Source organism: Burkholderia sp. Bp9090 (assembly GCF_003857985.1).
In the GTDB taxonomy this organism is placed as follows: domain Bacteria; phylum Pseudomonadota; class Gammaproteobacteria; order Burkholderiales; family Burkholderiaceae; genus Burkholderia.
Window position 1 is genome coordinate 1 of record NZ_QTPV01000023.1, and the last position, 55,993, is coordinate 55,993.

Here is a 55,993-nt window from a genome sequence, read left to right on the forward strand (position 1 = left end):
AGATCTCGATGTCGTCGTCGTTGACCGTGTTCGCCGGCAGCAGCGAGATCACGCCGTTCGCGGTCAGCCAGCGGCCCTGGATCAGGCGCGCAAGCATCGACTTCGCGTCGGAGAACACGCGCCGCGCCGATTCGCCGACGATCTCGTCGTTCAGGATCGCCGGGTACGGGCCCGCGAGATCCCAGGTCTGGAAGAACGGGCCCCAGTCGATGTAGTTCGCGAGTTCGTTCAGGTCGTAATTCTTGAACACGCGGCGGCCGATGAACTTCGGCTTCACGGGCTGGTAGCCCGCCCAGTCGATCTTCGTCTTGTTCGCGCGCGCCTGCTCGAGCGTGACCATCGGCTGCGCCTTGCGGTTCGCGTGCTGGTCGCGGATCCGGTCGTAATCGGACTTCAGCTCGTCGAGGTACTTCGCCGCGCCTTCGTCCGACAGCAGGTTCGACGCGACCGACACGGAGCGCGACGCGTCCGGCACGTAGACGACCGGGCCTTCGTAGTGCGGCGCGATCTTCACGGCCGTGTGCACGCGCGAGGTCGTCGCGCCGCCGATCAGCAGCGGGATCTTCCTCACGCGGAAGTAGTCGTCGCGCTGCATTTCGGACGCGACGTACGCCATTTCCTCGAGGCTCGGCGTGATGAGGCCCGACAGCCCGATGATGTCCGCGCCCTCGACCTTCGCCTTCGCGAGGATCTCGTTGCACGGCACCATCACGCCCATGTTGACCACTTCGAAGTTGTTGCACTGGAGCACGACCGACACGATGTTCTTGCCGATGTCGTGCACGTCGCCCTTCACGGTCGCGATGACGATCTTGCCCTTCGCGCGCACGTCGCCGCCCGCTTCCGCGAGCAGCCGCTTTTCTTCCTCGATGAACGGGATCAGGTGCGCGACGGCCTGCTTCATCACACGCGCCGACTTCACGACCTGCGGCAGGAACATCTTGCCCTGGCCGAACAGGTCGCCGACGATGTTCATCCCGTCCATCAGCGGGCCTTCGATCACGTTGATCGGACGGCCGCCGGCCGCGGCGATCTTCGCGCGGACTTCCTCGGTATCCTCGACGATGAAGTTCGTGATGCCGTGCACGAGCGCATGCGAAAGCCGCTTCTCGACCGGCTGGTTGCGCCACTCGAGGTTCTCTTCCTTCTTCGCGCCGCCCGCCTTGAACTTGTCGGCGATCTCGAGCAGTCGGTCGGTCGAATCGTCGCGGCGGTTCAGGATCACGTCCTCGACGCGCTCGCGCAGCTCCGGGTCGAGATCGGCGTACACGCCGAGCTGGCCCGCGTTCACGATACCCATGTCCATGCCCGCCTGGATCGCGTGGTACAGGAACACGGTGTGGATCGCCTCGCGCACCGGGTCGTTGCCGCGGAACGAGAACGACACGTTCGACACGCCGCCGCTCACCTTCGCGTACGGCAGGTTTTGCTTGATCCAGCGGGTCGCCTCGATGAAGTCGACCGCGTAGTTGTTGTGCTCCTCGATGCCGGTCGCGACCGCGAAGATGTTCGGATCGAAGATGATGTCTTCCGGCGGGAAGCCGACTTCGTTCACGAGGAAGTCGTACGAGCGCTTGCAGATCTCGGTCTTGCGTGCGTAGGTATCGGCCTGGCCCGTCTCGTCGAATGCCATCACGACCGCGGCCGCGCCGTAGCGGCGGATCAGGTTCGCGTGGCGGCGGAACGCGTCCTCGCCTTCCTTCAGCGAGATCGAGTTCACGATCGCCTTGCCCTGCACGCACTTGAGGCCGGCTTCGATGACTTCCCACTTCGACGAGTCGATCATGATCGGCACGCGCGCGATGTCCGGCTCGGACGCGATCAGGTTCAGGAAGCGCACCATCGCCGCCTTCGAATCGAGCATCGCCTCGTCCATGTTGATGTCGATTACCTGCGCGCCGTTCTCGACCTGCTGGCGCGCGACCGCGAGCGCCTCGTCGAACTGGCCGTTGAGGATCATCCGCGCGAATGCCTTCGAGCCGGTGACGTTGGTGCGTTCACCGACGTTGATGAAGAGCGTTCCGGACGTGACGTTGAACGGCTCGAGGCCGGCAAGGCGCATCATGTGATCGGTCATGGCGGTGCGAATTCGTATGAGGTAGGGCGGGCGTTGATGCGGTCGGTCAGGCGGCGTCGCTGTACTGGCTCGGCCAGCGGCGCGGTTTCACGTCGGCGAGCGCCTTCGCGATCTCGGCGATGTGCTCGGGCGTCGTGCCGCAGCAGCCGCCGGCGAGGTTCACGAGCCCGGCCTGCGCGAATTCCTTCAGGAGGCCCGACGTGACGTCCGGCGTCTCGTCGAAGCCGGTGTCGCTCATCGGGTTCGGCAGGCCCGCGTTCGGGTAGCACGACACGTAGGTGTCGCACAGCTTCGCGAGCTCGGCGATGTACGGGCGCATCAGCGCCGCGCCGAGCGCGCAGTTCAGGCCGAACGTGAGCGGCTTCGCGTGGCGCAGCGAATTCCAGAACGCCTCGACCGTCTGGCCCGACAGGATGCGGCCAGATGCGTCGGTGACGGTGCCCGAGATCATGATCGGCAGGCGCTCGCCGGTGTCTTCGAACAGTTCGTCGAGCGCGAAGAGGGCGGCCTTCGCGTTCAGCGTGTCGAAGATCGTCTCGACGAGGAACAGGTCGACGCCGCCGTCGAGCAGCGCCTTCGCCTGCTGGTAATACGCGTCGCGCAGCTCGTCGAACGTGACGTTGCGCGCGCCCGGGTCGTTGACGTCCGGCGAGATGCTCGCCGTCTTCGGCGTCGGCCCGATCGCGCCCGCGACGAAGCGCGGTTTGTCGGGCGTCGCGTAGCGGGCCGCCGATTCGCGCGCGAGCCGCGCCGATTCGACGTTCATCTCGACGACGAGGTCTTCCATCCCGTAGTCGGCCTGAGCGACCGTCGTCGCGCCGAAGGTGTTGGTTTCGACGATGTCCGCGCCGGCCGCGAAGTACTGGTCGTGGATCTCGCTGATGATCTGCGGCTGCGTGAGCGACAGCAGTTCGTTGTTGCCCTTGATGTCGCGCGGGAAATCCTTGAAGCGCTCGCCGCGATACGCGGCCTCGTCGAGCTTGTAGCGCTGGATCATCGTGCCCATCGCGCCGTCGAGGATCAGGATGCGCGATTTCAGCAGCGCGGGCAGTGCGGCGCCACGCGTGTAGGGCGCGTCGAGCGGGGCGGAAGCGGCGAGAGGAGTCGCAGACATGGGCGAGAGACCGGCGAAGACGGGAAAACCGTCATTGTAGCCGGTGCGCCGGTGCGCCGCCCGGCCTTGCGCGGCGCGGAGCCGGCCGGCGCGGCATGCGGGTGGCGCGCACGGTCGTGGTGCAGGCAACGGTGCGGGCCCGATGCCTGCGTGCGTGCGGTCTGCGCGCAATGAACGTGCGTACCCGTATGCGGGTCGCGCACCGGCCGCATCAAACGAAAACCCCCGCCCGGCGAACCGGACGGGGGCTTGGATCGGAGTGCTCGCGGCGCCGCTTCAGTGCGGCGAATGGCCCGGCGATGCGCCGGGCCGCGGGTCGTCAGTGCAGGACGACGGGCATCATCATCAGGCTGTCGAACTGTCCGAGGAATTCGTCCACTTCGTCGAGCGACGGTTCATCCTCGATCAGCTGCTTCACGTGTGCGCGGAATCGTTCGGCGAGCTCGCCGTCGATGAAGATCTCGCGCTGGGCGTTCTTGTCGACGATTTCGTATCCGCCGGCATTCATCAGATGGTGGCCGGCCTGCGGCGCAAATTCGACGACGCAGTAGTTGGGGCTGTTGTAGATCATTTGCATGGCGGCACTCCTCTTCGCAGTGGCATCTGGCCTTGTTGTCCCGTAGGTGGGGCGGGCTGTGCCGGTTTCAAGGGGCTTGCGCTGCACACCCCGTTCTCCCGTTTGCGTGGGGTGTATCGGTTAGAAACCAATGTCTATCAAACGTTTCTTATTGTGATCCGGTGGACTGAAATAGTTGTTAAAGAGTGTCATCGGCCATTTCGGCGAGTCCTTTAATCGGTCGAAATTGCCGATTGGTCGATCTCACGGCGCGGACGGCGCCGAGACGGGCGATGCAGCCGCGGATGCGGGCGGTTGCACGACCGGCTGCGGGGCGGGTGGTGCCGGCTCCGCGGCCGGTGTGCCGGCAGGCGCGTTGGTTGCGCCTTCCTTCGTTGCGCCTTGCGTCGCGCCGGCGGTCGGTGCATCCGGCGGGGCGAGCCGGCCGTGCCACAGCAGCTCGATCTGCGAACCATTCGGTTCCGATTGTACGAGCCTCGCGGGCAGCCAGTCGAGCGACGGCGCGAGCCACATGTCGATGCGGCGCGTGTCGCCGTCGCGGCGTGGCAGCCGCATGAAATGGCGTGCCCGGATGATGCCGGCCTGCGTCTGCACGTCCTCGTCGCCGATCACCGTGATCGGCCAGGTCTCGCCGCTGTTGTTGTCGATCACGAAGAACTGTTGCGTGACGCCCGGCTTGTACATGGCCGGATTGCCGCGCACGAGCCCCGACAGCTGCATCAGCATGCTGAAGCGATCCTGCACGCCGTCGGGCAGCGGCGCGTTGTTCGGCGTGCGCGTGAAGACCACCTGGCGGATCTCGCGGTTGAAGATCGCGATGTCCTCGGGCCGCTTGCCGCGCTTCTCGACATAGCGGTCGGGCGCGACGCCGAATGCGTCGATGCGGCCTTCGCTGCGGTAGGAGAACGGGCCGACGAACGGCACCGGCATCGACACCGACAGATCGTAGGTGCGCCCGTCGGTGCGCCAGTGGATCGTGCCGATCATGTTCTGCATCCCGTTGTAGAACGTGTCGTACTGCAGGTCGCCGGGCGGCGGCGCCGCGAACTTCACGCCGCTCGTCGCGGGGCCCGGCGTCGCGGCACTGGCGCCACCGGCGGCATCGCCGGACGATGCCGCGTGCGCGCCCGATGCGCCTGTCGTGCCGCTCGCGGCGGAGGCGGCGGCCGGCGGCGGCTCGCCGTGCTCGGCCGTCTGCGTCGACGTGAGGACCGGCTCGGGCGACGGCGCGGGCTTCGGTGCAGGCTTCGGCGTGGCGGGAGCCGGTTTCGCCGGCGCCTGCTCGGCCGGATGTTCTATCGGATGTTCGGCCGGCTTGGGCGCAGGCTGGCGCTCGATCGGTTGCGGCTTCAGCAATTCGATCTGCACCGGTATCGCGGCGGGCGCGGGCGGCGTGAACGCGTCGCGGCTGCGCGTCAGCCACAAGGCCGCAAGCGCGTGCAGCACCAGCACGACCACGAGCGCGATGCCCACGCGCAGCCAGCGGCGGGGCGGGGCGTGACGAGGACGGGTGTCGGCAGGCGGCATCGGCGAAACGGTACAGGGTTGGGGCGGTCGCGGCGCGCAGCGCGCGTCACAGCCGTCGGACCGCCGGATGCGCCGCGCGTTCGCGGTACATCGCGCGGGTGTCGCACGTGTGTAGCGCGCCCGGCGTGTCCGGCGTGTCAGGCGTGTCAGGCGTCGCGCGCGTCCGGACTATAGCCGAGTTCGTAGGACAGTTTCTGCGCGCAGGCACGCAGCGCGGTGTCGATTTCGCCGCCCCACGCGATGTCGAACATGCCTTCCTGGCCGAGCGCGACGATCGCGAGCGCGAGTTCGCCGACCGCGTCGAACACCGGCATGCAGAACGCATGGATCGTCGGCAGCAGCATCCCTTCGACGCGCGCGGCCTGATGCGCACGCACGTCGGCGAGCACCGCCTCGACCTCGTCGAGCGTGCGCGGGCCGCCGTGATGCGGCGAGCGGCGCGTGTCGGCGAGCTCGCGTTCGAGCATCGCCGCGGTCTTGCTGCGCGGCAGGTACGCGGCGAACAGCAGGCCCGTCGCGGAGCCGAGCAGCGGCATCACGTCGCCGAGCTTCAGCGACGCCTTCGCGGGATGGCTCGATTCCATCCAGTGCACGATCGTCGGCCCCTGGTTGCCCCACACCGCGATGCCGACCGTCTGGTCGACGCGGTCGCGCAGCTCCGTCAGCGCGATCCGCGCGAGCTTCACGCCGTCGACGCGCGCGAGCCGCGCGAGCCCCATTTGCAGCGCGAAGCCGCCGAGCTCGTAGCGGCCCGACACGGGATCCTGCGACACGACGCCGAGCCGCGAGAAGCTGACCAGGTAGCGGTGCGCCTTCGCCGGGCTCATGCCCGCGCGCTGCGCGAGGTCGCGCAGCATCATCGCGCGCGGCTCGCTCGTGAGCACATCGAGCAGGCGGAAGCCGACCTCGATCGACTGGATGCCGGAACGGAGCTTCTCGCCGCCTTCACCGTGTTCGCCGGCGCCGGTGTCGTCGGTGTCGGAATCGGCGGGATCGTCGTCGGGAAGCGGGCTGGCAGGCATGGGCAACGGGGGCGCGACAAGGCGGCAAGGGTCGGGACGAAAACGGCGCGCACGATCGTGGCGCGCCGCACGGATTCACCATCGTAAAATAGATTCCCTCCATCGTCACTAAAACGGCAGATACCCCATGAAACTTGCATCGCTGAAGGACGGCACGCGCGACGGCCAGCTGATCGTCGTGTCGCGCGACCTGCACACCGCGGCGATCGCCGATGCGATCGCACCGACGCTGCAGCGCGTCCTCGACGACTGGGCGTTCTACGCGCCGCAACTGCGCGACCTTTACGACGCGCTGAACCACGGCCGCGCACGCAACGCGTTCGCGTTCGATCCGGCGAACTGCATGGCGCCGCTGCCGCGCGCGTTCCAGTGGGCCGACGGCTCCGCGTACGTGAACCACGTCGAGCTCGTGCGTCGCGCGCGCGGCGCCGAGATGCCGCCGGAGTTCTGGACCGATCCGCTGATGTACCAGGGCGGCAGCGACGATTTCCTCGGCGCGCGCGACGACATCGTGTGTCCGTCCGAGGAATGGGGCATCGACTTCGAGGCCGAAGTCGCGGTGATCACCGGCGACGTGCCGATGAGCGCGTCGCCGGACGACGCGCTGAAGGCCGTGCGGCTCGTCACGCTCGTGAACGACGTGTCGCTGCGCAACCTGATTCCGGCCGAGCTCGCGAAGGGCTTCGGCTTCTTCCAGAGCAAGCCGGCCACCGCGTTCGCACCGGTCGCGGTGACGCTCGACGAGCTCGGCGACGAATGGCGCGAAGGCCGCGTGCACCGGCCGATGATCGTCCACTGGAACGGCAGGAAGGTTGGCCAGCCCGACGCGGGCACCGACATGGTGTTCCACTTCGGCCAGTTGATCGCGCACGCGGCGAAGACGCGTAACCTGCGTGCCGGCTCGATCGTCGGCTCGGGCACGGTGTCGAACAAGGACGCGAAGCGCGGCTACTGCTGCATCGCCGAGAAGCGCTGCCTCGAGACGATCGAGCACGGCGCGCCGCAGACCGAATTCATGCGCTACGGCGACACCGTGCGCATCGAGATGTTCGACGCGGCCGGCAAGTCGATCTTCGGCGCGATCGAGCAGGCGGTCGCGCCGCCCGACGGCGCGGCCTGACGCAAACGCGCCAGTCGACGCGAAACCCGGCCCCGGCCCGCGCGCCGGGTTTCGCCTGATGTTTGCCCGCGCGGGCTTGGCTACACTCGATTCAGGCGCTTCAGGCGTCTCGAGAACCCGGGAGCTGCGCATGGCCGATCTCGCCGCATACGGCGGTTACGAAGCACTGAAGGTGACACGCCGCGATCACGGCGTGCTCGACATCGTGATGAGCGGCGAGGGCGCGAACCGCAGCGGCCTCGCGACTGCGAACGAGCGCATGCATCGCGAGCTCGCCGACATCTGGCGCGACGTCGACCGCGATCCCGACACGCGCGTCGCGGTGATCCGCGGCGAGGGCAAGGGCTTTTCGGCGGGCGGCGATCTCGCGCTCGTCGAGGCGATGGCGAACGACTTCGACGTGCGCGCGCGCGTGTGGCGCGAGGCGCGCGACCTCGTCTACAACGTGATCAACTGCAGCAAGCCGATCGTGTCCGCGATGCACGGCCCGGCCGTCGGCGCGGGGCTCGTCGCCGGACTGCTCGCCGACATCTCGATCGCCGCGAGGGACGCGCGCATCATCGACGGCCATACGCGGCTCGGCGTCGCGGCCGGCGATCACGCGGCGATCGTGTGGCCGCTGTTGTGCGGGATGGCGAAGGCGAAGTACTACCTGCTGCTGTGCGAACCGGTGACCGGCGAGGAGGCCGAGCGGATCGGCCTCGTGTCGCTCGCGGTCGAGCCAGCCGACCTGCTGCCGAAGGCGTACGAGGTTGCCGAGCGGCTCGCGCACGGATCGCAGTCGGCGATCCGCTGGACCAAGTACGCGCTGAACAACTGGCTGCGCAGCGCCGGGCCGACGTTCGATACGTCGCTCGCGCTCGAATTCATGGGCTTCTCCGGGCCCGACGTGCAGGAAGGCATCCGCTCGCTGCGCGAGCGGCGCCCGCCCGACTTCCCCGGCGACGCACCGTTCTGACGCGCGTTATGATCGAACCAAAGGCGGCCGCTCGATCCGTGCCGGCCGCTTCGCTCCCCCAGTCAACCAGGACGCCCGTATGACGACCGATGCCCCCGGCTCCAATCCTTTCGCCGGCTTTGCCGGTTTCAAGCCTGCCGACATGCTCGACCGGATGTGGGACATGATGCGGATGACGCCGTTCGGCGGGATGGCGTCGTTTCCCGGCACCGCGTCGGGGCTGCCGCCTTCGCTGTCGAGCATGTCCGACATGATGGCGCCGCTCACGAGCGTCGAGGAACTCGACAAGCGGATCACCGATCTGCGTGCGGTCGAGCAATGGCTCAAGCTCAATCTCGGGATGCTGCAGTCCGCGATCCAGGCACTCGAGGTGCAGCGCGCGACGCTCGCGACGCTGCGCGCGTTCGGCGCGTTCGCGCAAAGCTCGATGTCGGCGGCCGAGGAGGCCGCGGTTGCGGCAGCGCAAGCGGCGTCCGCGCCGCGCGCCGACGCGCAGCAAGCGCCGGACGCCGCCGCCGCGGACGCGCCGCCGGCTGGCGACGCCGCGCAACAGGCGTTCGATCCGGCCGGCTGGTGGAATCTGCTGCAGGCGCAGTTCAACCAGCTCGCGAGCCTCGCGATGACGCAGCCGGGGGCGCAGCCCACGGCACCGGACGACGCAGCACCGCCCGAGCAGGCCGCACCGGCCGCGCGGGCGGCACAGCCCGCGCCGGCCGCGGCCGCCGCGCCGCGCAAGCCGGCCGCGAAGCGCGCGAAGCCGGCCGATTCGGCCGCGGCGCGCGCGGCAGCCGCTTCGTCGCCCGAAACGCGTCCGCCGAAGCGCTCGACGTGATGCGAACCGGATAGCAGGTCGATCATGCGGCTCGCGCTCGTGCTGATGGGAGGCGGCGCACGTGCCGCCTATCAGGTCGGCGTGCTGAAGGCGCTGGCCGAAATCGCGCGCGAGGCCGATCCGAACCGGCATACGGTGCCGTTCACGGTGGTCTGCGGGTCATCGGCCGGCGCGATCAATGCGACGTCGATCGCAAGCCACGCGGACGACTTTTCGCACGGCGTGCGGCGCCTGCTCGAATTCTGGGAGCCGCTGCGCGCGGACTACGTGTATCGCACCGACTGGCTCGGCATCGCCGCGGCGGGCGCACGCTGGCTCGCGACGATGACCTTCGGCTGGGCGGCGCGCCGCTCGCCGCGCGGGCTGCTCGACAACGCGCCGCTCGCGCACCTGCTGCAGCGCGAGCTGAGCTTCCACCGGATCGAGCAGATGCTCGAGGCCCGCCTGCTGCATGCGCTGTCGGTGACGGCGCTCAGCTATTCGAGCGGCCGGCACCTGACCTTCTACCAGGCCGCCGAGCCGATCCAGGCATGGCGGCGCGCGCAGCGCACCGCACGGCTCGTCGATCTGTCGGCGTCGCACCTGCTCGCGTCGTCGGCCATTCCGTTCGTGTTCCCGGCCGTGCCGCTCGTGCTCGACGGCCAGATCGAATACTTCGGCGACGGGTCGATCCGCCAGGTCGCGCCGCTGTCGCCGGCGATCCACTTCGGCGCGGACCGGATCGTCGTCGTCGGCGCGGCCGATCCGCGGCCCGAAATTCCCGCCGCGAACGGCTCGGGGCTGGTGCGCGGTTACCCGACGCCCGCGCAGATCGGCCAGCAGGTGCTCGCGAGCGTGTTTCTCGACTCGATCGGCTCGGACATCGAGCGGATCGAGCACATCAACCGAATGATCGAGCATTTGCCGCACCAGGTCGAAGTCGACAGCGGCTGGCGGCACGTCGACGTGCTCGCGATCGCGCCGTCCGAGCGCATCGAGCTGATCGCCGCGAAACACCTGAAGCAGATGCCGGCGACGATGCGCGGGCTGCTCGGCGCGATCGGCGGCAGCCAGCCCGCCGGCGCGTCGTTCGCGAGCTACCTGTTGTTCGAGGAGGCGTTCACGCGCGAACTGATCGAACTCGGCTACCGCGACGGACGCGCGCAGCGCGACACGCTGGCGGACTGGATCGCCCGGGCCGACGGCGGCAGCGCGCCGGCGGCCGGCACGCCGCCCGAAGGCGGTCTCGCGACAGGCGAAATACGGGTCTGACCGACAGGCCCGGGCAGGCCCGAAAGCGACTCAGCTTACATTTCGGTTGCGTTTTCGCGACGGGGCCTGCGACCGATCGCCGCACCGCCGTTGGCGGCCCGCGACCGGTTCCGCGTCTCGGAACCGTCATGTGTGCGTGCTATCATGGCCGCCGCCGTATACACCATATCGAGCAGCCCGCCGGTCCGGCGGTCGCACGGGAACCCGTCCGGGGACCGCGTGGCGCCGGGCGGGCTCGCCACCGAGCCGGCCTGCGCCGGCCCCCACATCAGGCACGCGCGGTCGGTTCCGTTCGAGCGGAGCGGGGTCGCGGCGTGCTTCAAGGCGGCTACGCGGCCGCCCGGCTGCCGAACGCGGAATCTGCGTCCGGGGGCTGGATTCACGCGTAAAATTAGAGTCTTGGCTGCAAAAAGCGCGTTCGCGCGCCCGCGCGGCAACAGTCACGTTTAGAGAAGTCGCATTGCGCAGAACAGGGGTGGGACCATCATGAACACCATGCTTTATCCGGAACTTTACAGGTCGCTCGAAGCTGTCCGCTGGGACATGGAGAAGGACATTCCGTGGGACAAGTTCGACGCTTCGCTGCTCACCGACGAGCAGGCGAAGACGATCAAGATGAACGCGATCACCGAATGGTCGGCGCTGCCCGCGACGGAAATGTTCCTGCGCGACAACCAGCACGACAGCGACTTCTCAGCGTTCATGAGCGTGTGGTTCTTCGAGGAGCAGAAGCATTCGCTCGTGCTGATGGAATACCTGCGCCGCTTCCGGCCGGAAATGGTGCCGACCGAAGAGGAACTGCACGCGGTGCGCTTCGAGTTCGACCCGGCGCCGCCGCTCGAGACGCTGATGCTGCACTTCTGCGGCGAGATCCGCCTGAACCACTGGTATCGCTGCGCGGCCGACTGGCACACCGAGCCGGTCATCAAGCACATCTACGAAACGATCTCGCGCGATGAAGCGCGCCACGGCGGCGCTTACCTGCGCTACATGAAGAAGGCGCTGAACAACTGCGGCGACGTCGCGCGCGCGGCGTTCGCGAAGATCGGCGTGCTGATGGCGTCGGCGCGCCGCACCGAGAAGCCGCTGCACCCGACCAACCTGCACGTGAACCAGGCGCTGTTCCCGCGCGACACCGTGCAGTCGCGCCTGCCCGATCCGGAATGGCTCGAGCGCTGGCTCGACGAGCAGATCCGTTTCGACGGCGAGTGGGAAAAGAAGGTCGTCGAGCGGATCCTGCACAACCTGTCGATCCTGTTCGAGCGCACCTTCGCGACCGCGCAGGAACTGAACCGCTATCGCAAGGAAGTCACCGGCCGCCTGCAGTCCGAAAGCGGCCCGTCATCGGCCGCGCAACCGGCCTGAGGCCGCGCGGCGTCGCAGCCGGCGTGAAGCGCCGCCGGCCGCGCTCGCCGCCCCGTATTCCCGCATGAAGCCCGCCCGGCGATCCGGCGGGCTTTTTATCTGGCGCCGCCGTGTTCCGTCGCGACGTGCACCGCGCGCCGCTCACGCCATCCGAAATCCATCATGTCCGCTACCTTCGAACGCAAGCTGATCACCCGTGACGCCCTGGTTGCGCTGCGCGCTTCGCTGCCTTCGCCCGTCGTGTTCACGAACGGCGTGTTCGACATCCTGCACCGTGGCCACGTCACCTATCTCGCCGATGCGAAGGCGCTCGGCGCATGCCTGATCGTCGGCGTGAACAGCGATGCGTCGGTGCGCATGCTCGGCAAGGGCGACGACCGGCCGATCAACCGCGAGGACGACCGCATGGCGCTGCTCGCGGCGCTGGAAAGCGTCGACTGGGTCGTGAAGTTCGAGGAGAAGACGCCGGTGTCGCTGATCGAGGCCGTCCGTCCGGACATTCTCGTGAAGGGCGGCGACTACGACATGGACGCGCTGCCGGAATCGGCGATCGTGCGCGGCTGGGGCGGGCGGGCGCTCGCGATTCCGTTCGAGCACGACCGCTCGACCACCGCGCTGCTGAAGAAGGTGCGCGCGCAGCAGTCCTGATGCGGGTGCCGCGCCGTCAGGGCGCGGATGCCGCGAACGGCTCGGCCGGGACGGCCGGCGCGCCGATCGGGCCGCCGATCACCGGCTGATCGGCCGCCTGCGCGAGCGGCATCGCATGCAGCGCCTCGGGCCGCACCTGCCGGGACAGCACGCCCGGTTCGCGCGGACCGGCCGCCGGCAGCGGCCCGAACACGCCGCGCACGGCGACGAACGCGAGCAGGTTCGCGAGAAAGAGAACAGCGATCAGCCAGCGCAGCATCGTCGACACTCCTCGTCGTTGTTCAGTCGTTCAGTCGGGACGGTCGCACGGCGGGCGTCGTCGTCGCCGGCGATCGTTCGCGTCGACCGGGGCCGCATGCGGCCGGGCTCTCCGCAGGGGCGCCAGGCACCGGCGCCCGTTTTTCCATCGTCACCGCGACGAAGCCCGCAGCCGGGCATCCGTCGATGCGGCCGGCGCGATGCCGGCCGGTTTTACGTCAATCCTGCGCCGCCGCTTCCACGGCGATCAGCGCAAGCCCGGACAGGATCAGCGCATCGTGCCGCGTATGCGGCAGCGTCAGCGCACGCGCGACGTCGTCGGCCGCACCGCCTGCCAGCACGAGCCGCACGGGGGCCTGCCACGCATCGGCGAGATCGCGCCACGCGCGTTCGATCAGCCCCGCCTGCGCGTACAGGCAGCCGGCCGACAGCGAGCGCGGCGTATCGACCTGGAACGGCTCGGCCTGCGCGCCCGCGAGCAGCCCGCTCGCGATGTCGGTGGTCAGCGTCGGCAATTGCGCGGTGTGCGTGCCGAGCGCGCGCATCATCAGCGCCCAGCCCGGCGCGATCAGCCCGCCGGTGAAACGACCGTCCGCACGCAGCGCTTCGAGCGTCGTCGCCGTGCCGAACGTCGCGATCAGCAGATGCTCGCCCGGAAACGCCGCATGCGCGCCGATCAAACCGGCCCAGCGATCGCTGCCGAGCTGTTCGGGCGTCGTATAGCCGTTCGTCACGCCGCATTGCGCGGGCCGCGAGCGGATCGTCGTGCGCGGCAGGCCGGGCCAACGGGCGTCGAGCAGCGCGTCGAGCCGGGCGGCCACGTCGGCACCCGCGACGTTCGAAATCCATGCGCCGCGCGGACGCGGCACGGCCGACCAGTCGGGGTCGGCGCCGCCGTCGCGCGTATGGCCGAACGCGCCGGTGTCGACGAGCGTGCGCTGCGCGTCGGCGAGCGCCCACTTGATCCGGCTGTTGCCGGCGTCGATCAGCAGATGCGGTTCGTTCATTGCGCTTCGCGCAGCGATACGTCGCCGGCCGCGATCGCCCGCACGCCATCGGGCGTGTCGAGCAGCAGCTGGCCGGTCGCGTCGATGCCGGTTGCGATGCCGCGCACGCGTTCGACACCCTGTTCGAGCAGCACGACTTCGCGCCCCGCGTATGCGTGCAGCGCGTGCCAGCGCGGCAGGAACGGCGCGAGCCCGTCGGTGCCGAACTGCGCGAGGGCGGGGGTGAGCGCGTTCAGCGCGGCGGCGAGCGTATCGGTGAGGTTGGCCGATGCGCACGCGGCCGACAGCGCGGCCGGCGGCAGCCCGCTCGCGAGCGTCGCTTCGCGCGCGCGCAGCGCGTCGACCTGCGCGGCGACGGCTTCCGCGCCGCGCACGTTGATGCCGAAGCCGATCACGACGGCGGTCGCGTCGGCGGTGGTCCAGACGGTTTCGATCAGGATCCCGGCGAGCTTGCCGACGATGCGCGGCGTGCCGTCGTCGGTGACCGTCAGCAGCAGGTCGTTCGGCCATTTCAGCGCGACGCGCGTGCGGGCGTCGAGCGGCAGCGCGGCGAGCCCTTCCGCGAGCGCGACGCCGATCGCGATGCTGAGGCCGCCCAGCGCGTCCACGGGGCGCGGCACGATGCAGCCGACCGAGCACAGCAGCGCGTTGCCGGGCTGCGCGAACCACGGGCGGCCTTGCCGGCCGCGGCCGGCCGTCTGCTCGAACGCGACGCGCACGAGCGGCGCGGGCAGCGCGTTCGCGGCGCGCGGCAGCGCCTTGAGGCGCGTCGCGACGTCGGCGTTGGTCGAGCCGGTGGCGGCAACGATGTCGAGCGGCCACGCGCGCGGCGCGGCATCCAGGTGCGCCTCGAGCCGGTTGCGCGCGATGTGCGCGTCGCCGGAATCGGGCGTGTCGGAGGAGGTGGGGGCGTTCATGGTGGCTATTGTAGCGACAGGGGCGGAAGCGGCGCTTGGATGCACCGGCAGCGAGATCGACGGTGACGGCCGCGCATCCGGCTCGGCTATCTGTTTTTCAGGCTCGGCTTGCACGGGCGCGCGCGAATGCTCGCAGTCTGTGTCCTGCTTGACCGCGGGCCTGTTGCCGCTTGCGCCTGCCGAACCCGGCACAGTCGCGTACCGCCGCCGGCCGGCATCTTGAATTTGGAGACCGGCACGACTACGTTCGAAGTATCCGCTCTGGCGGCGCGTTCGACGGTGTTGCCGGCAGTAACGCAGACGAATCGGCGCGCGCCGGCGCGTCCTCGTCGTTGCCGCATCGACGGAAATGGCGATGAACCCGCTTCATTCGGGTTCGAGCCCGTCCGGCCTGTTCGCGCGCCTTCACCGCAAGACGCGCCGGATCGCCGATGCCGCCGGGCTCCCGACGACGTGTGCCTGTCGCCGGCTGATGAACTCGCTCGAGTCGGCATGGTCGGCGGTGCGAGCGGGTACGTAGCATAGGCACCGGCGCTGATGCGGCGGCCGACCGTTTTCAAGGAGGTGGCCATGCAACTCCACATGCATTCGCACCATTACGTGCGCCGCATTCCGGTGTGGCGAGCCGCCGTGATCGGCGGGTGCGTGGCCGGTGCGGTTTTCCTCGTCGTCCAGGTCGTCGCGGCGGCAATCATCGGACACGACGCGTGGGCGCCGCTGCGCATGATCGCGGCCATCTACTTCGGCGATGACGCGCTCGCGCCGTCGGCCACGGTCGAAGTGGGGACGCTGCTGGCCGCGCTGGGCGTGCACTTCGCGTTGTCGATCGTATTTGCGCTGGTCCTGGCCGTGATCATTGCGTGTTTCAGCCTGGATTCGAGCATCGGGATGGCCAGCGTGGCGGGGGCCGTGTTCGGCGTGCTGCTGTACGTCGTCAACTACTACGGGATGACGCAGTTGTTTCCGTGGTTCGCCGACGCGCGAGGCTGGGTGAGCGCGCTCGATCACATCGTCTTCGGACTGATCGTGTCCGACTCGTACATGCGCCTGGAACGACCCGCGCGGAGCGGCGCCGCCTGACGCCGGATGCCGCGACGGCACCCGGCCAGGCGGCTCGCGCGCATCACGGCGCGATGACCGGGTGCTTCAGCGCATGCGCGGTTTCGATCCACTGCGCGTGGAATTCGTCCGCGTCGGGCTTGAGCCCCAGCTCGCCGTTGCGATACGCCATCGCGAGCGTCTGCACGGCTTCCGGCAGCTCGTGTTCCGCCGCCCGGCGATACAGCGCGAGCGCGCGCGCTTCGTCGCGCGGCACGCCGCTGCCTTCGCGGTACGCGTTCGCGAGCATGAAGTCCGCGGCCGGGAGGTCCGCGCGCGACGCGAGCTCGAACCAGTGCGCGGCCTGCACGGCGTCCGCGGCGGTGCCGTAGCCGCTGCGATAGATCAGCCCGAGGTAATACGCGGCGGCCGGATCGCCCTGTCCGGCCGCTTCGCCGAGCAGCGCGCGGGCGCGCACATAGTCCTTCGGGATGTCGCCGCTGCCCAGCAGCAATGCCTTGCCGAGTGCGAGCCGCGCGCGCCGTGCGGCGTGCGTGCCGGCTTTCGTGTCCGCCTGCGCGGCGGTTTCCAGCCAGCCGCGTCCCTCGTCGCGCAGCCCCGGCTCGCGCGCATCGACGAGCGCGATGCCGAGCGCCGCCTGCGCGTCGCCCGAACCGCGGCGCGCGAGGGCGCGCAACTGCGCGAGCGCATGCGGCTCGACGGCCTGCGCGACCATCGCCTGCCATTCGTCGAGCTGCGCGGCGCTCGGCGAGGGGCCGGCGGCGCGCCAGCCGGTCGCGGCGACCACGGCCGCGACGGTCACGGCCGCCGCCGCGAGCAACGCGGCCGGCGGGAGTTTCGCGCGCAGCACGCGCCGCGCGGCGGCGGCGAAGCCGGCCTCGGCCGGCCGCATCGTCCGGATCGGTTGCATCGCGGGTCTCATGGTCATTGCGTGAGGTCGATCTCGTAGACGGCGAGGTTCTTGCCCGAGCCGTCGTCGGCCGCAACCTGCGTGAGGCCGCTCAGGCCGGCAGCCGCCGCGTCGCCGAGCCGGTTCGGCGCGGACGTGAACCGCACGTGCGCGACCGAGCTCGCGAGCTTCGTGAAGCGCCAGCTGCGCTGCGCGCCGTCGGCCGCGCGCGTGATCGCGCCGCGTTTCTTGATGAATGCGATCAGCACGTCGCGGTTCGCGTCGGGCGACGCGAAGATCGTCTTGCTGCCGTCGAGGCCCGGGAAGTTGCCGCCGCCGCTCGCGCGGTAGTTGTTGGTCGCGACGATGAACTGCGCGTTCGGGTCGATCGGCGCGCCCTTGTACGTCAGGTTCCTGATGCGGCTGCCGACCGGCTGCGTGACGTCGATCTCGTACGCGAGATCGGCGGACGTGAACATGTCGAAGTTGTAGCCGGGGAAGCTGCTGACGAGCGGCTGCACGGTCGCCTGGGTCGGGTCGATCGTGTTGAAGCGTTTCGCGGCCGTCTCGAGCCAGTTCTTCACGTCGCTGCCGCTCACCTTCACCGCGTACACGGTGTTCGGATACAGGTACAGGTCGGCCGCGTTGTTGATCGCGAGCGCGCCGGGCGCGACGTCGGTGTAGTCGCTGCCGCCGCCGAAGCCGCTCTTGAACGGCGCGCTGACCGACAGCACCGGCAGCGACGCGTATTGCGGCAGGTTCGCCTGCACGTAGGTCTTCACGTAGTCGGCCTGCGCCTCGTTGACGATCTGGATCGCGCCCGGATCGCCGACGTCGGCGAAGTACGAGTTCATCCGGTAGTCGGTCGAGCCGATCGGCGTCTTCACGTAGTCGATCGTCGCCTGGTGCTCGGCGGCGATCGCGGCGGACACCGACGGATCGGCGGCGACGTAGCTCTTGTCCGCGTTCTGGATCGGCCGCGCCTCGACGGTCGTCTGCGACTTGTCGACGGTCCACGTCTTGCCGTCGAACTCAAGACCGAGCTTGATCACGCCGAGATGCTTGCCCCAGTAGTTGGCCATCACGGTCGGCACGCCGTTGACGGTGCCCTTCGCCTTGTCGACGCCCGGCAGGTTGAACTGCGCGACGGTGCTGTTCGCGTCCGGGAACACCTGGTGCGAGTGGCCGATCAGCATCGCGTCGATGCCGGGCACCTTCGACAGCCACCAGCTGCCGTTCTCCATCGTCGGCGAGTACGCGGTGTTGTCGAGGCCGCCGTGCGAGATCGCGACGACGAGGTCGGCGCCCTTCGCGCGCATCTCCGGAACGTACTTCTCGGCCGCTTCCTTCAGGCCGGTCGTGTAGACCTTGCCGTCGAGCCAGCGCTTGTCCCAGCTCATGATCGCGGGCGGCGTGAAGCCGATGATGCCGATCTTCACCGGCGCGCTGACGGTCTTGCCGTCGGGCGTGACGGCCGTCACCGTGCGGGTGAGGATCGTGTACGGCGTGAACAGCGGCGCGTTGGTCCTCGCGCTGATCACGTTCGCGAGCACCTGCGGGAAGTTCGGGCCCGCGCACTTCTTCTGCTGTGCGGGGGCCGGCAGCCCGTCGACGTCGAACGTGTTGCCGGTCACCTGCGACAGGTACGGCAGCCCGTAGTTGAACTCATGGTTGCCGATCCCGCCGCCGTCGAACTTCGCGGCGTTCATCACCTTGTAGATCGCGAGCGTCTGGTCGCAGCCGATCGGGTTCACGAGCGCCTGGTAGTCCGACAGCGCGGTGCCTTGGATCGTGTCGCCGTTGTCGAGCAGCAGCGTGTTCGGGTACTGCGCGCGCGCCTGCGCGATCAGCGTCGACACGCGCTCGAAACCGAGCGACTTGTCGGCGGCGAGCTTGAAATAGTCGTACGACAGCACGTTGGTGTGCAGGTCGGTCGTTTCGAGCAGCGCGAGCGTGGCGGTCGTGCCGGCGGGCGCCTGGGCCTGCGTCTGCGATGACGGCGGAGCGGTGACGTCGTCGCCGCCGCAACCGGCGAGGGCGAAGGCGAGGCTGGCGAGCGCGGCGGCGGCGGTCGCGCGGCGGCGGGAAAGCGGGGGGAGACGCATCGATTGTCCTGTTCGGTGTTCTGTTCTATGAATCGCGAGGCGCGCCGCGAGATGGCGGCGCGGGCGCCGACGGCCTGATGTGCGGCGCGTGAGAGTATCGAAAGGAAACGTGACGGAAGAATGAAAGGTCGCGCCCGGCATGCCGGTCCGGCGGCGAACGGTGCGCCGTGGCGGGCCGGGCACCCGCAACTGGATGCCCGCGGCCCGACGCGCCGGCCACGCGTGCCCCGCCACGCGCTCTCGGCCGCGCGCCCCGGCGGCAATCCTCACGTCGCGGCGCCGGGCGGTTCGCTACAATGGCCGCTGTCATCCTTTTGCAAACAATCCGCCCTTGGACTTCGAGACTCCTCCCGGCCTGTCGGTCGACGCCGGCGGCCAGGGTCAGACGGTGCGCCTGTACGGCCAATGGACCGCACTCGCGCTTGCGCGCAACCGCGGCGCGGTCGCGCGCCGCATCGCGGGCATCGCGTCCGGGCGCGTGAACGAATGGGATCTGTCCGGCATCGAGCGACTCGACCACGTCGGCGGCCAGGCGCTGTGGCGCGTGTGGGGCCGCAAGCTGCCGGCCGGCGTCGAGCTGTCCGCCACGCAGCGCACGATCTTCGAGCGGATCGAACGCCTCGACAGCCAGCGCGAGGCGCCCGAGCGCGTCGTGCGGTTCGATCCCGTCACGCGCCTCGGCCAGGCGATCTTCGCGTTCGCCGAACACCTGCAGGGCGGCATCGCGATGTTCGGCCTCGTGATCCTCGATGCGCTGTCGGTGCTGCGCCGCCCACAGACGATGCCGTGGAAGGAAACCTCGGCGAACATCTACAGCGCCGGTGCCCAGGCGCTGCCGATCACCGCGCTGGTCGCGTTCCTGATCGGCATCGTGCTGAGCTACCTGTCCGCGCAGCAGCTGCAGATGTTCGGCGCGAACCGCTACATCGTGAACATCCTCGGGCTGTCGGTGATCCGCGAGCTGGGGCCCGTGCTGTCGGCGATCCTCGTCGCGGGCCGCTCGGGCTCGGCGATCACCGCGCAGATCGGCGTGATGCGCGTGACCGAGGAGCTCGACGCGATGCGCGTGATGGGCATCCCGCACGGGTTGCGGCTGATCCTGCCGCGCGTGCTCGCGCTCGGCGTCGCGATGCCGCTGCTCGTGATGTGGACCAACATCATCGCGCTCACCGGCGGCGCGCTCGCCGCGAAGCTGGTGCTCGGCATCGACGTCAACTATTTCGTGCGCTCGCTGCCGGGCGTCGTGCCGATCGCGAACCTGTACATCGGCATCGGCAAGGGTGTCGTGTTCGGCATGCTGATCGCGCTGGTCGCCTGTCATTTCGGTTTCCGGATCAAGGCGAACTCGCAGAGCCTCGGCGAAGGGACGACGACCTCGGTCGTCTCGTCGATCACGGTCGTGATCCTCGCCGACGCGGTGTTCGCGATCCTGTTCCAGAACGTGGGGCTCGGATGAACGCGTCGAACGAACCGGCGGCCGGTGCCGCCAGCGCACATGCCGCGGCAATCGGCGCAGGCTCGGTCGGCACGCCGCCGGGCGCCGCCGTGCCCGGCGACGACCTCGTGATCGAGGTGCGCAACCTGACGAAGCGCTACGGGCGCAACATCATTCACCAGAAGCTCGATTTCGACGTGCGGCGCGGCGAGATCGTGGCGATCGTCGGCGGCTCGGGCTCGGGCAAGACGACGCTGGTGCGGCAGATCCTCGGCCTCGAGCGGCCGACGTCGGGCACGATCAAGGTGTTCGGCGAGGACACGTCGAAGATCGACGACGCGACCGCGCGGATGATGCGCACGCGCTCGGGGATGCTGTTCCAGCAGGGCGCGCTGTTTTCGTCGATGACGGTGTTCGACAACGTCGCGCAGCCGTTGCGCGAGCTCGGCCGCGTGCCGCCCGACCTGCTGCACGACATCGTGATGCTGAAGCTCGAGATGGTCGGGCTGCCGTGCAAGCACGCGTCGAAGATGCCGGCCGCGCTGTCGGGCGGGATGGTGAAGCGGGTCGGCATCGCGCGCGCGATCGCGCTCGAGCCGGAACTGCTGTTCCTCGACGAGCCGACCGCCGGCCTCGACCCGCAGGCGTCCGACGAATTCGTCGAGCTGATCGCGACGCTGCACCGCACGCTCGGGCTGACGGTCGTGATGGTGACGCACGATCTCGACACGATGGTCGCGCTGTCGACGCGCGTCGCGGTGCTGGCCGACCGCAAGGTGCTGGTCGCGGCCCCCGTCGAGGAGGCCGCGAACGTCGACCATCCGTTCATCCACGAATATTTCCTGGGGCTGCGCGGGCGCCGCGCACTGCAGGCGCTGCCGCCCGAGCGGCGCGCGAAGCTGCCGAAGGCGGCCCTCGAACCGGCGCCGTCGAGCGTCGATCTGTAAGCAAGGCAAGAAGCAAGGAACCCGCGAATGGAAAACAAATCACATGCGTTCTGGGCCGGCCTGTTCACGATCGCGCTGACGCTCGCGATCGCGGGCACCGTGTTCTGGTTCAACGTCGACCGTACCGTGCGCGTGCCGTACGACCTGCTCGCGCGCACCAACGTGACGGGCCTGTTCCCCGATGCGGCCGTGCGTTTTCGCGGCCTCGACGTCGGCAAGGTGCAGTCGATCGGCTTCGATCGCGCGCATCCGGGCCAGATCCGGATCCGGATCCTCGTCGATCGCGACGCGCCGATCACGCAGTCGACCTACGGCAGCCTCGGCTTCCAGGGCGTGACGGGCATCGCGTTCGTGCAGCTCGAGGATACGGGGCGCGACCTGGCGCCGCTGCCGTCGTCGCCGAAGGCGATCGCGCAGATCCCGATGCGGCCGAGCCTGTTCGACCAGATCCAGGAGCGCGGCGACGTGCTGCTGCGGCAGCTCGAGCTGGCGGCGAAAAGCGCGAACGCGCTGATGTCGCCGGAGATGCGCGAGCAGCTGCGCGCGACGGCCGAAAGCCTGCAGCACGCGGCGGACGGCGCGGCGACGCTGTCGAAGCAGCTCGCGCCGGCGGTGGCCGCGCTGCCGGAGACGATGCACCAGGTCGATCGCGCGATGGCATCGGCGAACACGCTGCTGCAGCCGAACGGGCCGCTCGTGTCGAACCTGAACAAGGCCGGCTCGGCTGCCGAGCAGGTCGGCGTCGCGCTGAACGACCTGAACGCGCGGGTCCAGTACGACACGCTGCCGCGTTTCAACGCGCTGGCCGGCAGCGTCGGCGATGCGTCGCGGCAATTGAAGGACGTCGCCGGTGAACTCGGCCGCAACCCGCGCAGTCTGTTGTTCGGCTCGCCCGGCTCCGCGCCCGGGCCCGGCGAGGCGGGCTTCGTCTGGCCGGGGGCGGGTGCCGCGGCCGGGAAATGAAGCGCATCGCCAGCCCGCCGCTCGACCGGCCCGGCGCGAGACCGGGCCATGACGCCATCGAAACCGGAAACATCATGCAGGAACATGCCATGCCACGAATCCTTGACCGCGCGCTGCGTCCGGCAGCGACCGCGCTCGCGGTGCTGACGCTCGCGTTCGCCGCCGGCTGCGCCGGCAACGCCGCGGCGCTGTCGAACGTCCGCTACGACCTCGGGCCGGCCGCATCGGTCGTCACGGCCGGCACCGGGCCCGCGCTGAAGGTGCTCGACGTCGCCGCGCCCGACGCGCTCGACACGGACAAGTTCGTCTACCGCCTCGCGTATGCGGATGCGCAGCGCATGGCCGTCTATCGCGACAGCCGCTGGACCGCGCCACCGGCGCAACTGCTCACGCAACGGCTGCGCGGCGCGCTGTCGTCGCGCGGCGCGGTGCTCGAAGGCACCGACGGCGTGCGCGCGCCGACGCTGAAGGTCGACCTGAACGAATTCGAGCAGGTGTTCGACGGGCAGTCGCAGAGCCACGGCGCGGTCACCGCGCGCGCGACGCTGATGCAGGACGGCAAGGTGCTCGGCCAGCGCACCTTCGTCGCGCGCGCGCCGTCGAGCACGCCCGATGCGGAAGGCGGCGCGCGTGCGCTCGCGGCCGCGAGCGACGAGCTCGTGTCGCAGATCGCCGCGTGGGTCGGCGTGCAGGCGTACGCGGGCAACCCGTGACGCACCACGCGCAGCCGCGATGAGCGCGCCGGGCACGTCGCGCGCGTCGTCGCTGGCGCGGCAGGCGTTCGCCGCGTATGCGGCGCTCGTCGTCTATGCATCGCTGTATCCGTTCGACGGCTGGGTGTCGCTCGGCATCGGGCCGTTCGACTACCTGTTCGCGCCGATGCAGCGCTATGTGACCGCGTTCGACGTGGTCACCAACGTGCTCGGCTACCTGCCGTTCGGCGCGCTCGGCGTGCTCGCGCTGCATCCGCGCTGGCGCGGCGTGGTCGCGACGCTGATCGTGGGCGGCCTCGGCGTGCTGCTGTCGGGGTCGATGGAGGCGCTGCAGACCTACCTGCCGACGCGTGTCGCGTCGAATCTCGACCTCGCGGCCAACGCGCTCGGCGCGCTGCTCGGCGCGGCGCTCGCCGCACCGGCCACCGGCGCGCTGCTCGAGCGCGGCGCGCTGCGCCGGCTGCGCTTCGCGTGGTTCGAGCCCGACGGCGCGACGCCGCTGCTGCTCGCCGGACTGTGGCCGTTCGCGATCCTGTTTCCGTCGCCGTTCCTGTTCGGCATCGGTGACTGGCCGGCCGCGCTGTGGGAACGCGCCGACGGCTCGATGCAGGACGCGCTGCTCGCGTGGCTGCCGGCCGCGTGGCGCGTGAGCGAATGGCCCGAGCGTGTCGACGGCTGGCTGTCCGACTCCGCGTGGGAAGCCGCGCTCGGTGGCCTGATGCTGTTCGCCGCGCTGGCGATCGCGTCGCTCGCGATGCGCGAGCGCGCGCCGCGCGTGCGGCTCCTGATCGGGTTCGTCGTCGCGACGCTCGCGCTGAAGGCGGCCGCGACCTTCATGCAGTCGAGCACCGGCCTCGTCGTCGTGTGGGCGACGCCCGGTGCGCGGCTCGGCATCGAGCTCGGCTTCGCGGCGGCCCTGCTCGCATTGCGCGTGCCGGCCGCGTGGCGCGCGCTGCTCGCGGCGCTCGCGCTGCTGGCCGGCGTGGCGCTCGTCAACCTGCTGCCCGTCAACCCGTTCTTCGACTTCACGCTGTCGGGCTGGCGGCAGGGCCGCTACGTGCACTTCAACAGCATCGCGCGCTGGCTCGCGTGGATCTGGCCCTACGCGGCGCTGATCTGGCTCGGCCAGCGCGTCGAGCACGCGTGGCTGCCGGCCGCGCCGCGGCGCTGACGCGGCACGCCGGGCAGGGCGGCCACGGTTCGGTCGCGGGCAGCGGCGCGCGCCGCTCGTTATAATCGTCCGCACATCCGTTGCCGCGCGCAACGGCGATCGCCCCTCTTTCCGCCCGGCACCGCGCCGGGCCGCTCGTCACCATCATGGATTCCTACTACCAGCACCACGTCTTCTTCTGCCTGAACCAGCGCGACCCGGGCGCCGAGCGTCCGAGCTGCGCGCAATGCGATGCGCAGACCATGCAGGAATACGCGAAAAAGCGCGTGAAGGAACTCGGCCTCGCGGGGCCCGGCAAGGTCCGCATCAACAAGGCCGGCTGCCTCGACCGCTGCGAGGAAGGGCCCGTGATGGTCGTGTATCCGGAAGGCACGTGGTACACGTACGTCGACCAGGCCGACATCGACGAGATCGTCGAATCGCACCTGCGCGACGGCAAGGTCGTCGAGCGCCTGAAGATCTGAGCGGGCCGGCAGAATGAACGTTCATACGCAGAAGTCGCTGATCGCCGGCCCGGTCGGGCAGATCGAAATCGCGGTCGACCTGCCGGACGCCATGCGCGACGGCAGCGCCGCGCCGCGCGGCATCGCGCTCGTCGCGCACCCGCATCCGCTGTTCGGCGGCACGATGGACAACAAGGTCGCGCAAACCCTTGCGCGCACGCTGGTCCAGCTCGGCTACGTGGTGTACCGGTCCAACTTCCGCGGCGTCGGCGCGACCGAGGGCGTGCACGACAACGGCATCGGTGAGGCCGACGACCTGCTTGCCGTGCTCGCGCACATGCGCGCGCAGCCCGCGTGTGCGGACCTGCCGCTCGTGCTCGCGGGCTTCTCGTTCGGCACCTTCGTGCTGTCGCATGTCGCGAAGCGGCTGCGCGACGCGGGCGAGACGATCGAGCGGATGGTGTTCGTCGGCACGGCCGCGAGCCGCTGGCAGGTCGCCGAGGTGCCGGAGAACACGCTGGTGATCCACGGCGAAACCGACGACACGGTGCCGATCGCGTCGGTGTACGACTGGGCGCGGCCGCAGGAACTGCCGGTCGTCGTGATCCCCGGCGCCGAGCATTTCTTCCATCGCAAGCTGCACGTGCTGAAGCGCATCATCGTCGACGCGTGGCGTTGATGCGCTGAACCCGGCGTGCGGCGCCGCTGCCGCACGCGTGCGATGTCGCCGCTCGCGCGACATCGCGCCGCATCGTGTCACGGCACGGTCGCACATGCCCGCTGCGGCGCGGCGCAATCCGACTTGCACGGCGCCTGCGCACGCCTTTCGCGCGGCTTCGATCACCCTCTCTCGCAGCGAAGCCTCGCCATCCTCTCGAAGTCGGCGTGCGGCCGCCCGGGCCACGGTTCCCGAAAACGCCGTTCGCAGCCACGTATAATGGCCGCAATTCGCGTCGCCCGCGGCCCGGCTGGGCCCATGCGGCGCTCGTTTCGCCGCCTGTCCGCCCGCTCGCGACGGCCGCGAACCGAACGCGTCCGCACGAGTCCAACCGGCGCGTTTCGCGCCGTCCGACGCAGTCGGACGAACGCCGGAACGCCCGCCGCCTTGCCGTTCAACCCTTGCGCGTTTCGCGCCGCACTTTCTGCCATCAGCCTGAATCGATCATGCGTCTGTCTCCCCAAGGCCTCAAGTCCCTCGCTTCTTCCATCGCCTTCGGCACCGCCGCGCGCAACGTCGCGCTCGGCGTGATGCTGCCCGTCGCGCTCGCGTCGACGATCGTCGTCGCCGAGGCGAAGCCGGCCGCCAAGGCCAAGGCCGCGCATGCCGCGCCGGCCGCCGCCGCCGAGCAGTTCACCGGCGCGCCCGCGACCTTCATGCCGGGCGCGGTGCCGCCGCCGGGCGTGAACGCGCGCTCGTGGGTGCTCGTCGATGCGACGAGCAACACGGTGCTCGCCTCGGGCAACGCCGACGAACGCGTCGAGCCCGCATCGCTGACGAAGCTGATGACGGCCTACCTGGTGTTCGAGGCGCTCGACAAGAAGAAGATCTCGATGGAGCAGATCGTCACGCCGAGCGTCGCGGTACGCCGCGTCGGCACCGACGAGTCGCGCATGTTCATCGAGGCGAACAAGCCGGTGTCGGTGCACGACCTCGTGTACGGGATGATCATCCAGTCGGGCAACGACGCCGCGATCGCGCTGGCCGAACTCGTCGGCGGCAGCGAAGGGCAGTTCGTCACGCTGATGAACGACGAGGCGGCGCGCCTCGGCATGAAGGGCACCCACTTCGCCGACGTGAACGGCATGCCCGACCCGAACCACTACACGACGGCCGGCGACCTCGCGAAGCTGTCCGCGCACCTGATCCGCGATTTTCCGCAGTACTACAGCATCTTCTCGGAGAAGGAATTCAAGTACAACAACATCCGCCAGGGCAACCGCAACCGCCTGCTGTGGCTGGATCCGACGGTCGACGGCCTGAAGACGGGCCATACGCAGGCGGCCGGCTACTGCCTGATCGCGTCGGCGAAGCGCGCGATCCCGGGTGTCGACAGCCAGCGGCGTCTCGTGTCGGTGATGATGGGCGAGCAGAAGGAAGGCGAGCGCACGCAGGACAGCATGAAGATGCTGAACTACGGCTATAGCGCGTTCGACGCGGTGCGCCTGTTCAAGGGCGGCCAGGCGATGTCGACGCCGCGCATCTACAAGGGCAAGGAAAACACCGTGCAGGTCGGCGTGAAGGGCGACCAGTGGGTGACCGTGCCGCGCGGCCTGGGCGACAAGGTCAAGCCGGAAGTCGAGGTCAACGCGCCGCTGATCGCGCCGCTCGCGGAAGGCCAGCAGGTCGGTACCGTGAAGATCGTCGCCGATGGCAAGACGCTGTCGGAGTTCCCGGTCGTCGCGCTGCAGGCCGTGCCGGAAGCGGGTATCTTCGGCCGTATCTGGGACTCGATCCTGCTGATGTTCAGCAAGAAGAAGTAAGCGCGACGGGCCTTTGTTTTCACGACTTCATCCCCATCTGTCATTGCCATGAGCCAAGCCGAATTCGAACCGATCGTCTACCTCAGCGTGTCGTCGCACGAGGAACTGGTGCCGCTGTCGGAAGCCCGCGTGCCGGTGCTCGACCGCGGGTTCATCTTCGGCGATGGCGTGTATGAAGTCGTCCCCGTTTATGCGCATGACGGCGCGCACGTGCCGTTCCGGATCGAACAGCATCTGGACCGGCTCGCGCGCAGCCTGAAGAAGATCGGCATCGACAATCCGCATGACGCGGCCGGCTGGCGCGCGCTGATCGAGCGCGTGGTCGCCGCGAATGCGGAAGGCCTCGGCGACGGCCATGCGCTCGTCTACCTGCAGGTGACGCGCGGTGTCGCGAAGCGCGGCCACGCGTTCCCGGCGAATACGGTGCCGACGGTGTTCGCGATGACGAGCCCGCTGCGCCTGCCGTCGGACCAGGAGCGCGCGCAGGGCGTGCGCTGCGTGACGGCCGAGGATCGCCGCTGGCTGCATTGCGACATCAAGTCGATCTCGCTGCTCGGCAACGTGTTGATGGCGCAGCATGCGGCCGAACGCGACGCGTTCGAGACGATCCAGCTGCGCGACGACAACGTGACCGAAGGTTCGTCGTCGAACGTGTGGGTCGTGAAGAACGGCGAGCTGTACGCGCCGCCGCGCAGCAACAGGATCCTCGAAGGGATCCGCTACGCGCTGGTCGAGCAGCTGGCCGACGAATGCGGCATTCCGTTCGTCGCGCGCGAGATCAGCGAAGCTGAGCTGCGCTCGGCGGACGAGATCATGATCACGTCGGCCACGAAGGAGATTTTGCCCGTCACGTCGCTCGACGACCTGCCCGTGCAGGGCGGCAAGCCGGGCCCCGTGTTCGCGGCGTTGTACGACGCGTACCAGCGTGCGAAGGCACGCGAGTTTGAACAGTTTGACCTAACCCGGAGAAAGTGATGAGCGAACCGACCAAAACCATCGAGGTCACCGGCGCGATCGATGCCCGGAAGGAGTCGCTGCTGGAGTTTCCGTGCGACTTCCCGATCAAGATCATGGGCAAGGCGCACCCGGAGTTCAAGGATACGATCTTCAAGGTCGTGGCCGTCCACGACAACGAGATCGACGTCGAGAAGATCGAGGAGCGTGCCTCGAGCGGCGGCAACTACACCGGCCTCACGATCACCGTGCGCGCCACGAGCCAGCAACAGCTCGACGACATCTACCGCGCACTGACCGGCCATCCGATGGTCAAGGTCGTGCTCTGAGGGCCGCTTTCCATCCTCCTTCCTGCGCGCACTCGGCGGGGGTTTTCCCCGCCGCGCGCCGCGCGTCCAGCTCGTCGCACAGCTGCTGGTACTCCGCGACTTCCTGAAGCAGCCAGGTCCTGAAGGCCTGCACGCGCGGCGTGTTCACGAGCGGCGGCGGACACACGAAAAAATAGTGCCACGGGCTCTGCCCGTCGATGTCGAACAGGCGCACGAGGCGCCCGTCCAGCAGGTCGTGCACCGCGAGCGAGCGGCGCACCAGCGCGATGCCCTGGCCGTCGATCGCGGCCAGCAGCAGGTTCGACGAATCCTGGTACAGAATCCCCCGTTTCGGCTCGGTCAATGTATCGAGCCCCGCCGCGTCGAACCACGGCCGCCACAGCTCGTCGTCCGAGCGCAACAGGTTGTAGTGCACGAGATCGGCGGGCGTCTGCGGCAGCTTGCCGCCGTTCAGCGTCGGCGAGCACGCCGGAAAGAACACTTCCTCGAACAGCGGCTCGACGTGCAGCCCCGGATAGCTGCCGGAGCCGAAGCGGATCGCGAGATCGACGTCGTCGCGCGCGAAGTCGGTGAGCGAGTTAGTGGACTGCAGCTCGACGTCGATTTCCGGATGCCGCTCGATGAACGTGCCGATGCGCGGCGTGATGAAGCGCGCGGCGAACGACGACAGCATCGACACCACCAGCCGCCGTCCGCGGTCGCTCGCGCGCACCTCGCGCGTCGCATCGGCGATCTGCATCAGCGCGGTGCGGACCTGCTGCGCGTAGCGCATGCCGGCGTCGGTCAGGCACAGCCGCTTGCCGTTGCGCGTGAACAGCTGCACGCCGAGCTCCTCCTCGAGCGCGCGAACCTGGTGGCTGACCGCGCCGTGGGTGACGTACAGCTCGTCGGCGGCGCGGGAGAAATTCTCGTGACGGGCGGCGGCTTCGAACGCGCGAATCGCGTTCAGCGCAGGCAGCTGGCGGAGGTCCATTTGCTAATTTTCCTCACATCGACGTGAAAATTGGTCGTTTTGTCGGGTGCCTTGAAGTGACTACGATTGTAGCCATCGAAGCATTTATTGGCGGAGTCGATCATGCAAGAAATTTCTTCAAGCATCACGTTCGAAATCCCCGCGGGCGAGACCGTGCCGATGAAGGTGCAGCGCAGCACGCGTCTGACGGTGCAATGCGGGCCGGTGTGGGCGACGCGCAGCAACGACGTCGAAGACTACTTCCTGGTCGACGGCGAGACGCTCCGGCTGCGTCGCGGCGAGCGGCTGTGGCTCAGCGCGGAAGGCCGGCAGGGCGCGCAGGTCGCGTTCTCGGTGTCGCGGCCGGCCGGGGAAGTCGCGCGCGGCGCGCTGGCGCGGCTGCGCAACCGCGTGAACGCGCTGTTCCACGACGGCTGGCGCACCGTCTGACCGACCTTTCCTCCGACGGATGCTCGCGATCCGTCCCCTTCCCGGGCCGGCGAGACGCATGGGTTTTCGGTAAACTAGCGCCCATGTCCGTCTCGCCGGTTGCCATCGTGTCCACGCCTGTCGCTGTTTCCGAATCGCCCGCCGGGTCTCCGGTCCAGCCCGTCGTGCCGGTCACCGTGCGTTGGCGGGGCAGCGAGGCCTACGAGACGAGCTTCGACGCGATGCGCGCGTTCACCGACACGCGCACGGCCGACACCGGCGACGAAATCTGGGTCGTCGAGCATCCGCCCGTCTACACGCTCGGCCAGGCCGGCGACCCGGCCCACCTGCTGGTGGCCGACAGCGGCGTGCCGCTCGTGAAGGTCGACCGCGGCGGGCAAATCACCTACCACGGCCCCGGCCAGATCGTCGCCTACCTGCTGCTGGACCTGCGCCGGCGCAAGCTGATGGTGCGCACGCTCGTGACGAAGATCGAGGAGGCCGTGATCGAAACCCTCGCGGCGTATAATCTCGCTTCGGTCCGCAAGGCGGGCGCGCCGGGCATCTACGTGGCATCCGGCGTGCACGAAGGCGCGAAGATCGCGGCCCTCGGCCTGAAGATCCGCAACGGCTGCAGCTATCACGGGCTGAGCCTGAACGTGAAGATGGATCTGCGCCCGTTTCTCGCGATCAACCCGTGCGGCTATGCCGGACTGGAAACCGTCGACATGGCGAGCCTCGAGGTTGCCGCCGACTGGAACGACGTCGCCCACACGCTGGTGGGTCGTCTGATTGCCAACCTCGATGGCGCATCCGCGGCCGCCGACAAGCCGCAGGCACTGGAACATTCGAATGACTGACGTTACCGCTTCCCCCGCACCGGCCGACTCGGCCGCGACCGCTGCCTACGATCCCACCGCCAAGCAGAAGGCGCAGGCGAAGACGGCGCGCATCCCGATCAAGGTCGTTCCGATCGAGAAGCTGAAGAAGCCGGAGTGGATCCGCGTGAAGGCGGCCACCGGCAGCTCGCGCTTCAACGAGATCAAGACGATCCTGCGCGAGCACAACCTGCATACCGTGTGCGAGGAAGCGAGCTGCCCGAACATCGGCGAGTGCTTCGGCAAGGGCACCGCGACGTTCATGATCATGGGCGACAAGTGCACGCGCCGCTGCCCGTTCTGCGACGTCGGCCACGGCCGTCCCGATCCGCTCGACGCGGACGAACCGAAGAACCTCGCGCGCACGATCGCGGCGCTCAAGCTCAAGTACGTGGTGATCACGAGCGTCGACCGCGACGACCTGCGCGACGGTGGCGCCGCCCACTTCGTCGAGTGCATCCGTGAAGTGCGCGAGCAGTCGCCGGACACGCGCATCGAGATCCTGACGCCGGACTTCCGCGGCCGTCTCGACCGCGCGATCTCGATCCTGAACGCCGCGCCGCCCGACGTGATGAACCACAACCTCGAAACGGTGCCGCGCCTGTACAAGGAAGCGCGCCCGGGTTCGGACTACGCGCACTCGCTGAAGCTGCTGAAGGACTTCAAGGCGCTGCATCCGGACGTCGCGACGAAGTCGGGCCTGATGGTCGGCCTCGGCGAGACCGAAGAGGAAATCCTGCAGGTGATGCGCGACCTGCGCGCGCACGACGTCGACATGCTGACGATCGGCCAGTACCTGCAACCGTCCGAGCACCACCTGCCGGTGCGTGCGTACGTGCATCCGGATACGTTCAAGATGTACGAGGAAGAGGCGTACAAGATGGGCTTCACGCACGCGGCCGTCGGCGCGATGGTGCGTTCGAGCTATCACGCCGATCTGCAGGCGCATGGGGCCGGGGTGGTCTGAGCGTCGCGATGCCGCGATTGTCTCGCGCAGTCGAAAAAAGCCCGCAGCGATGCGGGCTTTTTCGTTGGCGCGGCGGCCATCCGCGCATGCGCACGGCAATCGTCACCCGACCGGACACGCAATCCGGTCGAGCATGGAAAGCAAAGCTGAAACGGCATCGATAGCTTCGCAGGATAAGTTCGCTCCCGCCGCGCGCAAAGCTCGTAGAGTCGGCTCTCCCGCAGCAATGCCCGCATCCCGAAGGAGAGCCGCATGTCCCGTTTCAGCTTCGTCCGCCGCGCCGTCGTCGCGCTGACCGCCTTTGCCGCGCTGGGTGCGGCGCACGCCGAATCGCGCGAGGTCGTGATCGCGTACCAGGACATGGTCGTGCCGTGGCGCTATGCGCAGGCGAGCGGTGAAGTCGAAAAGGCGACCGGCTACAAGGTCACGTTCCGCAAGCTCGACAGCGGCGCCGACGTGATCCGCGCGCTCGCGTCGGGCTCCGTGCAGCTCGGCGAGGCCGGTTCCAGCCCGATCGCGGCCGGCCTGTCGCAGGGGCTCGACATCTCGCTGTTCTGGGTGCTCGACAACATCAACGACGCCGAGGCGCTCGTCGCGCGCAACGGCTCGGGCGTCACGAACGTCGCCGGGCTGAAGGGCAAGAAGATCGGCGTGCCGTTCGTGTCGACGTCGCACTTCCATACGCTCGTCGCGCTGCAGGCCGCGGGCGTCAATCCGAACGACGTGAAGATCGTCAACCTGCGTCCGCCCGAAGTCGCGGCTGCGTGGGCGCGCGGCGACATCGACGCGACCTACATCTGGGATCCGGTGCTCGCGAAGGTCAAGCAGTCGGGCACCGTGCTCACGACGTCGGGCCAGGTTGCGAAGGAAAGCGGCAAGTCGACCTTCGACGGCTTCGTCGTGAGCCGCAAGTTCGCGCGCGAGAACCCCGAGTTCGTCACGCGCTTCGTGAAGGTGCTCGCGGCGGCAGACGCCGACTACCGCGCGCACGCTGCCGCGTGGAAGGTCGGTTCGCCGCAGGTCGCGGCGGTCGCGAAGGTGTCCGGCGCGAACGCGCAGGACGTGCCGGCCAGCCTCGCGCTCTACGCGTTCCCGACGGCGGCCGAGCAGGCTTCGCCGACGTGGCTCGGCGGCGGCGCGCAATCGGGCGCCGCGAAGTCGCTCGCGGCCACGGCCACGTTCCTCAAATCGCAAGGCACGATCCAGACGGTGCTGTCCGACTATTCGGCCGGCGTCGATCCGCAGTTCGTGCAGAAGGCCGCGCGCTGAGCGCGGCCGTTCAGCCCACTCGTCGCGGAGCCCTTCGATCATGAGCACGCTGGAAGTCCGTCAGGTATCGGTCGACTATCCCGGCGAACGCGGCCGGCCGACGACGCAGGCGCTCGCGCACGTCGACCTGCGCATCGAAGCCGGTGAATTCGTCGTCGCGCTCGGCGCGTCCGGGTGCGGGAAGACGACGCTGCTGAACTGCATGGCCGGCTTCGTCGCGCCGACGACCGGCGACGTGCGCGTCGACGGCGTGCCGGTCACGGGCCCCGGCGCCGATCGCGGTGTCGTGTTCCAGAAATACGCGTTGCTGCCGTGGCTCGACGTGCTCGAGAACGTCGCGCTCGGGTTGCGCTTCGCACGCGTGTCGAAGGCCGAACGCGAAGCGCGGGCGCGGGAGATGCTCGCGCTGGTCGGGCTCGACAAGCATGCGCACGCGCGCGTGTACGAGCTGTCGGGCGGGATGCAGCAGCGCGTCGGCATCGCGCGTGCGCTCGCGAGCGATCCGCGCGTGCTGCTGATGGACGAGCCTATGGGCGCGCTCGACGCGATGACGCGCGGCACGATGCAGGCGCTCGTGCTCGACGTGTGGGCACGCACCGGCAAGACGGTGTTCTTCATCACGCACGACGTCGAGGAGGCGCTGTTCCTCGCGACGCGTCTCGTCGTGATGACGCCCGGCCCCGGCCGGATCGCGGAAACGTTCGAATTGCCGTTCGCGCGGCGCTACGTCGAATCGCGCGATGCGCGCGCGGTGAAGTCGTCGCCGGAATTCATCGCGTGGCGCGAGCGGCTGATCGCGTATCTGCATCGCGACGAGGCGGTGGCGGAGCGCGCGTGATGCATGAGTTCGCGCGACGGGGCGCGTCCGTCGGGCGCGGCCGGATCAGTACTTTGCACAGGCAGGTCGACATGAGCACGCAGGAATCGTTGGCAGCCGATCGAGCAGCCTCGGAGTTCGGGCAGGATCAACGCGCGACGCAACAGCGTCACGCGGTGCGTCCGGCTCGCGCATCGCATCGCTACCGGTTGCCGGGGCAGGGGCGGACGGCCGCGCTCAGCGCGGCGACGGTCGCGGCGCTGGCCGTGCTGTGGTGGGTCGCGACGCACCGGCAGTGGTTGCCGCCGCTGTTCCTGCCCGCGCCGGAAGCGGTATGGGCCGCGTTCGTCGACGCGTGGCATGGCCGCATCCAGGGCGGCCTGCCGTTGTCGGAGCATTTGTTGTGGAGCGCCGCGCGCGTGTTCGGCGCCTTCGTGTTCGCCACTGCGATCGGCGTGCCGGCCGGGATCCTGATGGGCGTGAGCCGCATCGCGCGCGGCGTGCTCGATCCGCTGCTGGAGTTCTACCGGCCGCTGCCGCCGCTCGCGTATCTGCCGCTCGTCGTGATCTGGTTCGGCATCGACGAGACGGCGAAGCTCGTCGTGATCTTCCTCGCATGCTTCGCGCCGATCGCGATGGCCGCCCGTGCCGGCGTGCGCGCGGCAACCGTCGAGCAGATCAACGCCGCGTATTCGCTCGGCGGCAGCTTCGCGCAGATCGTGCGCCATGTCGTGCTGCCGGCGGCGCTGCCGGAAATCCTCACCGGCTTGCGGATCGCGATCGGATTCGGCTGGACGACGCTGGTCGCGGCCGAAATGGTCGCCGCGACGGCCGGGCTCGGGCAGATGGTACTCAACGCGTCGAGCTTCCTGCGTACCGATCTCGTCGTGATGGGGATCCTGATCATCGGCGCGATCGCATGGCTGTTCGATCTCGCGATGCGGTGGGTCGAGCGGCGGGTGGTGCCGTGGAAGGGGCGGGGGTGATGCCCGGATGAGACCCGCGGGCGGCGCATGCGCACCGCCCGTGCCGGTCGTGCCAGTCGCGTCACTCGCCCATCGCGACGCCTTCCCGCCGCGGGTCGGCCCCGCCGAACCACACCGTTTGCCCCTGCACGTTCAGCCGCTGGATCCCCTGCAGTCCCGAATTCATCTCGACGACCCGCACGTCGTGCCCGCGCCCTTTCAACCCGTCGACGAGCGCGTCCGACACGCGGCCGCGTTCGAGCTGCGTCGGCCCGTTCATCGACCCGACGTTCGGCAGCGCGATCGCCTGCTGCATCGTCATCCCCCAGTCCATCACGCCGATCATCGTCTTCGCGACGTGGTTGATGATCGCGGGGCCGCCGGCCGAGCCGACGATCATCGTCACCTGCTTCGTCTTCTGGTCGAACACGAGTTCGGGCGACATCGACGAGCGCGGCCGCTTGCCTGGCTGCACGCGGTTCGCGACCGGCCGCCCGTTCTCGTTCGACACGAACGAGAAATCGGTCAACTGGTTGTTCAACATGAACCCGCGCACCATCAGCCGCGAACCGAACGCGTCCTCGACGCTGGTCGTCATCGACAGCGCCTGGCCGTAGCGGTCGACGATCGCGATGTCGGACGTCGACGGCAATTCGGGGCTGCGGTCGTCGGCCAGCGCGAGCGTCGCGCCCTGCGGCGTGCCGGCCTGCGCGACGCCCATGCTGGTGTCGCCGATCAGGCGCGCGCGCTGCGCGAGATAGGTCCGGTCGACGAGGCTCGCCCAGCTGCCGCCCGGCAGCGGCGCGAAATCCGGATCGGCGACGTAGCGCGCCCGGTCCGCATACGCGAGGCGTCCCGCTTCGCTGAACAGGTGCGCGGCGAACGGCGTCGGCTCGTAGCCGACTTCGTTGCGCACCGGCTTCTGCGCGCCGATCTGCTGCCAGTCGGGCATCGCCTCGAGGATGCCGAGCATCTGCGCGATCGCGAGGCCGCCCGACGACGGCGGCGGCATCCCGCACACCACCGAGCGCCGGTAGTCGGTGCACAGCGGCGCCCGCACCTTCGCCTTGTAGCGCGCGAGATCCTGCAGCGACAGCAGGCCCGGATTGGTCGGGTGCTTGCGCACCTTCGTGACGATGTCGCGCGCGATCGCACCGGTGTAGAACGCATTCGCGCCGCGATCGGCAACCTGGCGCAGCACGGTCGCGAGCGCGGGGTTTTTCAGCACCGTGCCGGCCGCCTTCGGCGTGCCGTCCTTGTTGTAGAAGTACGCACGCGCGGCCGGGTCGTTCATCAGGTACTTGTCGTTCGCGATCAGCATCGCGAGGCGCGGGCTGATCGTGAAGCCGTGCTCGGCGAGCCGGATCGCGGGCTGGAACAGCCGGCGCCACGGCAGCTTGCCGTGCGCGCGGTGCGCGGCGTCGAGCATCCGCAGCACGCCCGGCGTGCCGACCGAACGGCCGCCCACGACACCTTCGTAGAAGCCCATCGGCTGGCCGGTCGGGCCGTAGAACAGCCGGTCGGTCGCGGCGGCCGGCGCGGTCTCGCGGCCGTCGTACGCCTGCGTCGCACGGCCGTCGAAGTACAGCATGAACGCGCCGCCACCGAGCCCCGACGATTGCGGCTCGACGAGCGCGAGCACCATCTGCGTGGCGATCGCCGCGTCGATCGCGGTGCCGCCGGCCTTCAGCATCTCGTAGCCGGCCTGCGTGGCGAGCGGGTTCGCGGCCGCGATCATGAAGCGCTGCGAGGTCCAGCCCGGCTTGTCGGTCCAGCCGGACGCCAGTTCGGGCGCGTGAACGCCGGGCAGCGGCACCGCGGCGCCCGATGCGGCAGCGACCGGGACGACGGCGCCCGACGGCGCGGACGGCGATGTGCAGCCGGCGCCGAACGTGACGAGCGCGACGAGCGCGAGCGTGGCGACGAGCGTCCGGGGACGCAAATGCGGACGGATCCGGTCGAACATTGAAACCCTCGGCAACAGTGAATTCGAAGGAGGCGGCGTGTGCGCGGCACGCGCTCCGCACGGACGGCGCGCTATTGTCGCCGTGCGGCCGGCGGATTGTCATCCGACAGGAAACCCTGACGCATCCCGCCGGGCCCGCCCCGGCCGGCCTTTCCGGCCTGTTCGAGGATGAACTCTATGAACGTCGCGGTCGCACGCGTGTGGTGCCGGTTCGGCATGTAGAGCATGTACATGTGCGTGCCGAAGATGCTGAGACGATACGCGTCGAGCGACGTGACGACCGTGCCGCGCCGCATGTCGTCCTGCATCACGTAGTCGGGCACGATGCCGACGCCGATCCCGGCGAGGATCGCCTGGCGCAGGAACAGGAAGTTCTCCGAAATCAGCGTGGGCTCGAGCAGCACCTCGTGGCGCTCGTCGCCGAGGTACGCGGCGATCCGCAGCTGCCGCCCCAGCACCGTCGCGGTGACGACCGGCGCGGCGGCCAGCGCGCCGAGGCTCGCGGGCATGCCGTGCGCGGCCGCGAACGCGGGCGACGCGCACGCGACGTAGCGCACCGCGCCCATGTCGCGCGCGACGAGATTCTGCGGCGGCTCGGACATCACGCGGATCGCGATATCGACTTCGTCGCGCATCAGGTCCTCCACGCGATTCTCGAACACCACGTCGAGCACGATGCCCGGATGCCGCCGCTTGAACGCGAGCAGCCAGTCGGACATCACCATCTGCCCATAGCCGCTCGGCACCGACAGCCGCACGCGGCCCTGCAGGTCCTGGCCGAGCGTCGTCACCGATTCCTGCGCGGCGAGCAGTTCGTTGCGGATGCGCCGGCCGTGCTCGTACAGCTTCAGCCCGATTTCGGTCGGCTCGATGCGGCGCGTCGTGCGGCGCACGAGCTGCTGGCCGATCGAGCGCTCGAGCTGGTTCAGCCGGTAGCTGACGTTCGCGCGGCTCATCTTGAGCCGCTGCGCGGCCTTGCTCAGGTTGCCCGCGTCGAGGATCTCGACGAGCAGCGTCAGCGCGTTCAGGTCCATGCCCGGTGTCTCCTGATCCGTCCCGCTTAAGGACCCGAAGCGGTCCGAAAGCATTCAATGTCAAGCCAGACTTGACAGCTTGTAAAGCCGGGCGGGAATTGTCAATGAATCTCGATCAATCGAGAATCGAGTCATGCCCGGCACATGCGCCGGATCGTTTCCCGCCGCGCGGGATCGGGAAGCTGCGCCGCTCGCCGGCCTGGCGACCGGTCCCGCCCGCATGGCGCACCGCAATGGAGACACGATGAATTCAACCGCTTCCCCCGAACCCGCCCAGACCGGCACCGTCGCGCGCGAACGGCGCGACAAGGTGCTCGTCGTCACGATCGACCATCCGCCCGTCAACGCGCTGTCCGCCGATGTGCGGCGCGGCCTCGCCGACGCGCTCGACGCCGCGCAGGCCGACGCCGCGATCCGCGCGGTGCTGATCGTCGGCGCCGGCCGCAACTTCATCGCGGGCGCCGACATCCGCGAATTCGGCAAGCCGCCCGTGCCGCCGTCGCTGCCCGACGTCTGCGAGCGGATCGAGTCGAGTGCGAAGCCGGTCGTGGTGGCGCTGCACGGCGCGACGCTCGGCGGCGGCCTCGAAGTCGCGCTCGCCGCGCATTACCGGCTCGCGGTGCCCGGCGCGAAGCTCGGGCTGCCCGAAGTCACCCTTGGCCTGCTGCCCGGCGCGGGCGGCACGCAGCGCGCGCCGCGCCTGATCGGCGCGCAGGCCGCGCTCGACCTGATGCTGACGGGGCGTCACGCGAGCGCCGACGAAGCGCTCGCGCTCGGCCTCGTCGATCGCGTCGCGCACAGCGACGACACGCTCGCCGAAGGCCTCGCCTATGCGCAGGAACTCGTGTCGCTCGGCGCGCCGGCTCGGCGCACGCGCGACGCGCAGGGGCTCGCCGACCGCGCGGCCGCGCAGGCCGCGATCGACGCGGCGCGCGCCGAGTTGCCGAAGAAGTCGCGCGGCCTGTTCTCGCCGGCGAAGATCGTCGACGCGGTCGAGGCCGCGCTCACGCTGTCGTTCGACGCGGGGATGAAGCTCGAACGCAGCCTGTTCCTGCAGTGCGTCGACAGCCCGCAGCGCGCGGGCCTCGTGCACGCGTTCTTCGCGGAACGCGAGGCCGCGAAGGCGCCCGAGGCGCGCCGCGCGAGCGCGCGTCCGGTCGAGCGGATCGGCGTGGTCGGCGGCGGCACGATGGGCGCGGGCATCGCGGTCGCGGCACTCGACGCCGGGTTGCCGGTGACGATGATCGAACGCGACGAAGCGTCGCTCGCGCGCGGCCGCGCGCATGTCGAGAAGGTGTACGACGGGCTCGTCGCGAAGGGGCGGATGACGCCGGCCGCGCACGCGGCGCGGCTCGCGCGCTTCAAGGGCAGCACGTCGTACGACGCGCTCGCGCAGGCCGACGTCGTGATCGAGGCGGTGTTCGAGGACATGGCCGTGAAAAAGGCGGTGTTCGCCGAGCTCGCGCGCGCGTGCAAGCCGGGCGCGGTGCTCGCGACCAACACGTCGTATCTCGACATCGACGAGCTCGCCGCCGGCATCGACCGGCCGGCCGACGTGATCGGCCTGCATTTCTTCTCGCCGGCGAACGTGATGAAGCTGCTCGAGATCGTCGTGCCGGCGCGCGTCGCCGATGACGTCGTCGCGACCGCGTTCGCGCTGGCCAAACAGCTGAAAAAGACGCCGGTGCGCGCCGGCGTGTGCGACGGCTTCATCGGCAACCGGATCCTCGCCGTCTATCGCACCGCGGCCGACTACCTGATGGAGGACGGCGCATCGCCGTACCAGATCGATCGCGTAGTGCGCGAATTCGGCTTCCCGATGGGGCCGTTCCAGGTCGTCGACCTCGCGGGCGGCGACATCGGCTGGGCGACCCGCAAGCGCCGCGCGGCCACGCGCGACCCGCGCGCGCGCTACGTGGAGATTTCCGACCGGCTGTGCGAGCGCGGCTGGTTCGGCCAGAAGACGGGGCGCGGCTACTACCTGTATCCGGACGGCGCGCGCGTCGGCATGCCGGACCCGGAAGTCGAGGCAATCGTCGCCGACGAACGCGCGAAGAAGGGCATCGCACCGCGCACGTTCACCGACGACGAGATCCTGCGCCGCTACCTTGCCGCGATGATCAACGAAGGCGCGAACGTCGTGCACGAGAAGATCGCGCTGCGCCCGCTCGACGTCGACGCGGTGTTCCTGTACGGCTACGGCTTCCCGCGCCATCGCGGCGGCCCGATGCACTACGCGGACACGGTCGGCCTCGCGAACGTGCTCGCCGACATCCGCGCGTTCGCGCAGGAGGATCCGCTGTTCTGGAAACCGTCGCCGCTGCTCGTCGAGCTGGTCGGGCGCGGCGCGGATTTCGCGAGCCTGAACCGTATCGACTGAACGCCCACCGCATTCGCAACGGACCCACGATGGACCTCAATTTCACTCCCGAAGAGGAAGCGTTCCGCACCGAAGTGCAGCGCTTCCTCGCCGCCGAACTGCCCGCGCGCACCGCGCGCAAGGTGAAGGGCGGCCTGCACCTGACGCGCGACGACATGCGCGAATGGCACGCAATCCTGAACGCCCGCGGCTGGCTCGCGAGCCACTGGCCGCGCGAATACGGCGGCCCCGGCTGGAGCGTCGCGCAGAAGTTCCTGTTCGACAACGAATGCGCGCTCGCCGGTGCGCCGCGCATCGTGCCGTTCGGCGTCAACATGCTTGGGCCCGTGCTGATCAAGTACGGCAGCGAAGCGCAGCAGCGCCACTGGCTGCCGCGCATTCTCGACGGCACCGACTGGTGGTGCCAGGGCTATTCGGAGCCGGGCGCCGGTTCCGACCTCGCATCGGTGAAGACGAGCGCGGTGCGCGATGGCGATCACTACGTCGTCAACGGCCAGAAGACGTGGACCACGCTCGGCCACTACGCGAACATGATCTTCTGCCTCGTGCGCACCGCGACCGACGTGCGCAAGCAGGAGGGCATCAGCTTCCTGCTGATCGACATGAACACGCCGGGCGTCGAGGTGCGCCCGATCATCACGCTCGACGGCGAGCACGAGGTGAACGAAGTGTTCTTCACCGACGTGCGCGTGCCCGTGGCGAACCTGGTCGGCGAAGAAAACCGCGGCTGGACCTGCGCGAAATACCTGCTCACGTACGAGCGCACCAACATCGCCGGGATCGGCTTCTCGACGGCCGCGCTCGAGCGGCTGCGCGCGGTGGCCGCGAAGGTCACGAAGAACGGCCGGCCGCTCGCCGACGATCCGTTCTTCGCGGCGCGCATCGCGCGCGTCGAGATCGAACTCGAGAACATGCGCACGACCAACCTGCGCGTGCTCGCCGCGGTCGCGGGCGGCGGCGTGCCGGGCGCGGAAAGCTCGATGCTGAAGATCCGCGGCACGCAGATCCGCCAGGAGATCACCGCGCTGATGCGCCGCGCGATGGGGCCGTACGCGCAGCCGTTCGTCGACGCAGCACTCGATGCCGATTACGACGGCGAGCCGGTCGGCCCGGACGAGGCCGCGAGCGCCGCGCAGCAGTACTTCAACAACCGCAAGCTGTCGATCTTCGGCGGCTCGAACGAGATCCAGAAGAACATCATCGCGAAGATGATGCTCGGGCTGTAACGAGGGACGCGACGATGGATTTCCAGCACACAGAAGACCGCCGGATGCTGGCGGACACGTTGAACCGCTTCATCACCGAACGGTATGCGTTCCCGGTGCGCGACCGCATCGCGCAGTCGGCCGAAGGCTTCGATCGCGCGATGTGGCGGCGCTTCGCCGAGCTCGGCGCGGTCGGCGCGCTGTTTTCCGAAGCCGACGGCGGCTTCGGCGGCGCGGGTTTCGACATCGCCGTGGTGTTCGAATGCCTCGGCCGCGGGCTCGTGGTCGAGCCGTTCCTCGGCACGCTGCTCGCGGGTCGCGCGCTGGCGCTGGCCGGCGGCGACGCGCATCGCGCGCGGCTGGCCGCGCTGATCGACGGCAGCGCGAGCGCCGCGTTCGCGCACGACGAGCCGGGCTCGCACTACGAACTGACGACCGTGCGCACGCGCGCCGAGCGTGCCGGCGACGGCTGGGTGCTGACGGGCGCGAAAGGCGTCGTCGACCAGGCCGCGCAGGCGGCGTTCTTCGTCGTCAGCGCGCGCGTGTCCGGTCAGGACGACGACGCGGCCGGCATCGGCCTGTTCGTCGTGCCGGCCGACGCGCCGGGCGTGTCGCTGCGGGACTACAAGAAGATCGACGGCGGCCGCGCGGCCGAGGTGCGCTTCGAGCGCGTCGTGCTGCCGGGCGATGCGGCGCTCGCCGTGCCGGAAACGCAAGACGACGAAGCAGGCGCCGCATTGCTCGAACACGTGCTCGGCTACGGGCTGCTCGCGCTGTCGGCGGAGGCGCTCGGCGCGATGGACGTCGCGAAGGAAGCGACGCTCGACTACCTGCGCACGCGCAAGCAGTTCGGCATGCCGATCGGCAGCTTCCAGGCGCTGCAGCACCGGATGGCCGACCTGCTGCTCGAAGTCGAGCAGGCGCGCTCGGCGGTGATCAACGCGGCCGCGCAGCTCGATGCGCCGCGCGCGGTGCGCGAACGCGCGCTCGCGGCGGCCAAGTACACCATCGGCCGGATCGGCACGCTGGTCGCCGAGGAGAGCATCCAGCTGCACGGCGGGATCGGGATGACGTGGGAGCTGCCGCTGTCGCATTACGCGAAGCGGCTCGTGATGATCGATCACCAGCTCGGCGACGAGGATCACCATCTCGCGCGCTACATCGCGCTGTCGAAACAATAAAGACGAACGACGCGAATGGAGGAGACAAGGATGACGAACGAATCGCGCGCGTTGCCGCTGGCCGGCGTGAAGGTGCTCGATTTCTCGCGCGTGCTGGCAGGCCCGTGGTGCGCGATGGTGCTTGCCGATTTCGGCGCGGAAGTGATCAAGGTCGAGCATCCGGCGCGCGGCGACGACACGCGCGACTGGGGCTTGCGGATCGGCGACACCGAAACGACCTACTTCAACAGCGTGAACCGAAGCAAGCGCTCGATCTGTCTCGACCTGCAGACCGACGAAGGGCGGCGGCTCGCGCGCGAGCTGGCCGCGCAGGCCGACGTGGTGCTGCACAACTTCAAGTTCGGCGGCGCGGAAAAACTCGGGCTCGGCTACGACGCGCTGGCCGCGCTCAATCCCCGGCTCGTGCATTGCGCGATTTCGGGCTACGACCGCTCGGGCCCGGAAGCCGCGCGGCCCGGCTACGACCTCGTCGTGCAGGGCGAGGCCGGGCTGATGGCGCTGAACGGCGAGGCCGGCCAGCCGCCGCTGAAATTCGGTGTCGCGGCGGTCGACCTGTTCACCGGCATGTATTCGGCGCAGGCGGTCCTCGCCGCGCTGTACGAGCGTCATGCGACGGGGCGCGGGCGGCGCATCGAGATGGCGCTGTTCGACTGCGGGCTGATGATCACCGCGTACTACGGGCTCGATGCGCTGCTGATGGGCGAGGATCCGCCGCGCTACGGCAATGCGCATCCGTCGATCGTGCCGTATGGCGTGTTCGACGCGGCCGACGGCCCGCTCGTGATCACGGTCGGCAACAACACGCAGTTCGCGCGTTTCTGCGATGCGATCGAGCGGCCCGACCTCGCCGCGGACGAACGCTACAAGACCAATCTCGGCCGCTCGGAGAACCGCGCCGCGCTGCTGCCGGAGATTCGCGGCGAACTTGCGCGGCGGCCGCGCGCGAAGCTGCTCGCGGCGCTCGCCGCCGGCGGCATTCCGTGCGGCGAAGTGCTCGGGCTGCACGAGGCGCTGACCTCCGAGCGCGCGACCCGGGCGGGGCTCGTCACGCGGCAGCCGCACCCGGTCGCGGGCGGCGTCGACGTGCTGGCGCCGCCGTATCGCTTCGACGGTGCGCGGCTGCCGGTGCGCGGCGCGCCGCCGGTGCTCGGCGCGGATACGGACGACGTGCTCGGCGGCTGGCTCGGGATGTCGGCGGACGAGGTCGCGCGACTGCGCGCGGATCGCGTCGTGTAACGCATTGACGTGCCGCCACGGCGCGGGCGGATCGATGGGCGCGCCGGCCATCCACAAGACACTTCTCGCGAAACGACGAGGAGACATTGGAGACACCATGGAGCTTTCCGTCATCGAATCGGTCACGGCGCGCCGTGACTACCAGCAGCTCGTGCGCGCACGGCGCCGCTTCAGCTTCACGCTCACGGCACTGATGATCGCCACGTACTACGGCTTCATCCTGCTCGTCGCGCTCGCGCCGCACGTGCTTGCGGCGCCGCTGTACCGCGGTGCGACGACCACGGTCGGGATCGCCGCGGGCGTCGCGATCATCCTGGTCGCGATCGGGCTGACCGCGTGCTACGTGCTGCGCGCGAACCGTGCGTTCGACCGCCGCGTCGACGCGATCCTGCAGCGTTCGTGACGGAGGCCGACATGCGACGCACTTCGAGCGCGCTCGGCGCGCTGGCCGTTCTCGTTTCCTCCACCGCGCACGCGACCGGCGTCGCGGGCCCGATGCCCGACAAGGTCGAGCTGAACCCGGTGGCGATCGCGATGTTCTTCGCGTTCGTGTTCGCGACGCTCGCGCTCACGCGCTGGGCCGCGCGCCGCACGCGTTCGACGCGCGACTTCTACACGGCCGGCGGCGGTATCACCGGGCTGCAGAACGGGCTCGCGATCGCGGGCGACTACATGTCGGCCGCGTCGTTCCTCGGGCTCTCCGGGATGGTGTTCATGTTCGGCTTCGACGGGCTGATCTACTCGATCGGCTTCCTGGTCGGCTGGCCGTTCGTGATGTTCCTGATCGCCGAGCCGCTGCGCAACCTCGGCAAGTTCACGTTCGTCGACGTGGTCGCGTACCGCTTCGCGCAGCGGCCGATCCGGCTCCTGACGTCCGCGAACGCGCTGACGATCGTCGTGCTGTACCTGGTCGTGCAGATGGTCGGCGCGGGCAAGCTGATCCAGCTGCTGTTCGGGCTGTCGTACGGCACGGCCGAGCTGATCGTCGGCGTGCTGATGGTCGTCTACGTGTTCTTCGGCGGGATGACCGCGACCACCTGGGTGCAGGTGATCAAGGCCGTGCTGCTGCTGTGCGGCGCGACGCTGCTCGTCCTGCTCGCGCTCGCCGAATTCGGCTTCAGCGTCGATGAGATGTTCCGTCGCGCGGTGGCCGTGCATCCGGGCGCGCTGTCGATCATGGGGCCCGGCAAGCTGATCCGCGATCCGGCCAACGCGCTGTCGCTCGGCATCGCGCTGATGTTCGGCACGGCCGGCTTCCCGCACATCCTGATGCGCTTCTTCACGGTGCCGAACGCGAAGGAGGCGCGCAAGTCGGTGCTCTACGCGACCGGCTTCATCGGCTATTTCTATCTGCTGACGTTCGTGATCGGCTTCTCGGCGATCGTGCTGCTCGCGCAGCATCCGGAATTCTTCCGGCTCGGCGCGAACGGCACGTTCAACCTGACGCACGACCTGCTCGGCGGCTCGAACATGGTCGCCGTGAAGCTCGCGCAGGCGGTCGGCGGCAACTGGTTCTACGGCTTCATTGCGGCCGTCACGTTCGCGACGATCCTCGCGGTGGTCGCCGGGCTGACGCTCGCCGGCGCGACCACGATCTCGCACGACCTGTATGCGCAGATGTGGGCGCGCGGCAAACCTGACGAGCGGCTGGAAATGCGCATCTCGCGCGCGGCGACGATCGGCTTGTCCGCGGTCGCGATCGCGCTGTCGATCCTGTTCGAGCACGTCAACGTCGCGTTCATGGTCGGCCTCGTCGCGGCGGTGGCTGCCAGCGCCAATTTCCCGGTGCTCGCGATGTCGATCTTCTGGCGCGGGATGACGACGCGCGGCGCGGTGCTCGGCGGCGGCCTCGGCCTCGCGTCGGCGGTGGCGCTGACGGTGCTGTCGAAGTCGGTGTGGGTCGACGTGCTGCACCACGCGCACGCGCCGGTGTTTCTCGACAACCCGGCGCTCGTGTCGGTGCCGCTCGCGTTCGTCGGGATCGTCGTCGGCTCGTTCGCGGACCGCGGCGAGCGCGCGCGTCGCGAGCGCGACGCGTTCGCGCAGCAGGAGTTCTATGCGCAGACGGGCGTGCTGGCCGGTGAAGCCGTGCAGCATTGATTCGTCTGATGAAACGATCGCTCCGTCCGGATCGCCGGACGGATATTTTCCGGAAATCCGGAATCCCGGATTTCCTTGCCTGCCGCATTATGAGAAATACAATGAAAACAACGGCTTGAGGGGCTCCGGAAACCTGGCATCGACCTTGCGATATAAAGCGCACGGCCATCCCCCGGCCGAACTACTACAGCAAGCAAGGAGACAACCGATGACCAATGCCTTCCTCCCCCTCCGGATGTCCTGAGGCATCGCTTGTTGCGGCACGGCAGCCGCGCGGGCGAATGCCTTCTCCCCTGAGACATTCGCCTGCGCGCGTGACGCCGTTTCCACCGGCTCATCATCTACTTCAGCAGGAACCATCGTGAAGAAGAAACCCTTCTACAAAGTGCTCTATGTGCAGGTGATCTTCGCCATCATCGTCGGCGTGATCCTCGGCCACTTCTATCCGTCGCTCGCCACCGAGATGAAACCGCTCGGCGACGGCTTCATCAAGCTGATCAAGATGGTGATCGGACCGATCATCTTCTGTACGGTCGTCACCGGCATCGCCGGCATGGAGGACATGAAGAAGGTCGGCCGCGTCGGCGGCAAGGCGCTGCTGTACTTCGAGATCGTGTCGACCTTCGCGCTGCTGCTCGGCCTCGCGGCCACGCACATCCTGCGTCCCGGCGTCGGCTTCAACATCGATCCGGCGACGCTGAACGGCAAGGAAGTCGCGTCGTACGCGGCGAAGGCGCACGGGCAGTCGACGGTCGACTTCCTGATGCACATCATCCCGAACACGATGGTCGACGCGTTCGCGCAGGGTGAAATCCTTCAGATCCTGCTGATCGCGCTGCTGTTCGGCAGCGTGCTCGCGCACCTCGGCGAACGAGGCAAGGTCGTGACCGACTTCATCGACGGCCTCACGCGCGTGCTGTTCGGCATCGTGCACATCGTCACGAAGCTGGCGCCGATCGGCGCGTTCGGCGCGATGGCGTTCACGATCGGCAAGTACGGCGTCGGCTCGCTGGTGCCGCTGCTCAAGCTGATCGGCACGTTCTACCTGACGTCGGTCGTGTTCGTGCTGGTCGTGCTCGGCGCGATCGCGCGCTTCACGGGCTTCTCGATCATCCGCTTCGTGTCGTACATCAAGGAAGAGCTGCTGATCGTGCTCGGCACGAGCTCGTCGGAAGCCGCGCTGCCGCAACTGATGGAAAAGCTCGAGAAAGCCGGCTGCTCGCGTTCGGTCGTCGGCCTCGTCGTGCCGACCGGCTATTCGTTCAACCTCGACGGCACCAACATCTACATGACGATGGCCGTGCTGTTCATCGCGCAGGCGACCAACATCGAACTGACGTGGATGCAGCAGCTCACGCTGCTCGCGGTCGCGATGCTGACGTCGAAGGGCGCGAGCGGCGTCACGGGCGCGGGCTTCATCACGCTCGCCGCGACGCTCGCGGTCGTGCCGACGATCCCGCTGTCGGGCATGGTGCTGATCCTCGGCATCGACCGCTTCATGAGCGAATGCCGCGCGCTGACCAACATCGTCGGCAACGGCGTCGCGACGGTCGTCGTGTCGGCCTGGGAGAAGGAACTCGACCGCAACAAGCTGCGCCAGGCGCTGAAGGGCGGCGGCGAGGTCACGCCGACCGAGACGGCCGGCGTCTGACGTCATGAAGGAGCAGGCGGCGGCACCGCCCGCGGGCGGTGCGCCGCGCGGCGGCCGGGGCAGCGACGAGGCGCCCTATGACACAATAGGCGATCCGCATCGCCAGGAAGTCACGTCCGTGAAGCGCCGCCTGCTCATCCTCGTCGTGCTTGCCGCCGCGCTCGCGGCGGCGTGCGCGCTGACGTGGACCATCACGTGGCAGCGCGGCGTCGCCGAGCTGCAGCGCAACGCCGCGGTGCGGGTCGACCGCACCACCAACGCGCTCAAGAGCACGCTCGACCGCTACGAATCGCTGCCTTATCTGCTCGGCAGCCATCCGTACGTGCTGGACCTGCTCGCCGAGCCGAAGCGCGCCGATTTCACCGCGCGCGCGAACCGCTATCTCGAAGACCTCAACGAACACGCGCACGCGACCGTCACCTACGTGATCGGCGCGGACGGCCTGTGCGTCGCCGCCAGCAACTGGCGCGCGCCGGACAGCTTCGTCGGGACCGGCTACCAGTTTCGTCCATATTTCATCGACGCGATGAACGGCCGGGTCGGCCGCTTCTTCGCGATCGGCACGATCTCCCGCGACCCCGGCTACTACATCTCGCAGCCGGTGTGGCGCGACGGCAGGATCGCGGGCGTCGTCGTCGTGAAGCTCAATCTCGAATGGTTCCAGGGCGCCGACGCGTCCGAGCCGCTCGTCGTCGCGGACGATCACGGCGTCGTGTTCCTGTCGTCCGTGCCCGCCTGGAAGTACCACACGCTGCATCCGCTGACGGGGCCCGTCGCCGCGTCGATCTACGAGACGCGCCAGTACGCGCAGCAGCCCGTCACGCCGCTGCCGCTGCGCGTCGAGCAGGTGCTCGGCGCCGATGCGGAGATCGTGCGCCTCGGTGCGGCCGGCGTAGGCCCTGGCCTGCGCGCGCCGCGTTTCCTCGCCAGCAAGCGGCGGATCGGCGAGCCCGACTGGCTGCTCGTCACGCTCGCGCCGATCGCGCCCATCGACGCCGACGCGCGCAACGCGACGATCGTCACGGGCTTCGGCTTCGTGTCGGTCGCGTTGCTCGCGTTCTACTGGCGCATGCGCCGCGCGCGCGTGCGCGAGATGATCCGCGGCCGCGCGCTGCTGCAGCAGGCGTATGCGGAGCTGAACCGGCGCGTCGAGGAACGCACGGCCGACCTGTCGGAAGCGAACGAGCAATTGCAGAAGGAAGTCGGCGACCGGATCCGCGCGGAGCAGGAATTGCGCGCCGCGCACGACGAACTGATCCAGGCGAGCAAGCTCGCCGCACTCGGCCAGATGGCGGCCGGCATCACGCATGAACTGAACCAGCCGCTCGCGGCGTTGCGCAGCTTCTCGGACAACACGCGCGTGCTGCTCGATCGCGGCGAGCAGGCGGCCGCGCGCGAGAACCTCGAGGCGATCGCCGCGCTGACCGAGCGGATGGGCAAGATCACCAACCAGCTGAAGCTGTTCGTCGGCCGCGCGAAGCCGCGCAACGAACAGGCGCTCGTCGTGCGCGCGCTGCGCAGCGTGCTGTCGCTGCTCGGCGACCGGCTGCGCGGCGTCGCGCTCACGCTGACGCTGCAGGATGCGACGGTGTCGCCCGCGCAGGATGCGCCGCTCGACCTGGCGCGCGACTATCCGGAACTCGTCGCCCGCTGCGAGGACCTGCGCCTCGAACAGGTGCTGATCAACCTGCTCGGCAACGCGCTCGACGCGGTCGCGGGCGTCGCCGCGCCGGCGATCGAAGTGACGATCGCGGTGTCGGTCGCGACGCTCGCGGTCGAGGTGCGCGACAACGGCTCCGGCATCGCGCCCGAGCTGCTGCCGCGACTGTTCGAACCGTTCTTCACGACCAAGGAAATGGGGCGCGGGCTCGGGCTCGGGCTCGCGATCTCGTCGTCGATCGCGAGCGACGCGGGCGGCGCGCTGACCGCGCGCAATGCGCCGTCCGGCGGCGCGCTGTTCGTCTTGACGCTGCGGCGCGCGCGCACGCATCATCCGGACGCCGTGTCCGAGCCGGCGGGCTCGCGCTAGGCACCGCACGACCGCATCAACGAGAGCCGCGCGCACCACCGCCGCGCGGTCTGTCAGGAGCAAGTGACTACGATGGCCAACCGGCTGCAAGTGATCTATATCGAAGACGATGCGCTCGTTCGCCGGGCGAGCGTGCAGAGCCTCCAGCTCGCCGGGTTCGACGTCGTCGGGTTCGAATCGGCCGAGGCGGCCGACAAGGCGATCGTCGCGGAAACCGCGGGCGCGATCGTCAGCGACATCCGGCTGCCCGGCGCAAGCGGGCTCGACCTGCTCGCGCAGTGCCGCGAGCGCGTGCCCGACGTGCCCGTGATCCTCGTCACCGGCCACGGCGACATCTCGATGGCCGTGCAGGCGATGCGCGACGGCGCGTACGACTTCATCGAAAAGCCGTTCGCGGCCGAGCGGCTGATCGAGACGGTCCGCCGCGCGCTCGAGCGGCGCGAGCTCGTGCTCGAGAACCATGCGCTGCGGCGCGAGCTGGCCGGCCAGAACATCGTCGCGCCGCGCATCATCGGCCGCAGTCCGGCGATCGAACAGGTGCGCAAGCTGATCGCGAACGTCGCGCCCACCGACGCATCGGTGCTGATCAACGGCGACACGGGCGCCGGCAAGGAACTGATCGCGCGCAGCCTGCACGAGCTGTCGCCGCGCCGCGACAAGCCGTTCATCGCGGTGAACTGCGGCGCGCTGCCCGAGCCGATGTTCGAGTCGGAGATGTTCGGCTACGAGCCCGGCGCGTTCACCGGAGCCGCGAAGCGCCGCGTCGGCAAGCTCGAATATGCGTCCGGCGGCACGCTGTTCCTCGACGAAATCGAAAGCATGCCGCTCGCGCTGCAGGTGAAGCTCCTGCGCGTGCTGCAGGACGGCGTGCTCGAGCGGCTCGGCTCGAACCAGCCGATCCGCGTGAACTGCCGCGTCGTCGCGGCCGCGAAAGGCGACATGAGCGAACTCGTCGCGGCCGGCACGTTCCGGCGCGACCTGCTGTACCGGCTCAACGTCGTGACGATCGCACTGCCGCCGCTCGCCGAGCGCCGTGAGGACATCGTGCCGCTGTTCGAGCACTTCATGCTCGACGCGGCCGTGCGCTACGGGCGGCCGGCCCCCGTGCTGACCGACCGGCAGCGCGCGAGCCTGATGCAGCGCGACTGGCCCGGAAACGTGCGCGAGCTGCGCAACGCGGCCGACCGCTTCGTGCTCGGCGTCGCCGACATGCCGCAGGAAGCCGGTGCGAGCGGCGACGACGCCGAGAGCGACCAGACGCTGAAGGAGCGCATCGAGCAGTTCGAGCGCGCGGTGATCGCCGAGGCGCTGAACCAGACGGGCGGCGCGGTCGCCGCGACGGCCGACCGGCTGCATGTCGGCAAGGCGACGCTGTACGAGAAGATGAAGCGCTACGGGCTGTCGGCGAAAGGCGAAACCGAGCGCTGAAAAAGAGACGGACCGCGGAACCGGGCTGGCCGGTCGTGCGGTCCGTCATGTGGAGCAGGGCGCGGCGGGCGGCCCTGCGCGTCGTGTCGTGCGGAGGCGGCGCTCAGGCCGCGTTGCCGTCGAGCGCCTTCTTGAGCAGCGCGTCGAGTTCCGCGAATTGCGGGGCGCCGACGTAGCGCTTCAGGATCTTGCCGTCCTTGTCGACGACGAAGGTTGTCGGCGTAAGCTGCACGTTGCCGAACTGCTTCGCGACGCTGCCGTCGTCGAGCGCGACCTTGAACGGCAGCTGGCGCGTCTGCGCATAGTTCGCGACGTACATCGGCGGATCGTAGTTCATCGCGACCGCGACGAACTCCAGCCCCTGACCCTTGAAGCGATTGTAGGTATCGACCATCTGCGGCATTTCCTGCATGCAGGTCGCGCAGCTCGTCGCCCAGAAGTTCACGAGGTAGACCTTGCCCTTCAGGTCGCCGGCCGTCGACACCTTCTGACCGGACAGCAGCGTGAACGTGGCGTCCGGCACGGTGGACTTGCCGTTGAACGCGAAGAAGCCGGCAACGGCGATGGCCGCGACGACGACGGCCGCGACGATATAGCGGGCGGGGCCGGTGCGGCGCTGGGCGGGAGGCGTGGTGTTCATCTGCGGTGCTCTCGGAGTCGGTCGATGACGCGGATCGATGCAAAGGACGTCGAAATTCGGCGGTTATTTTAGCGCGAATGCGGCGCACGCACCGGCGGCCGCCACACATCCCGGGTGTCGGCTTCGGCGGATAATGGGCCTTTTGCCTGTCCCCATCACTGCCATGCCGAAGGAAGTCATCGATTCGTTGCGCCCCCTTTTTCGTCCGCTGCGACACTTCGCCGCGCTCGCGTGCGTGAGCGCGGCGCTGGCCGCGTGCTCGCCGTCATATGACTGGCGTACGCTGCACAACGACGCCGGCTACACGATCGACCTGCCGGCGAAGCCGACCGTCGAGAACCAGCCGGTGGCGGTCGGCGGCGCGTCGATGCCGATGCGGATGCAGGCCGCGCACGTCGACGGCGCGGTGTTCGCGGTCGGCACGCTGACGCTGCCCGACGATCGCGACGACACGCGCCGCGCGGCGCTCGAGTTCCTGCGTTCCGGGCTGTCGCGCAATCTCGAAGGCGTGCCGCAGACGGCCTCGGTGCCGGTGCCGCTCGCGGCCGGCGGCGCGGTGAACGGGCTCGAGCTGCGCATCGCGGGCGCGGCGAGCGGCGGCGACCGCTCGCGCAAGACGATCGTCGCGCGGCTCGTGGCGCGCGGCCGGCACGCGTACCAGGCCGTCGCGATCGCCGACGGGCCGCTCGCGCAGGAGCAGCTGGACCAGTTTTTCGGCTCGTTCAAGCTCGACTGAACAGCGGCCGGCGAGGGTGCTCAGACACTTCATGACAATTGAAAGTTCATTCGCAGCTTTCGACGCTAATCGCCGGATTTTGCGGGGATTTTTCGGCTATCCACAGCGCATGTGGATAACTTTGTTGAAAAGTTGACCGAATCGCCCGCAAAGCCGCGCCGGACGGCCTTCCGGCGCATTTGACGGTTGGCCATCCATTTTGGAAAAATCAATAAAAACAAAGGGATACGAATCTCATGACGAAGAGGTGCCCGCGCCGGGTGATCAGGGGCCGGATTCGTGAAATTGTGCATAAGTCAAGTCTTGACAGTCATATTTTGTCCTCCGTGAGCATTCACAGCGCCGTGAGCGCACGCCGGTAGCGGATCGCCTCGGCGATCTGCGCGGCCGTCGGCAACGGGTCACCGGCCAGGTCGGCGATCGTCCGTGCGACCTTCAACACGCGGAAATACGCGCGTGCCGACCAGCCGAAGCGCTCGCCGGCCTCGCGCAGCAGCCGCTCACCGTCGTCGGTCGGCCGGCACAGGTCGTCGGTCTCGCGCCCGCTCAGCATGTGATTGGTCTTGCCCTGCCGGTCGAGCTGCAGCGCACGCGCCCGGGCGACCCGCGCGGCGACCGCGGTGCTCGGCTCGCCGGGCGCCGTCGCGCGCGACGCGAGTTCGGCCGGCGATAGCGCGGGCAGGTCGATCTGGATGTCGATGCGGTCGAGCAACGGCCCCGACAGCTTGCGCAGATAGCGCGTGGCGAGCTCCGGGGTGCAGCGGCAGCGCCCGGACGGATCGCCATGCCAGCCGCACGGGCACGGATTCATCGCGGCGATCAGCTGGCACGCGGCGGGGAAGTCGGCCTGCTGCGCCGCGCGCGAGATCGTGATGCGGCCGACTTCCAGCGGCTCGCGCAGCATCTCCAGCACGTGCCGGTCGAATTCGGGCAACTCGTCGAGAAACAGTACGCCGAGGTGCGCGAGCGTGATCTCGCCCGGCTGCGGCGGGTTGCGGCCGCCGACCAGCGCGGCAGCGCTCGACGAGTGGTGCGGCGCGCGGAACGGGCGCCGCCGCCAGTGCGCGGGCGAGAAGCCGATGCGGCTCGCGGAAAGGAGCGCGGCCGACGCCAGCGCCTCGTCGTCGGTCAGCGGCGGCAGGAGGCCGGGCAGGCGCGCGGCGAGCATCGACTTGCCGGCGCCGGGCGGCCCGATCATCAGCATGTGGTGCCCGCCCGCGGCGGCGACTTCGAGCGCGCGCCGGGCGCCGCGCTGGCCGACGACGTCCGCGAGATCGGGGGCGGCCGGCGCCGGCACGCCGTCGAGGCCGGGCGCCTCGACCGGCGCGAGCCGGGCATCCGGCGCACCGGCCAGATGCGCGCACAGCGCGGGCAGGTCGGGCGCGCCGAACACGGTGACACCCGGCACCAGCGCGGCCTCGGCCGCGCTGTCGAGCGGCAGGTACAGCTCGGGCGGACGGGCTGCGGCCGCCGGCCCGCACGGCGCGACGGCCGCGGCGCGAGACCCGAAGCCCGCGCCGGTCCCCGCGGCGGCGGGCCCGAAGCCGGATCCGGTCTCCGTGGCGCAGGACCCGAAGCCCGCTCCAGTCGCCGCGGCGCGCCAGTCCCGTGCCGCGCCGCACGCCATCGCGAACGCGCCCCGCATCGGCCGCAGCGCGCCGGTCAGCGACAGTTCGCCCGCGAATTCGCGGCCGGCCAGCGCGTCGGCCGGGAGCTGGCCGTTCGCGGCGAGGATGCCGAGCGCGATCGGCAGGTCGAAGCGGCCGGACTCCTTCGGCAGGTCGGCCGGCGCGAGATTGACGGTGATGCGCCTGACGGGGAAGTCGAATCCGCAGTTCTGCAGCGCGGCGCGCACGCGCTCGCGGCTTTCGCGGACTTCGAGATCGGGCAGGCCGACGATCGAGAACGACGGCAATCCGTTGGCAAGATGGACTTCGACGGTGACGTCCGGCGCGCGGCCGGCCGCCGGCGCGCGACTGCGCACCACGGCGAGCGACATGGCGAGGCTCCTTTAAATGAATCGGACGGGCAACGGCCATTCGGGCCGCATGCCTCGGGAATCGGAGGAATCGGTGCGCGCTTGCCGGCGTGGCGCGGAAAAGAACGAGGAACGACGAACAGCGAAGCGCTACAAACAGCGAAGAGCGAGGAACAGCGAAGAGCGGGGAATTGCGAGGAACGACGGAACGGCTGACCGGCCGACTTCGGATGTCAGGCGCGGGCCGCACGAGGCGGCCCGCGCCCGGACCTGTCGGTCGGGTTGGGCGTCAGGCCTGGGACGCTGCGAGCTTCTGCTCGAGTTCCGCGACGCGCTTCTCGAGTTCCTCGAGACGCACGCGGGTGCGGGCGAGCACCTGTGCCTGCGTGTCGAACTCCTCGCGCGTGACGAGATCGAGCTTCGAGAAGCCTTGCGACAGCATGGCCTTCACGTTGCGCTCGACATCCTTGGCCGGCGAGTTTTTCAGCAGGTCGCTGACGCGCGACTGCAGGTCGTTGAAAACATCGCTGGGTTGCTTCATGAGATTTCCTTCCTTGCACAAAAAGTGTGCATCTTCAGTTGCGTACGTGCCCATGATGCACGCATGACCGGAAATGGTGCGCGCGTGGCGCGAATTCCGGGCATGGCGCCCGCATGGGTGAATGGCCCGGAGATCCGGGACGTGCGTGCACTCTAGCAATGATCCTTTCGGCGCGCCAGCAAACCTGGGCCACGTTGGCCATTCGGCCGGGCTTCCGCATCTTTCCGTACCTTTCAGCACCCGATGCAACCCCGTTTCGGAGCCATTCGAGGCGGTGCTCGCGCGAACATGGCATGCGAGTTGCTGAGGAGAGACGGTCACACCATTCCAACCAATTCGACGGGATCAACCTGCGAGAGGACTCCATGAAACTGATTACCGCAATCATCAAGCCGTTCAAGCTCGATGAGACGCGCGAAGCGCTCTCCGCGCTCGGCGTCTCGGGCATCACGGTCACTGAGGTGAAAGGGTTCGGGCGCCAGAAGGGGCACACCGAGCTGTACCGGGGCGCCGAATACGTGGTCGATTTCCTGCCGAAGATGAAGATCGAGGCGGCCGTGTCCGACGATCTCGTCGACCAGGCGGTCGAGGCGATCGAGCGTGCAGCCCGCACCGGCAAGATCGGCGACGGAAAGATCTTCGTCACGCCGATCGAGCAAGTGATCCGGATCCGGACCGGGGAGACCGGCGCAGACGCGCTGTAACAGACCAAGACAAGCGACAAGAGGAAACCCGAGATGCGCAAACTTCTGATGTCCCTGCTGATGGCTGGCTCGCTGATCGCGGCTGGCGTCGGTCCCGCGCTCGCCGACGACGCGGCCTCCGCCGCGGCAGCGTCCGCGCCCGCCGCCACGGCGTCCGATGCATCGGCAGCCGCGGCTCCCGCCGCTTCGGCGCCGGCCGCCACCGACGCATCGGCACCTGCCGCTGCCGCCGCACCCGCTTCGGGCGCCGCCTCCGACGCATCGGCCGCCGCCGCCGCGTCCGCGCCGGCCGCACCCGCCGCGCCGACCGAGCCGTTCTCCGTCGATTCGTCGAAGATCAGTGCCGGCGACACCGCGTGGATGCTGACGTCCACCGCGCTCGTGCTGTTCATGACGATCCCCGGCCTCGCACTGTTCTACGCGGGCATGGTCCGCAAGAAGAACGTGCTCGCGACCGTGATGCAGAGCTTCGCGATCACCGCCGCGATCACGGTGCTGTGGACGGTGGTGGGCTACAGCCTCGCGTTCACGCCGGGCAACGGCTTCATCGGCGGCCTGTCGCGCGTGTTCCTGCACGGCATGAACTACATCAAGGGCGACAAGGCGACCACGCTGACCGTCAGCCATCTCGCGACGACGATTCCGGAATCGGTCTACTTCGTCTACCAGATGACGTTCGCGATCATCACGCCGGCGCTGATCTGCGGCGCGTTCGCCGATCGCATGAAGTTCTCGGCGATGCTCG

52 protein-coding genes (1 of these 52 cut by a window edge) are annotated in these 55,993 nt (G+C 69.1%); 36 read left to right on the forward strand and 16 right to left on the reverse strand.

Translation table 11 applies throughout. The annotated features are described in order from the left end of the window. From DIE16_RS20735 to DIE16_RS20760, 5 genes are all read right to left on the reverse strand, one after another. Positions 1–2,077: dihydropteroate synthase (locus DIE16_RS20735; RefSeq protein WP_185735491.1), on the reverse strand; the 2,077-nt coding region annotated here is incomplete at its 3' end. Positions 2,078–2,123: 46 nt separating this feature from the next. Then, positions 2,124–3,191 (reverse strand): homocysteine S-methyltransferase family protein, encoded by a 1,068-nt coding sequence (locus DIE16_RS20740; protein ID WP_044846194.1) that lies wholly within the window; start codon positions 3,189–3,191, stop codon positions 2,124–2,126. 319 nt (positions 3,192–3,510) lie between these two features. Next, positions 3,511–3,768 carry a DUF3567 domain-containing protein gene (locus DIE16_RS20745; protein WP_006477667.1) on the reverse strand — a complete coding sequence of 86 codons (258 nt, stop codon included), beginning with the start codon at positions 3,766–3,768 and terminating at the stop codon, positions 3,511–3,513. A 243-nt stretch (positions 3,769–4,011) separates the two neighbouring features. After that, entirely contained in the window at positions 4,012–5,295 is a 1,284-nt protein-coding gene (locus DIE16_RS20755) for a DUF3108 domain-containing protein (protein ID WP_124893328.1), read from the reverse strand. Positions 5,296–5,441: 146 nt separating this feature from the next. Beyond that, positions 5,442–6,317, reverse strand: coding sequence for an IclR family transcriptional regulator (locus tag DIE16_RS20760; RefSeq protein ID WP_044846196.1), 876 nt, complete (start codon positions 6,315–6,317; stop codon positions 5,442–5,444). Between the two features lie 127 nt (positions 6,318–6,444). On the opposite strand from DIE16_RS20760, the gene DIE16_RS20765 reads away from it, so the two are divergent. The 6 genes from DIE16_RS20765 (at position 6,445) to rfaE2 (ending at position 12,491) form a co-directional block, all read left to right on the forward strand. Beyond that, positions 6,445–7,437: a fumarylacetoacetate hydrolase family protein gene (locus DIE16_RS20765; protein ID WP_059465886.1), complete on the forward strand. Its 993-nt coding sequence runs from the start codon at positions 6,445–6,447 to the stop codon at positions 7,435–7,437. A 130-nt stretch (positions 7,438–7,567) separates the two neighbouring features. Next, positions 7,568–8,395 carry an enoyl-CoA hydratase/isomerase family protein gene (locus tag DIE16_RS20770; RefSeq protein WP_124893329.1) on the forward strand — a complete coding sequence of 276 codons (828 nt, stop codon included), beginning with the start codon at positions 7,568–7,570 and terminating at the stop codon, positions 8,393–8,395. Between the two features lie 79 nt (positions 8,396–8,474). Continuing rightward, entirely contained in the window at positions 8,475–9,227 is a 753-nt protein-coding gene (locus DIE16_RS20775; RefSeq protein ID WP_124893330.1) for a PhaM family polyhydroxyalkanoate granule multifunctional regulatory protein, read from the forward strand. Between the two features lie 24 nt (positions 9,228–9,251). Further along, the gene (locus DIE16_RS20780; protein WP_124666503.1) at positions 9,252–10,478 is read left to right on the forward strand and encodes a patatin-like phospholipase family protein; all 1,227 of its coding nucleotides are present in this window, start codon (positions 9,252–9,254) and stop codon (positions 10,476–10,478) included. Between the two features lie 486 nt (positions 10,479–10,964). Beyond that, positions 10,965–11,843: a ferritin gene (locus tag DIE16_RS20790; protein WP_059451551.1), complete on the forward strand. Its 879-nt coding sequence runs from the start codon at positions 10,965–10,967 to the stop codon at positions 11,841–11,843. 162 nt (positions 11,844–12,005) lie between these two features. Next, the gene (rfaE2, locus tag DIE16_RS20795; protein ID WP_060110665.1) at positions 12,006–12,491 is read left to right on the forward strand and encodes a D-glycero-beta-D-manno-heptose 1-phosphate adenylyltransferase; all 486 of its coding nucleotides are present in this window, start codon (positions 12,006–12,008) and stop codon (positions 12,489–12,491) included. Positions 12,492–12,507: 16 nt separating this feature from the next. On the opposite strand, the gene DIE16_RS20800 is transcribed toward rfaE2, so the two are convergent. From DIE16_RS20800 to DIE16_RS20810, 3 genes are all read right to left on the reverse strand, one after another. Beyond that, a complete protein-coding gene (locus DIE16_RS20800) occupies positions 12,508–12,750 on the reverse strand; it encodes a hypothetical protein (protein ID WP_044846779.1) in 243 nt (80 codons plus the stop codon). 217 nt (positions 12,751–12,967) lie between these two features. After that, positions 12,968–13,756: a type III pantothenate kinase gene (locus tag DIE16_RS20805; protein ID WP_124486564.1), complete on the reverse strand. Its 789-nt coding sequence runs from the start codon at positions 13,754–13,756 to the stop codon at positions 12,968–12,970. Then, a complete protein-coding gene (locus tag DIE16_RS20810) occupies positions 13,753–14,673 on the reverse strand; it encodes a biotin--[acetyl-CoA-carboxylase] ligase (RefSeq protein ID WP_044846767.1) in 921 nt (306 codons plus the stop codon). Before DIE16_RS20810 ends, DIE16_RS20805 begins: the two co-directional genes overlap by 4 nt. Positions 14,674–15,028: 355 nt before the next feature. Between DIE16_RS20810 and DIE16_RS36660 the strand changes: the two genes are divergently transcribed. Next, a complete protein-coding gene (locus DIE16_RS36660; protein ID WP_185735492.1) occupies positions 15,029–15,193 on the forward strand; it encodes a hypothetical protein in 165 nt (54 codons plus the stop codon). A gap of 50 nt (positions 15,194–15,243) precedes the next feature. Next, a complete protein-coding gene (locus tag DIE16_RS20815) occupies positions 15,244–15,753 on the forward strand; it encodes a hypothetical protein (RefSeq protein ID WP_044846766.1) in 510 nt (169 codons plus the stop codon). Positions 15,754–15,796: 43 nt separating this feature from the next. On the opposite strand, the gene DIE16_RS20820 is transcribed toward DIE16_RS20815, so the two are convergent. Continuing rightward, positions 15,797–16,642, reverse strand: coding sequence for a tetratricopeptide repeat protein (locus DIE16_RS20820; protein WP_124893331.1), 846 nt, complete (start codon positions 16,640–16,642; stop codon positions 15,797–15,799). Positions 16,643–16,656: 14 nt separating this feature from the next. Then, entirely contained in the window at positions 16,657–18,726 is a 2,070-nt protein-coding gene (locus DIE16_RS20825) for a bifunctional 2',3'-cyclic-nucleotide 2'-phosphodiesterase/3'-nucleotidase (RefSeq protein WP_124486561.1), read from the reverse strand. 331 nt (positions 18,727–19,057) lie between these two features. Here DIE16_RS20825 and DIE16_RS20830 point away from each other — a divergent pair, with 331 nt between their 5' ends. The 10 genes from DIE16_RS20830 (at position 19,058) to DIE16_RS20875 (ending at position 28,162) form a co-directional block, all read left to right on the forward strand. Continuing rightward, positions 19,058–20,182, forward strand: coding sequence for an ABC transporter permease (locus DIE16_RS20830; RefSeq protein WP_044846763.1), 1,125 nt, complete (start codon positions 19,058–19,060; stop codon positions 20,180–20,182). Further along, positions 20,179–21,108: an ABC transporter ATP-binding protein gene (locus DIE16_RS20835; RefSeq protein ID WP_124486560.1), complete on the forward strand. Its 930-nt coding sequence runs from the start codon at positions 20,179–20,181 to the stop codon at positions 21,106–21,108. Before DIE16_RS20830 ends, DIE16_RS20835 begins: the two co-directional genes overlap by 4 nt. 27 nt (positions 21,109–21,135) lie before the next feature. Continuing rightward, positions 21,136–22,071 carry an MlaD family protein gene (locus DIE16_RS20840; protein ID WP_044846761.1) on the forward strand — a complete coding sequence of 312 codons (936 nt, stop codon included), beginning with the start codon at positions 21,136–21,138 and terminating at the stop codon, positions 22,069–22,071. Positions 22,072–22,160: 89 nt separating this feature from the next. Further along, positions 22,161–22,784 (forward strand): ABC-type transport auxiliary lipoprotein family protein, encoded by a 624-nt coding sequence (locus DIE16_RS20845; RefSeq protein ID WP_044846778.1) that lies wholly within the window; start codon positions 22,161–22,163, stop codon positions 22,782–22,784. A gap of 19 nt (positions 22,785–22,803) precedes the next feature. Beyond that, complete coding sequence (locus tag DIE16_RS20850) at positions 22,804–23,955, forward strand: VanZ family protein (protein ID WP_124486558.1); 1,152 nt, start codon at positions 22,804–22,806, stop codon at positions 23,953–23,955. A gap of 146 nt (positions 23,956–24,101) precedes the next feature. Beyond that, positions 24,102–24,419 (forward strand): ferredoxin, encoded by a 318-nt coding sequence (locus tag DIE16_RS20855; RefSeq protein WP_044846759.1) that lies wholly within the window; start codon positions 24,102–24,104, stop codon positions 24,417–24,419. Between the two features lie 13 nt (positions 24,420–24,432). Continuing rightward, positions 24,433–25,077, forward strand: a complete 645-nt coding sequence (locus DIE16_RS20860) for an alpha/beta hydrolase (RefSeq protein ID WP_124486557.1) — start codon at positions 24,433–24,435, stop codon at positions 25,075–25,077. 485 nt (positions 25,078–25,562) lie between these two features. Continuing rightward, complete coding sequence (locus DIE16_RS20865) at positions 25,563–26,879, forward strand: D-alanyl-D-alanine carboxypeptidase family protein (protein ID WP_044846757.1); 1,317 nt, start codon at positions 25,563–25,565, stop codon at positions 26,877–26,879. 48 nt (positions 26,880–26,927) lie between these two features. Next, positions 26,928–27,854, forward strand: coding sequence for a D-amino acid aminotransferase (locus tag DIE16_RS20870; protein ID WP_124520683.1), 927 nt, complete (start codon positions 26,928–26,930; stop codon positions 27,852–27,854). Beyond that, positions 27,854–28,162 carry a YbeD family protein gene (locus tag DIE16_RS20875; protein WP_044846755.1) on the forward strand — a complete coding sequence of 103 codons (309 nt, stop codon included), beginning with the start codon at positions 27,854–27,856 and terminating at the stop codon, positions 28,160–28,162. The genes DIE16_RS20870 and DIE16_RS20875 overlap by 1 nt, the downstream gene beginning before the upstream one ends. Here DIE16_RS20875 and DIE16_RS20880 read toward each other — a convergent pair. Further along, the gene (locus tag DIE16_RS20880) at positions 28,146–29,135 is read right to left on the reverse strand and encodes a transcriptional regulator GcvA (protein WP_044846754.1); all 990 of its coding nucleotides are present in this window, start codon (positions 29,133–29,135) and stop codon (positions 28,146–28,148) included. The genes DIE16_RS20875 and DIE16_RS20880 overlap by 17 nt on opposite strands. Before the next feature lie 102 nt (positions 29,136–29,237). Here DIE16_RS20880 and DIE16_RS20885 point away from each other — a divergent pair, with 102 nt between their 5' ends. The 6 genes from DIE16_RS20885 to DIE16_RS20910 all read left to right on the forward strand — a co-directional run bounded on the left by DIE16_RS20885 (position 29,238) and on the right by DIE16_RS20910 (position 34,460). Further along, positions 29,238–29,564 carry a DUF2917 domain-containing protein gene (locus tag DIE16_RS20885; protein WP_044846777.1) on the forward strand — a complete coding sequence of 109 codons (327 nt, stop codon included), beginning with the start codon at positions 29,238–29,240 and terminating at the stop codon, positions 29,562–29,564. An 83-nt stretch (positions 29,565–29,647) separates the two neighbouring features. Beyond that, positions 29,648–30,403 (forward strand): lipoyl(octanoyl) transferase LipB, encoded by a 756-nt coding sequence (gene lipB, locus DIE16_RS20890; protein ID WP_124571346.1) that lies wholly within the window; start codon positions 29,648–29,650, stop codon positions 30,401–30,403. Then, positions 30,396–31,388 carry a lipoyl synthase gene (lipA, locus tag DIE16_RS20895; protein WP_124486554.1) on the forward strand — a complete coding sequence of 331 codons (993 nt, stop codon included), beginning with the start codon at positions 30,396–30,398 and terminating at the stop codon, positions 31,386–31,388. Before lipB ends, lipA begins: the two co-directional genes overlap by 8 nt. A gap of 252 nt (positions 31,389–31,640) precedes the next feature. Beyond that, entirely contained in the window at positions 31,641–32,657 is a 1,017-nt protein-coding gene (tauA, locus tag DIE16_RS20900; protein WP_124486550.1) for a taurine ABC transporter substrate-binding protein, read from the forward strand. Between the two features lie 40 nt (positions 32,658–32,697). Next, a complete protein-coding gene (locus DIE16_RS20905) occupies positions 32,698–33,495 on the forward strand; it encodes a taurine ABC transporter ATP-binding protein (protein WP_124666506.1) in 798 nt (265 codons plus the stop codon). Then, positions 33,495–34,460: an ABC transporter permease subunit gene (locus DIE16_RS20910; protein ID WP_124893346.1), complete on the forward strand. Its 966-nt coding sequence runs from the start codon at positions 33,495–33,497 to the stop codon at positions 34,458–34,460. The genes DIE16_RS20905 and DIE16_RS20910 overlap by 1 nt, the downstream gene beginning before the upstream one ends. Positions 34,461–34,521: 61 nt before the next feature. Here the strand turns inward: DIE16_RS20910 and ggt are convergent, their stop codons facing one another. Then, positions 34,522–36,405: a gamma-glutamyltransferase gene (gene ggt, locus DIE16_RS20915; protein WP_124893332.1), complete on the reverse strand. Its 1,884-nt coding sequence runs from the start codon at positions 36,403–36,405 to the stop codon at positions 34,522–34,524. A 71-nt stretch (positions 36,406–36,476) separates the two neighbouring features. Then, positions 36,477–37,439, reverse strand: a complete 963-nt coding sequence (locus tag DIE16_RS20920; RefSeq protein ID WP_124893333.1) for a LysR family transcriptional regulator — start codon at positions 37,437–37,439, stop codon at positions 36,477–36,479. A 244-nt stretch (positions 37,440–37,683) separates the two neighbouring features. On the opposite strand from DIE16_RS20920, the gene DIE16_RS20925 reads away from it, so the two are divergent. The 9 genes from DIE16_RS20925 to DIE16_RS20965 all read left to right on the forward strand — a co-directional run bounded on the left by DIE16_RS20925 (position 37,684) and on the right by DIE16_RS20965 (position 50,649). Beyond that, positions 37,684–39,819, forward strand: a complete 2,136-nt coding sequence (locus DIE16_RS20925; protein ID WP_124893334.1) for a 3-hydroxyacyl-CoA dehydrogenase NAD-binding domain-containing protein — start codon at positions 37,684–37,686, stop codon at positions 39,817–39,819. 29 nt (positions 39,820–39,848) lie between these two features. Further along, the gene (locus DIE16_RS20930; RefSeq protein WP_044846745.1) at positions 39,849–41,045 is read left to right on the forward strand and encodes an acyl-CoA dehydrogenase family protein; all 1,197 of its coding nucleotides are present in this window, start codon (positions 39,849–39,851) and stop codon (positions 41,043–41,045) included. A 14-nt stretch (positions 41,046–41,059) separates the two neighbouring features. Continuing rightward, positions 41,060–42,205 carry an acyl-CoA dehydrogenase family protein gene (locus tag DIE16_RS20935; protein ID WP_124571341.1) on the forward strand — a complete coding sequence of 382 codons (1,146 nt, stop codon included), beginning with the start codon at positions 41,060–41,062 and terminating at the stop codon, positions 42,203–42,205. Between the two features lie 30 nt (positions 42,206–42,235). Then, a complete protein-coding gene (locus DIE16_RS20940; RefSeq protein ID WP_124893335.1) occupies positions 42,236–43,441 on the forward strand; it encodes a CaiB/BaiF CoA-transferase family protein in 1,206 nt (401 codons plus the stop codon). 97 nt (positions 43,442–43,538) lie between these two features. Then, the gene (locus tag DIE16_RS20945; RefSeq protein WP_014895931.1) at positions 43,539–43,844 is read left to right on the forward strand and encodes a DUF485 domain-containing protein; all 306 of its coding nucleotides are present in this window, start codon (positions 43,539–43,541) and stop codon (positions 43,842–43,844) included. An 11-nt stretch (positions 43,845–43,855) separates the two neighbouring features. Next, a complete protein-coding gene (locus DIE16_RS20950) occupies positions 43,856–45,541 on the forward strand; it encodes a cation acetate symporter (protein ID WP_124520697.1) in 1,686 nt (561 codons plus the stop codon). A 361-nt stretch (positions 45,542–45,902) separates the two neighbouring features. Then, positions 45,903–47,192, forward strand: coding sequence for a dicarboxylate/amino acid:cation symporter (locus DIE16_RS20955; RefSeq protein ID WP_044846742.1), 1,290 nt, complete (start codon positions 45,903–45,905; stop codon positions 47,190–47,192). Positions 47,193–47,196: 4 nt separating this feature from the next. Then, positions 47,197–49,221 (forward strand): ATP-binding protein, encoded by a 2,025-nt coding sequence (locus tag DIE16_RS20960; protein ID WP_124486543.1) that lies wholly within the window; start codon positions 47,197–47,199, stop codon positions 49,219–49,221. 72 nt (positions 49,222–49,293) lie between these two features. Then, the gene (locus tag DIE16_RS20965) at positions 49,294–50,649 is read left to right on the forward strand and encodes a sigma-54 dependent transcriptional regulator (protein ID WP_044846740.1); all 1,356 of its coding nucleotides are present in this window, start codon (positions 49,294–49,296) and stop codon (positions 50,647–50,649) included. A gap of 103 nt (positions 50,650–50,752) precedes the next feature. On the opposite strand, the gene DIE16_RS20970 is transcribed toward DIE16_RS20965, so the two are convergent. Further along, entirely contained in the window at positions 50,753–51,289 is a 537-nt protein-coding gene (locus DIE16_RS20970) for a peroxiredoxin (protein WP_044846739.1), read from the reverse strand. A 163-nt stretch (positions 51,290–51,452) separates the two neighbouring features. On the opposite strand from DIE16_RS20970, the gene DIE16_RS20975 reads away from it, so the two are divergent. Further along, positions 51,453–52,025, forward strand: a complete 573-nt coding sequence (locus DIE16_RS20975; protein ID WP_044846738.1) for a hypothetical protein — start codon at positions 51,453–51,455, stop codon at positions 52,023–52,025. Positions 52,026–52,359: 334 nt separating this feature from the next. Here DIE16_RS20975 and DIE16_RS20980 read toward each other — a convergent pair whose 3' ends face one another. Both DIE16_RS20980 and DIE16_RS20985 read right to left on the reverse strand, forming a co-directional pair. Next, the gene (locus DIE16_RS20980) at positions 52,360–54,024 is read right to left on the reverse strand and encodes a YifB family Mg chelatase-like AAA ATPase (RefSeq protein ID WP_124893336.1); all 1,665 of its coding nucleotides are present in this window, start codon (positions 54,022–54,024) and stop codon (positions 52,360–52,362) included. 268 nt (positions 54,025–54,292) lie between these two features. Beyond that, positions 54,293–54,544 (reverse strand): accessory factor UbiK family protein, encoded by a 252-nt coding sequence (locus tag DIE16_RS20985; RefSeq protein ID WP_006398174.1) that lies wholly within the window; start codon positions 54,542–54,544, stop codon positions 54,293–54,295. Positions 54,545–54,909: 365 nt separating this feature from the next. On the opposite strand from DIE16_RS20985, the gene DIE16_RS20990 reads away from it, so the two are divergent. Together DIE16_RS20990 and DIE16_RS20995 are read left to right on the forward strand one after the other, a co-directional pair. Continuing rightward, entirely contained in the window at positions 54,910–55,248 is a 339-nt protein-coding gene (locus tag DIE16_RS20990) for a P-II family nitrogen regulator (RefSeq protein WP_006398175.1), read from the forward strand. A gap of 33 nt (positions 55,249–55,281) precedes the next feature. Next, positions 55,282–55,993, forward strand: partial view of an ammonium transporter gene (locus tag DIE16_RS20995; RefSeq protein WP_124486541.1) — the beginning only. It continues 806 nt past the right edge of the window; 712 of the gene's 1,518 nt are visible here — the first part of the coding sequence; it begins with the start codon at positions 55,282–55,284; its stop codon lies off the right edge, out of view.

What these genes read in the sequence shown, in the direction of transcription:
- lipA (WP_124486554.1), top strand. Translation starts at nt 30,396, where the DNA reads ATGACTGACGTTACCGCTTCCCCCGCACCGGCCGACTCGGCCGCGACC.
- DIE16_RS20805 (WP_124486564.1), bottom strand. Translation starts at nt 13,756, where the DNA reads ATGAACGAACCGCATCTGCTGATCGACGCCGGCAACAGCCGGATCAAG.
- DIE16_RS20905 (WP_124666506.1), top strand. Translation starts at nt 32,698, where the DNA reads ATGAGCACGCTGGAAGTCCGTCAGGTATCGGTCGACTATCCCGGCGAA.
- DIE16_RS20870 (WP_124520683.1), top strand. Translation starts at nt 26,928, where the DNA reads ATGAGCCAAGCCGAATTCGAACCGATCGTCTACCTCAGCGTGTCGTCG.
- DIE16_RS20760 (WP_044846196.1), bottom strand. Translation starts at nt 6,317, where the DNA reads ATGCCTGCCAGCCCGCTTCCCGACGACGATCCCGCCGATTCCGACACC.
- DIE16_RS20935 (WP_124571341.1), top strand. Translation starts at nt 41,060, where the DNA reads ATGGATTTCCAGCACACAGAAGACCGCCGGATGCTGGCGGACACGTTG.
- DIE16_RS20980 (WP_124893336.1), bottom strand. Translation starts at nt 54,024, where the DNA reads ATGTCGCTCGCCGTGGTGCGCAGTCGCGCGCCGGCGGCCGGCCGCGCG.
- DIE16_RS20975 (WP_044846738.1), top strand. Translation starts at nt 51,453, where the DNA reads ATGCCGAAGGAAGTCATCGATTCGTTGCGCCCCCTTTTTCGTCCGCTG.
- DIE16_RS20960 (WP_124486543.1), top strand. Translation starts at nt 47,197, where the DNA reads ATGAAGGAGCAGGCGGCGGCACCGCCCGCGGGCGGTGCGCCGCGCGGC.
- DIE16_RS20925 (WP_124893334.1), top strand. Translation starts at nt 37,684, where the DNA reads ATGAATTCAACCGCTTCCCCCGAACCCGCCCAGACCGGCACCGTCGCG.
- DIE16_RS20990 (WP_006398175.1), top strand. Translation starts at nt 54,910, where the DNA reads ATGAAACTGATTACCGCAATCATCAAGCCGTTCAAGCTCGATGAGACG.
- DIE16_RS20745 (WP_006477667.1), bottom strand. Translation starts at nt 3,768, where the DNA reads ATGCAAATGATCTACAACAGCCCCAACTACTGCGTCGTCGAATTTGCG.
- lipB (WP_124571346.1), top strand. Translation starts at nt 29,648, where the DNA reads ATGTCCGTCTCGCCGGTTGCCATCGTGTCCACGCCTGTCGCTGTTTCC.
- DIE16_RS20865 (WP_044846757.1), top strand. Translation starts at nt 25,563, where the DNA reads ATGCGTCTGTCTCCCCAAGGCCTCAAGTCCCTCGCTTCTTCCATCGCC.
- DIE16_RS20930 (WP_044846745.1), top strand. Translation starts at nt 39,849, where the DNA reads ATGGACCTCAATTTCACTCCCGAAGAGGAAGCGTTCCGCACCGAAGTG.
- DIE16_RS20940 (WP_124893335.1), top strand. Translation starts at nt 42,236, where the DNA reads ATGACGAACGAATCGCGCGCGTTGCCGCTGGCCGGCGTGAAGGTGCTC.
- DIE16_RS20875 (WP_044846755.1), top strand. Translation starts at nt 27,854, where the DNA reads ATGAGCGAACCGACCAAAACCATCGAGGTCACCGGCGCGATCGATGCC.
- DIE16_RS20920 (WP_124893333.1), bottom strand. Translation starts at nt 37,439, where the DNA reads ATGGACCTGAACGCGCTGACGCTGCTCGTCGAGATCCTCGACGCGGGC.
- DIE16_RS20850 (WP_124486558.1), top strand. Translation starts at nt 22,804, where the DNA reads ATGAGCGCGCCGGGCACGTCGCGCGCGTCGTCGCTGGCGCGGCAGGCG.
- DIE16_RS20820 (WP_124893331.1), bottom strand. Translation starts at nt 16,642, where the DNA reads ATGCAACCGATCCGGACGATGCGGCCGGCCGAGGCCGGCTTCGCCGCC.
- DIE16_RS20860 (WP_124486557.1), top strand. Translation starts at nt 24,433, where the DNA reads ATGAACGTTCATACGCAGAAGTCGCTGATCGCCGGCCCGGTCGGGCAG.
- DIE16_RS20855 (WP_044846759.1), top strand. Translation starts at nt 24,102, where the DNA reads ATGGATTCCTACTACCAGCACCACGTCTTCTTCTGCCTGAACCAGCGC.
- DIE16_RS20880 (WP_044846754.1), bottom strand. Translation starts at nt 29,135, where the DNA reads ATGGACCTCCGCCAGCTGCCTGCGCTGAACGCGATTCGCGCGTTCGAA.
- DIE16_RS20770 (WP_124893329.1), top strand. Translation starts at nt 7,568, where the DNA reads ATGGCCGATCTCGCCGCATACGGCGGTTACGAAGCACTGAAGGTGACA.
- DIE16_RS20985 (WP_006398174.1), bottom strand. Translation starts at nt 54,544, where the DNA reads ATGAAGCAACCCAGCGATGTTTTCAACGACCTGCAGTCGCGCGTCAGC.
- DIE16_RS20800 (WP_044846779.1), bottom strand. Translation starts at nt 12,750, where the DNA reads ATGCTGCGCTGGCTGATCGCTGTTCTCTTTCTCGCGAACCTGCTCGCG.
- DIE16_RS20780 (WP_124666503.1), top strand. Translation starts at nt 9,252, where the DNA reads ATGCGGCTCGCGCTCGTGCTGATGGGAGGCGGCGCACGTGCCGCCTAT.
- DIE16_RS20840 (WP_044846761.1), top strand. Translation starts at nt 21,136, where the DNA reads ATGGAAAACAAATCACATGCGTTCTGGGCCGGCCTGTTCACGATCGCG.
- DIE16_RS20825 (WP_124486561.1), bottom strand. Translation starts at nt 18,726, where the DNA reads ATGCGTCTCCCCCCGCTTTCCCGCCGCCGCGCGACCGCCGCCGCCGCG.
- DIE16_RS20965 (WP_044846740.1), top strand. Translation starts at nt 49,294, where the DNA reads ATGGCCAACCGGCTGCAAGTGATCTATATCGAAGACGATGCGCTCGTT.
- DIE16_RS20810 (WP_044846767.1), bottom strand. Translation starts at nt 14,673, where the DNA reads ATGAACGCCCCCACCTCCTCCGACACGCCCGATTCCGGCGACGCGCAC.
- DIE16_RS20740 (WP_044846194.1), bottom strand. Translation starts at nt 3,191, where the DNA reads ATGTCTGCGACTCCTCTCGCCGCTTCCGCCCCGCTCGACGCGCCCTAC.
- DIE16_RS20765 (WP_059465886.1), top strand. Translation starts at nt 6,445, where the DNA reads ATGAAACTTGCATCGCTGAAGGACGGCACGCGCGACGGCCAGCTGATC.
- ggt (WP_124893332.1), bottom strand. Translation starts at nt 36,405, where the DNA reads ATGTTCGACCGGATCCGTCCGCATTTGCGTCCCCGGACGCTCGTCGCC.
- DIE16_RS20945 (WP_014895931.1), top strand. Translation starts at nt 43,539, where the DNA reads ATGGAGCTTTCCGTCATCGAATCGGTCACGGCGCGCCGTGACTACCAG.
- DIE16_RS20790 (WP_059451551.1), top strand. Translation starts at nt 10,965, where the DNA reads ATGAACACCATGCTTTATCCGGAACTTTACAGGTCGCTCGAAGCTGTC.
- DIE16_RS20775 (WP_124893330.1), top strand. Translation starts at nt 8,475, where the DNA reads ATGACGACCGATGCCCCCGGCTCCAATCCTTTCGCCGGCTTTGCCGGT.
- DIE16_RS36660 (WP_185735492.1), top strand. Translation starts at nt 15,029, where the DNA reads ATGAACCCGCTTCATTCGGGTTCGAGCCCGTCCGGCCTGTTCGCGCGC.
- tauA (WP_124486550.1), top strand. Translation starts at nt 31,641, where the DNA reads ATGTCCCGTTTCAGCTTCGTCCGCCGCGCCGTCGTCGCGCTGACCGCC.
- DIE16_RS20835 (WP_124486560.1), top strand. Translation starts at nt 20,179, where the DNA reads ATGAACGCGTCGAACGAACCGGCGGCCGGTGCCGCCAGCGCACATGCC.
- DIE16_RS20845 (WP_044846778.1), top strand. Translation starts at nt 22,161, where the DNA reads ATGCCACGAATCCTTGACCGCGCGCTGCGTCCGGCAGCGACCGCGCTC.
- DIE16_RS20755 (WP_124893328.1), bottom strand. Translation starts at nt 5,295, where the DNA reads ATGCCGCCTGCCGACACCCGTCCTCGTCACGCCCCGCCCCGCCGCTGG.
- DIE16_RS20815 (WP_044846766.1), top strand. Translation starts at nt 15,244, where the DNA reads ATGCAACTCCACATGCATTCGCACCATTACGTGCGCCGCATTCCGGTG.
- rfaE2 (WP_060110665.1), top strand. Translation starts at nt 12,006, where the DNA reads ATGTCCGCTACCTTCGAACGCAAGCTGATCACCCGTGACGCCCTGGTT.
- DIE16_RS20950 (WP_124520697.1), top strand. Translation starts at nt 43,856, where the DNA reads ATGCGACGCACTTCGAGCGCGCTCGGCGCGCTGGCCGTTCTCGTTTCC.
- DIE16_RS20970 (WP_044846739.1), bottom strand. Translation starts at nt 51,289, where the DNA reads ATGAACACCACGCCTCCCGCCCAGCGCCGCACCGGCCCCGCCCGCTAT.
- DIE16_RS20910 (WP_124893346.1), top strand. Translation starts at nt 33,495, where the DNA reads ATGCATGAGTTCGCGCGACGGGGCGCGTCCGTCGGGCGCGGCCGGATC.
- DIE16_RS20885 (WP_044846777.1), top strand. Translation starts at nt 29,238, where the DNA reads ATGCAAGAAATTTCTTCAAGCATCACGTTCGAAATCCCCGCGGGCGAG.